Annotated in this window: 48 protein-coding genes and 1 pseudogene (2 of these 49 cut by a window edge); 33 read left to right on the forward strand and 16 right to left on the reverse strand. The window is 64.2% G+C overall.

The features are described from left to right. On the forward strand, positions 1–34 hold the final stretch of the coding sequence (locus KEC55_RS17065) for an agmatine deiminase family protein (RefSeq protein WP_282508957.1). 1,472 nt of this gene lie to the left of the window's left edge; the window shows 34 of its 1,506 coding nt (coding positions 1,473–1,506); its start codon lies beyond the left edge, outside the window; its stop codon occupies positions 32–34. 61 nt (positions 35–95) lie between these two features. On the opposite strand, the gene KEC55_RS17070 is transcribed toward KEC55_RS17065, so the two are convergent. Then, entirely contained in the window at positions 96–425 is a 330-nt protein-coding gene (locus tag KEC55_RS17070; protein WP_282508958.1) for a YdhR family protein, read from the reverse strand. 243 nt (positions 426–668) lie between these two features. Between KEC55_RS17070 and KEC55_RS17075 the strand changes: the two genes are divergently transcribed. From KEC55_RS17075 to KEC55_RS17095, 5 genes and pseudogenes are all read left to right on the forward strand, one after another. Beyond that, entirely contained in the window at positions 669–980 is a 312-nt protein-coding gene (locus tag KEC55_RS17075; RefSeq protein ID WP_282508959.1) for a winged helix-turn-helix transcriptional regulator, read from the forward strand. 83 nt (positions 981–1,063) lie between these two features. Further along, on the forward strand, positions 1,064–1,756 hold the full coding sequence (locus KEC55_RS17080; protein WP_282508960.1) for an HAD family hydrolase: 693 nt from the start codon (positions 1,064–1,066) through the stop codon (positions 1,754–1,756). Between the two features lie 34 nt (positions 1,757–1,790). After that, positions 1,791–3,143, forward strand: coding sequence for an MFS transporter (locus KEC55_RS17085; protein ID WP_282508961.1), 1,353 nt, complete (start codon positions 1,791–1,793; stop codon positions 3,141–3,143). A gap of 85 nt (positions 3,144–3,228) precedes the next feature. Continuing rightward, the gene (locus KEC55_RS17090; RefSeq protein ID WP_282508962.1) at positions 3,229–4,425 is read left to right on the forward strand and encodes an alpha/beta hydrolase; all 1,197 of its coding nucleotides are present in this window, start codon (positions 3,229–3,231) and stop codon (positions 4,423–4,425) included. A gap of 59 nt (positions 4,426–4,484) precedes the next feature. After that, a pseudogene (locus KEC55_RS17095) lies at positions 4,485–5,453 on the forward strand (D-2-hydroxyacid dehydrogenase family protein); the annotation flags it as partial. 274 nt (positions 5,454–5,727) lie between these two features. On the opposite strand, the gene KEC55_RS17100 reads toward KEC55_RS17095, so the two are convergent. From KEC55_RS17100 to KEC55_RS17115, 4 genes are all read right to left on the reverse strand, one after another. Beyond that, positions 5,728–6,867 carry a patatin-like phospholipase family protein gene (locus tag KEC55_RS17100; RefSeq protein WP_282508963.1) on the reverse strand — a complete coding sequence of 380 codons (1,140 nt, stop codon included), beginning with the start codon at positions 6,865–6,867 and terminating at the stop codon, positions 5,728–5,730. A gap of 161 nt (positions 6,868–7,028) precedes the next feature. Further along, entirely contained in the window at positions 7,029–7,490 is a 462-nt protein-coding gene (locus tag KEC55_RS17105; protein WP_282508964.1) for a cupin domain-containing protein, read from the reverse strand. A gap of 94 nt (positions 7,491–7,584) precedes the next feature. Then, complete coding sequence (locus KEC55_RS17110; RefSeq protein ID WP_282508965.1) at positions 7,585–7,926, reverse strand: cupredoxin domain-containing protein; 342 nt, start codon at positions 7,924–7,926, stop codon at positions 7,585–7,587. 19 nt (positions 7,927–7,945) lie between these two features. Further along, complete coding sequence (locus tag KEC55_RS17115) at positions 7,946–8,890, reverse strand: metallophosphoesterase family protein (protein ID WP_282508966.1); 945 nt, start codon at positions 8,888–8,890, stop codon at positions 7,946–7,948. A gap of 254 nt (positions 8,891–9,144) precedes the next feature. Between KEC55_RS17115 and KEC55_RS17120 the strand changes: the two genes are divergently transcribed. The 3 genes from KEC55_RS17120 (at position 9,145) to KEC55_RS17130 (ending at position 13,931) form a co-directional block, all read left to right on the forward strand. Next, positions 9,145–10,734 carry an inorganic phosphate transporter gene (locus KEC55_RS17120; protein WP_282508967.1) on the forward strand — a complete coding sequence of 530 codons (1,590 nt, stop codon included), beginning with the start codon at positions 9,145–9,147 and terminating at the stop codon, positions 10,732–10,734. A gap of 81 nt (positions 10,735–10,815) precedes the next feature. Beyond that, entirely contained in the window at positions 10,816–12,570 is a 1,755-nt protein-coding gene (locus KEC55_RS17125; protein ID WP_282508968.1) for an ABC transporter permease, read from the forward strand. Between the two features lie 11 nt (positions 12,571–12,581). Further along, the gene (locus tag KEC55_RS17130; RefSeq protein WP_282508969.1) at positions 12,582–13,931 is read left to right on the forward strand and encodes an ABC transporter ATP-binding protein; all 1,350 of its coding nucleotides are present in this window, start codon (positions 12,582–12,584) and stop codon (positions 13,929–13,931) included. Between the two features lie 50 nt (positions 13,932–13,981). On the opposite strand, the gene KEC55_RS17135 is transcribed toward KEC55_RS17130, so the two are convergent. Genes KEC55_RS17135 through KEC55_RS17160 form a run of 6 tightly spaced genes read right to left on the reverse strand, consistent with a single transcriptional unit; the run spans position 13,982 to position 20,148 of the window. Further along, positions 13,982–15,094 carry an ImpA family type VI secretion system protein gene (locus KEC55_RS17135; RefSeq protein WP_282508970.1) on the reverse strand — a complete coding sequence of 371 codons (1,113 nt, stop codon included), beginning with the start codon at positions 15,092–15,094 and terminating at the stop codon, positions 13,982–13,984. Further along, positions 15,091–16,164, reverse strand: coding sequence for a type VI secretion system baseplate subunit TssG (gene tssG / locus KEC55_RS17140; protein WP_282508971.1), 1,074 nt, complete (start codon positions 16,162–16,164; stop codon positions 15,091–15,093). Before tssG ends, KEC55_RS17135 begins: the two co-directional genes overlap by 4 nt. Further along, on the reverse strand, positions 16,164–18,053 hold the full coding sequence (gene tssF, locus KEC55_RS17145) for a type VI secretion system baseplate subunit TssF (protein WP_282508972.1): 1,890 nt from the start codon (positions 18,051–18,053) through the stop codon (positions 16,164–16,166). Before tssF ends, tssG begins: the two co-directional genes overlap by 1 nt. Positions 18,054–18,090: 37 nt before the next feature. Next, entirely contained in the window at positions 18,091–18,657 is a 567-nt protein-coding gene (gene tssE / locus KEC55_RS17150) for a type VI secretion system baseplate subunit TssE (protein ID WP_282508973.1), read from the reverse strand. Further along, positions 18,650–19,501, reverse strand: a complete 852-nt coding sequence (locus KEC55_RS17155; protein WP_282508974.1) for a type VI secretion system accessory protein TagJ — start codon at positions 19,499–19,501, stop codon at positions 18,650–18,652. Before KEC55_RS17155 ends, tssE begins: the two co-directional genes overlap by 8 nt. Then, entirely contained in the window at positions 19,498–20,148 is a 651-nt protein-coding gene (locus KEC55_RS17160) for a TagK domain-containing protein (protein ID WP_282508975.1), read from the reverse strand. The genes KEC55_RS17155 and KEC55_RS17160 overlap by 4 nt, the downstream gene beginning before the upstream one ends. A 537-nt stretch (positions 20,149–20,685) precedes the next feature. On the opposite strand from KEC55_RS17160, the gene tssH reads away from it, so the two are divergent. The 17 genes from tssH to icmH all read left to right on the forward strand — a co-directional run bounded on the left by tssH (position 20,686) and on the right by icmH (position 43,185). After that, positions 20,686–23,367, forward strand: a complete 2,682-nt coding sequence (gene tssH, locus KEC55_RS17165) for a type VI secretion system ATPase TssH (protein ID WP_282508976.1) — start codon at positions 20,686–20,688, stop codon at positions 23,365–23,367. 36 nt (positions 23,368–23,403) lie between these two features. Next, positions 23,404–23,943: a type VI secretion system contractile sheath small subunit gene (tssB, locus tag KEC55_RS17170; protein ID WP_282508977.1), complete on the forward strand. Its 540-nt coding sequence runs from the start codon at positions 23,404–23,406 to the stop codon at positions 23,941–23,943. A 27-nt stretch (positions 23,944–23,970) separates the two neighbouring features. Next, a complete protein-coding gene (gene tssC / locus KEC55_RS17175) occupies positions 23,971–25,464 on the forward strand; it encodes a type VI secretion system contractile sheath large subunit (RefSeq protein ID WP_282508978.1) in 1,494 nt (497 codons plus the stop codon). Positions 25,465–25,557: 93 nt separating this feature from the next. Then, on the forward strand, positions 25,558–26,043 hold the full coding sequence (locus KEC55_RS17180) for an Hcp family type VI secretion system effector (protein WP_226216021.1): 486 nt from the start codon (positions 25,558–25,560) through the stop codon (positions 26,041–26,043). 79 nt (positions 26,044–26,122) lie between these two features. Further along, a complete protein-coding gene (gene tssJ, locus KEC55_RS17185; RefSeq protein ID WP_282508979.1) occupies positions 26,123–26,629 on the forward strand; it encodes a type VI secretion system lipoprotein TssJ in 507 nt (168 codons plus the stop codon). A 31-nt stretch (positions 26,630–26,660) separates the two neighbouring features. Next, positions 26,661–28,007 (forward strand): type VI secretion system baseplate subunit TssK, encoded by a 1,347-nt coding sequence (gene tssK, locus KEC55_RS17190; protein ID WP_282508980.1) that lies wholly within the window; start codon positions 26,661–26,663, stop codon positions 28,005–28,007. 70 nt (positions 28,008–28,077) lie between these two features. After that, the gene (locus tag KEC55_RS17195) at positions 28,078–28,413 is read left to right on the forward strand and encodes a hypothetical protein (protein WP_282508981.1); all 336 of its coding nucleotides are present in this window, start codon (positions 28,078–28,080) and stop codon (positions 28,411–28,413) included. Between the two features lie 72 nt (positions 28,414–28,485). Beyond that, complete coding sequence (locus KEC55_RS17200; protein WP_282508982.1) at positions 28,486–31,017, forward strand: type VI secretion system Vgr family protein; 2,532 nt, start codon at positions 28,486–28,488, stop codon at positions 31,015–31,017. Between the two features lie 10 nt (positions 31,018–31,027). Next, entirely contained in the window at positions 31,028–31,912 is an 885-nt protein-coding gene (locus KEC55_RS17205) for a DUF4123 domain-containing protein (protein ID WP_282508983.1), read from the forward strand. After that, positions 31,909–32,283 (forward strand): DUF3304 domain-containing protein, encoded by a 375-nt coding sequence (locus tag KEC55_RS17210; RefSeq protein ID WP_348995733.1) that lies wholly within the window; start codon positions 31,909–31,911, stop codon positions 32,281–32,283. The genes KEC55_RS17205 and KEC55_RS17210 overlap by 4 nt, the downstream gene beginning before the upstream one ends. Before the next feature lie 320 nt (positions 32,284–32,603). Continuing rightward, complete coding sequence (locus KEC55_RS17215; RefSeq protein ID WP_282508984.1) at positions 32,604–33,122, forward strand: DUF3304 domain-containing protein; 519 nt, start codon at positions 32,604–32,606, stop codon at positions 33,120–33,122. A 179-nt stretch (positions 33,123–33,301) separates the two neighbouring features. Continuing rightward, complete coding sequence (locus KEC55_RS17220; protein WP_282508985.1) at positions 33,302–33,826, forward strand: DUF3304 domain-containing protein; 525 nt, start codon at positions 33,302–33,304, stop codon at positions 33,824–33,826. A gap of 12 nt (positions 33,827–33,838) precedes the next feature. Further along, complete coding sequence (locus KEC55_RS17225) at positions 33,839–36,211, forward strand: T6SS phospholipase effector Tle1-like catalytic domain-containing protein (RefSeq protein ID WP_282508986.1); 2,373 nt, start codon at positions 33,839–33,841, stop codon at positions 36,209–36,211. A 24-nt stretch (positions 36,212–36,235) separates the two neighbouring features. Then, positions 36,236–36,517: a PAAR domain-containing protein gene (locus KEC55_RS17230; protein ID WP_282508987.1), complete on the forward strand. Its 282-nt coding sequence runs from the start codon at positions 36,236–36,238 to the stop codon at positions 36,515–36,517. A gap of 2 nt (positions 36,518–36,519) precedes the next feature. Further along, positions 36,520–37,824 (forward strand): type VI secretion system protein TssL, long form, encoded by a 1,305-nt coding sequence (tssL, locus tag KEC55_RS17235; protein WP_282508988.1) that lies wholly within the window; start codon positions 36,520–36,522, stop codon positions 37,822–37,824. 25 nt (positions 37,825–37,849) lie between these two features. Beyond that, positions 37,850–41,947 (forward strand): type VI secretion system membrane subunit TssM, encoded by a 4,098-nt coding sequence (gene tssM / locus KEC55_RS17240; RefSeq protein ID WP_282508989.1) that lies wholly within the window; start codon positions 37,850–37,852, stop codon positions 41,945–41,947. Positions 41,948–41,967: 20 nt separating this feature from the next. After that, positions 41,968–43,185, forward strand: a complete 1,218-nt coding sequence (gene icmH / locus KEC55_RS17245) for a type IVB secretion system protein IcmH/DotU (protein WP_282508990.1) — start codon at positions 41,968–41,970, stop codon at positions 43,183–43,185. Positions 43,186–43,234: 49 nt separating this feature from the next. On the opposite strand, the gene KEC55_RS17250 is transcribed toward icmH, so the two are convergent. Beyond that, positions 43,235–44,113 (reverse strand): MurR/RpiR family transcriptional regulator, encoded by an 879-nt coding sequence (locus KEC55_RS17250; RefSeq protein ID WP_282508991.1) that lies wholly within the window; start codon positions 44,111–44,113, stop codon positions 43,235–43,237. Between the two features lie 364 nt (positions 44,114–44,477). Between KEC55_RS17250 and ggt the strand changes: the two genes are divergently transcribed. Further along, complete coding sequence (ggt, locus tag KEC55_RS17255; RefSeq protein WP_282508992.1) at positions 44,478–46,229, forward strand: gamma-glutamyltransferase; 1,752 nt, start codon at positions 44,478–44,480, stop codon at positions 46,227–46,229. Positions 46,230–46,414: 185 nt separating this feature from the next. After that, the gene (locus KEC55_RS17260) at positions 46,415–47,743 is read left to right on the forward strand and encodes a dicarboxylate/amino acid:cation symporter (RefSeq protein ID WP_282508993.1); all 1,329 of its coding nucleotides are present in this window, start codon (positions 46,415–46,417) and stop codon (positions 47,741–47,743) included. Between the two features lie 2 nt (positions 47,744–47,745). Here the strand turns inward: KEC55_RS17260 and KEC55_RS17265 are convergent, their stop codons facing one another. Both KEC55_RS17265 and KEC55_RS17270 read right to left on the reverse strand, forming a co-directional pair. Further along, positions 47,746–48,135, reverse strand: a complete 390-nt coding sequence (locus KEC55_RS17265) for a DUF3331 domain-containing protein (RefSeq protein WP_176050207.1) — start codon at positions 48,133–48,135, stop codon at positions 47,746–47,748. Between the two features lie 44 nt (positions 48,136–48,179). Beyond that, positions 48,180–49,472, reverse strand: coding sequence for an NAD(P)/FAD-dependent oxidoreductase (locus KEC55_RS17270; protein ID WP_282508994.1), 1,293 nt, complete (start codon positions 49,470–49,472; stop codon positions 48,180–48,182). A gap of 148 nt (positions 49,473–49,620) precedes the next feature. On the opposite strand from KEC55_RS17270, the gene KEC55_RS17275 reads away from it, so the two are divergent. Further along, positions 49,621–50,274: a TetR/AcrR family transcriptional regulator gene (locus tag KEC55_RS17275; protein WP_282508995.1), complete on the forward strand. Its 654-nt coding sequence runs from the start codon at positions 49,621–49,623 to the stop codon at positions 50,272–50,274. A 25-nt stretch (positions 50,275–50,299) separates the two neighbouring features. On the opposite strand, the gene KEC55_RS17280 is transcribed toward KEC55_RS17275, so the two are convergent. Further along, complete coding sequence (locus KEC55_RS17280; protein WP_282508996.1) at positions 50,300–51,211, reverse strand: LysR family transcriptional regulator; 912 nt, start codon at positions 51,209–51,211, stop codon at positions 50,300–50,302. Between the two features lie 108 nt (positions 51,212–51,319). Here KEC55_RS17280 and KEC55_RS17285 point away from each other — a divergent pair, with 108 nt between their 5' ends. Further along, positions 51,320–52,081 carry an SDR family NAD(P)-dependent oxidoreductase gene (locus tag KEC55_RS17285; protein WP_282508997.1) on the forward strand — a complete coding sequence of 254 codons (762 nt, stop codon included), beginning with the start codon at positions 51,320–51,322 and terminating at the stop codon, positions 52,079–52,081. A gap of 36 nt (positions 52,082–52,117) precedes the next feature. On the opposite strand, the gene soxR is transcribed toward KEC55_RS17285, so the two are convergent. Continuing rightward, entirely contained in the window at positions 52,118–52,597 is a 480-nt protein-coding gene (gene soxR / locus KEC55_RS17290; RefSeq protein WP_282508998.1) for a redox-sensitive transcriptional activator SoxR, read from the reverse strand. 80 nt (positions 52,598–52,677) lie between these two features. Between soxR and KEC55_RS17295 the strand changes: the two genes are divergently transcribed. The 3 genes in view from KEC55_RS17295 to KEC55_RS17305 are tightly spaced (at most 13 nt apart) and all read left to right on the forward strand, a layout consistent with a single transcriptional unit that may run on beyond the window. Then, on the forward strand, positions 52,678–53,874 hold the full coding sequence (locus KEC55_RS17295; RefSeq protein ID WP_282508999.1) for an efflux RND transporter periplasmic adaptor subunit: 1,197 nt from the start codon (positions 52,678–52,680) through the stop codon (positions 53,872–53,874). Between the two features lie 13 nt (positions 53,875–53,887). After that, on the forward strand, positions 53,888–57,061 hold the full coding sequence (locus tag KEC55_RS17300) for an efflux RND transporter permease subunit (RefSeq protein WP_282509000.1): 3,174 nt from the start codon (positions 53,888–53,890) through the stop codon (positions 57,059–57,061). Further along, positions 57,058–57,671, forward strand: partial view of an efflux transporter outer membrane subunit gene (locus tag KEC55_RS17305; protein ID WP_282509001.1) — the start only. 898 nt of this gene lie beyond the right edge of the window; only the first 614 of its 1,512 coding nucleotides appear in the window; its start codon is at positions 57,058–57,060; the stop codon falls past the right edge of the window. The genes KEC55_RS17300 and KEC55_RS17305 overlap by 4 nt, the downstream gene beginning before the upstream one ends.

Genomic DNA, 57,671 nt, shown 5'->3' on the forward strand with positions numbered 1-57,671 from the left:
CGTGCATTGCGCGACGCGCGAAGTTCCCGCGTAGACGGGCGCTCGGCACAAGCGCAAAGCCGCCCGTCACGGATCGTCCCGGGCGGCAAATCGCTTCAATCGGTCAGTGCGGTCCCCACGATCTCGTACCGCCCTTGCGTCGCATCGACGTGCGCGAGCGTATCGAGCACGCGTATCACGGGCGGGTGGCCGTACACCCGCTCGACCATCGTCTTGTATTCGTCGCCGTGCCAGCGTGCCGCGGCTTCTCGCGTGCGCCACACGTACACGCCGCCGCCTTCGTGCGTGGCCGCGTCGTAAAAGTACCACTTGTGCAGCAGATCCGGGTTCTGCGCCCACTTCGCCGCGGTGCTTTCATAGCGCCTCTTCAACGTGGCGACATCGACGTCGGGTTGCAGCTTGAAGAAGACGATTTCGGTAATCACGCTCAATCCTCCGTCGGAAAATTGCGGAAACGAAACATTCGCGCCCTCGCTCGATTCGGAAGCCGTGCCGCATACGCTTCAAGCGCCTTCGTGGTAGCGTAGGCACCATGCTTTAAAAAGTAAAGCAGAAGCGAGGCTCGATTCACGCCGTTGACTCTGCCCGTCGATTGCTTTAAAAAGTAAAGCATGACGACACCAAGAATCGGACAACGCGTTCGCGGATCGACGACAGGGCGGCCCATCATGGTCGTGCTGGATCTGCTCGGGCGCCGCACGGCGCTTCGCATCCTGTGGGAACTGCGCGGCTCGCCGCTCACGTTCCGTGCATTGCAGGAAGCCTGCGAAACGAATGCGCGCCTGCTCAACACGCGGCTGGCCGAGCTCAAGGCGTCGGGCCTCGTCGAGCACGGAGAGGGCGGTTATTGCATGACCGCCGAAGGCCGGCGGCTCGAAGCGGCGCTGCAGCCGTTGCTGGGGTGGGCAAGACAGTGGGCGAAGCGCGACCCGGACGGCTTGGACGCGGCCGATCGCGAGCAATCCGGTCAGGCGCGCTGATCGTCCGCGCCCGGGTGCGCCTTGCGACATCGTTCCGGGTCACGCGTCGAGCGTGATCCATTTTTTGTTTGCGGAGTCCTTTCATGTCTGTTCGCGCCGTCATCTTCGACTTCGATCTGACGCTGGCGGATTCGTCCGCGGCGATCATCGAATGCACGGAATACGCGTTGCATCAGCTTGGCGCGGCAGGCGCGACGCCGGCGCAGATCGGCGCCGTGATCGGGCTGACGCTGCCGCAGATGTTCCACTCGTTGACGGGCGAAACCGAACCGGCGCGGGCCGACGCGTTCGCACGGCACTTCGTGGCGCGTGCCGACGAGATCATGGTGCCCGGTACGCGCATCTATCCCGAGGTGCCGCTGCTGCTCGCGCAGTTGCGCGAGCAGGGGCTTGCGGTCGCGATCGTATCGTCCAAGTTTCGCTACCGGATCGAGGCGATTCTCGAACGCAACGGTTTGCAGACGCTGGTCGACGTGTTGATCGGCGGGGAAGACGTGCAGCGTCACAAGCCGGATCCCGAAGGGCTCGTGCAGGCACTCGCGCGGCTCGATCTGCCGGCCCGCGCGGCGATCTACGTAGGCGACCATGCGGTGGACGCGCAGGCTGCCGAGCGCGCCGGCGTGCCGTTCGTCGGCGCGGTGACCGGCATGACGTCGTTCGACGCGTGGGCGCGCGCGGGCAAGCAGGCGGTCTCCACGCATATCGGCGAACTGGCCGCGATCGTGCGGCGGATGCAGCGCGAGTCGGGCCAGGCGTCCGGCCCGCACGACGCCTGACGCCGGATTCGGGAGCCGCACGATGCCGCGCCACGTGAACCATCTCCGCTGGAAGATCGTCGCGTTGCTGGTCGCACCGTTGACCTTCGTGATGACGCTCGATCGCGCGGCGATGGCCGTGACCGCGCCGACGATCCAGGGCGAACTCGGCCTGTCGATCGTCGAGATGTCGATGATCCTGACGATCTACTTCTGGGCCTATGCGATCGGCCAGATTCCGGCCGGACGCGCGGCCGAACGCTTCGGGTCGCGCAGCGTGCTGTTCGGCACGAGCACGCTGTGGTCGCTGATGATGATCGTCACGCCGTTCGGCAGTTCGTTCGCCTGGCTGTTCGGTTGCCGGCTGGTGCTCGGCGGCGCGCAGTCGGCCGACTGGTCGAGCAGTGTCGTTGCGCTCAAGCGCTGGTTTCCGGCCGGCGAACGCGCGAAAGGCAACGCGGTGCTGCTCGCGGGGCTGTATCTGGGGCCGATCGTGTCGGCGCCGCTTACGGCCTGGACGATCGTCCATTTCGGCTGGCATGCCGTCTTCTACGGATTCGGTGCGCTCGGCCTGCTGCTCGGCGCAATCTGGTGGTTCTGCTACCGCGATGCGCCGGCGTCGCATCCGCTCATCACCCAGGCCGAAGCCGACTACATCGCGGCCGGCCAGCCGCCCGGCCATACGGCCGTGTCGGGTTCGCTCGTGCGTTGCCTGCGGTTGGGGCGCTTCTGGATCTTCGGCATCCAGTATTTCCTGCTCGTGCTGATCCAGAGCTTCTACACGACGTGGCTGCCGACCTACCTGATGCGCGCGCGCGGACTGTCGCTGAAGGCGATGGGGGTGTATGCGTCGCTGCCGTGGGTTGCCGTGTTCGTGGCGGTATTCGTCGCGGGCGCCGTCAGCGACCGGTTACTGGGGAAAACGGGCTCGATCTACTGGGCGCGCACGCCGGTCGCGATCGCGGGATTCGTCGTGAGCGCACTGGCACTGGTCGCCGCGTCGCGTGCGGAGGCGATGGCCGCGGTCATCGCGCTGCTGTGCCTGTCGTTTGCGGCCGTCGGGTTCGTGCAGGTCGTCGTGTGGTCGGCCGCGCAGGATCTCGGGCGGCCGTTCGCCGGCGTGATGTCGGGCTGGACCAACGTGTGGGGTGCGCTGTCGAACGTCGCGGGCCCGATGGCGCTCGCGCTCGTCGTCAAGGTCACCGGCAGCTGGAGCAGCGGGATGGTCGTGATCGGCGCCGCGGCGGCGTGCGGCGCGGTGCTGTGGCTGTTCGTGCATCCCGAGCGCCCGTTGCTTGCCGTGGCGGCGGGCGGCTTGCCGCCGGCGGCAGGGGGCCGGAACGCGCCACGCGGCGATGCGCGCAAAACCCGGGCCGACGCCGGGCGGGTTTCCGAACCGACCGACTGAGCCGTATTGCGCAACGGCCCGGCAGAGCGCGACGGATTCTGCGACCATCGCCGTTAAAGCGATATCCGCCACTCGATCCGCCGCCATGTCCGTCATTTCCGTTGCCTTTGCAAGCATCCGGCGCTTACGCGTGCTGCCGGTCGCACGCTTCCTGTCGCCCGCGATTCCGCTCGCGGCAGCCATCGGCGTCCTGGGTGGCGCGCACCGGGCCGAAGCCGCGACGCCCACCCAGCGCGAACGTCTCGAGGCGCCGGTGAAGGCCGTCGCCGACCAGCGCTTGACCCTCGACACGCCGCAGGGCAGCGCGATGTTGCCCGTGTACGCCGACCATCCAGTCGACAACGCGGCACCCGACGTCACGCGCGTGTTCATCGTGATTCACGGCACGCTTCGCAACGCCGACGCTTACTACGCGTCGGGGCGCAAGGTCGTCGAGAAGGCCGGCGCGGCTGGCGACGGCACGATGGTTGTCGCGCCGCAGTTCCTGACGCGCGCCGATACGCGGGCGTTCTCGTTGCCCGCATCGACGCTCGCGTGGACCCAGGAAGGATGGAAGGGCGGCGAGCCGGCCCGCCAGCCGGGCCCGATCAGCTCGTTTGCCGCGCTCGACGCGTTGCTCGCGCATTTCGCCGACCGCAGCCTGTATCCGTCTCTGTCGACCGTCGTCGTGATCGGCCATTCCGCCGGCGCGCAGCTGCTGCAGCGCTACGCGGTGGCCGGGCGCGAAGGCGACGCGCTCGCACGTGCCGGCATCGCCGTGCGCTACGTGGTCGCGAACCCGTCGAGCTACCTGTATTTCGACGACGAGCGGCCGAATGCCGACGCGATCGCGGGTGGCACCTGCCCGCGCGCGACGCAATGGAAATACGGGCTGAAGTCGGCGCCGCCTTACGTCGCGTCGCAGGACGTGCGCGAACTCGAAACGCGCTACGTCGCGCGCCATGTCGTGTACCTGCTCGGGCAGGCCGACACGAACCCGTACACGCATTTCATCGACCGTTCGTGCGCGGCGATGGCGCAAGGCCCGTACCGGCTCGCGCGCGGGCTCGCTTATTTCGATTACCTGAAGAAGCGGCACCCGGACGATCTCGCGCAGCAGGTCGTCGAAGTGCCGGGCGTCGGGCATGACGGTCTCGGCATGTTCACGTCCGCTTGCGGGCTGGCCGTGCTGTTCGGGCAGACCTTGCCGCAATCGTGTCCGGTGGTGGCCGGCACCGCGCCGGACGTGCCCGCGCCCGACGAAAACCGATCGATCAGAAAAATGCACGAATCGGCAAGATAAATTCATTTCCCTGTGCGCCGGTTGCGGTTCAGGATGACGGCGTTCCCAGGAGCGCCCCCATGAACATAACGATCCTCGACGATTATTTCGACACGCTGCGCACGCTGCCGAGCTTTGGCAAGCTGGACGGGCATGCAGTCACGATCTGGAACGACCACGTACAGGACGTCGACGCACTGGCCGAACGCCTGCGCGATACGGAGGTGCTGGTGCTGATTCGCGAGCGGACGCAGATTCGCGCGCCGCTCATCGCCCGGTTGCCGAAGCTGCGGCTGATCAGCCAGCGCAGCGTCTATCCGCATATCGACATCGAGGCGTGCACCGCGCACGGCGTGGTCGTGTCGTCGAACCAGCACGCAGGCACGCCGTCCCATGCGGCCGCCGAACTCACATGGGGCCTCGTGCTGGCCGCGATGCGCCAGATTCCGCAGCAGATGCGTGCGTTGCAGGCCGGCAACTGGCAGATCGGCGTCGGACGCACGTTGCGCGGGCGTACGCTGGGCATTTACGGCTATGGCCGGATCGGTGCGGAGGTCGCGCGATACGGCGCCGCGTTCGGGATGAACGTGCTGGTCTGGGCGAGCGAAGCGTCGCGGCAGCGCGCACGCGACGACGGCTGGCGTACGGCGCCGGACAAACGCACATTCTTCGAAACCTGCGACGTGCTTTCGCTGCACATGCGGCTCGTGCCGGCCACGCGTGGCATCGTGACGGCCGAGGATCTGGCGCGGATGAAGCCCGACGCGCTGCTGGTGAACACGAGCCGCGCGGGCCTCGTCGCACCGGGTGCGCTCGAAGCGGCATTGCAGGCCGGCCGGCCCGGGATGGCGGCGGTCGACGTGTACGAGACGGAGCCGCTGCGTGACCCGCAGCATCCGTTGCTGCGTATGCCCAATGTCGTGTGCACGCCGCATATCGGCTACGTGACCGAAGACGAATACGAAACGCAATTCTCCGATGTGTTCGACCAGATCGTGTCCTATGCGGCCGGGCAGCCGATCCACGTGGTCAACCCGGACGTGCTCGCGCGTGAAGCCGCGTCGATCGAGCCGCTGATCCTCGACCTGCTCGAATGGATCGGCCCCGGCGCGCGGCCGTACGACGAGGTGATCGACGCATGGCGCACATCGTGCCCGCGCCTGCCGGTGTGGGAAGAGGCGTGCGCGCGCGGCTACGTGGTACGCCACCATGCGCCGGGCGGCGTGGCGGAGGTCGAAGTGAGCGAAGCCGGCCGCGCCCATGTCCGGGCTGCGCGCGCCTGACCGTGTTGGGGGGCAGGCGCGCGGCGGCGCCACCCGCGCGTCATGCCGTTTTTCCGGCGACCGGCGCGGCGTCCGGATCGAACACCGTCAAGCCTTCCGTCGGGTCCGTCGGCAAGTCCCACGGACGCGCGGCGATCGCCCGTTTCGCCGCGTCATAGCCGGCCTGCCGGCGCGCCGCGATGCCGGCCGGCGTGAAATCGATGTCCTTCAACTGGTTGTCGCTGGCGAGGCGCGGCGCCGCGAGCTTGACCAGGTGCATCGTCGTCTCGCATCCCCACGCGGCGAGCCGGCGCACGGCCGGCGACGCGCGTTCGGCTTCCGGCACGTGCCGGACCAGTTCGCGGATCACGTGGCGCAGCCGGTGAATCTGTTGCTGGCGCGCGATGTGGCTGTCGGTGCGGCTCGCGTACTGGATGTCCTTCTGCCGTTCCGACACTTGCCAGATGCTCTCGGGTTCGGGGCCCGCCGGATTCCACATCTGCACCGAGAAGATGATCGAGCTGCGGCGCGGGTTGTCGTCGAGCACGACCTCGACCGGCGTATTCGAATACACACCGCCGTCCCAGTACGGCTCGCCGTCGATCCGTATCGCCGGAAACGCGGGCGGCAGCGCGCCCGAACTCATGATGTGCTCGATCCCGAGCCGCGTGTCGCGCGAATCGAAATAGCGCATCGTGCCCGTGCATGCGTTGACCGCGCTGACGGTCAGGCGCGGATGGCCCGCGTTCAGCAGGGCGGGATCGATCAGCGACGCGAGCGTGTCGCGTAGCGGCGCGATCCTGTAGTACGACGCGCGATCGACGCCGAGGCGCGCCATCGGCCCGAGCCACGACGCCGGGTTGGGCTGGAAGAATCCCGCGATGCCGCCGCCGATGATCATCAGCTCGGCCAGTGTCCGGTCCCAGCCGGGCAGCAGCGGCGAGACGTCGAAACGGGTCCGCTCGGTCACGCGATGCCAGAACGCCGACAGCTTGTCGTAGCGCCGTTCCGGTGGATTTCCGGCGATCAGCGCCGCGTTGATCGCGCCGATCGACGTGCCGACCACCCAGTCGGGCCGGATCCCGGCTTCGTCCATCGCCTGGAAGACGCCGAGCTGGAACGCGCCCAGTGCGCCGCCGCCCTGGAGCACGAGCACGACTTGCCCGGGGAGGTCCATTCGTGCCGGCTGGCTCGCGGTCATGGCTGCCTCGCTGCGTGTGACGGTGGGTCGGATCCGAACAGTTCGATTCAGTTTAGGCGATCGACGGCGCGGGGCCGCCCGCCATGCAATGGCGCGCGGTGTCGACTTTGGCCGATGCTTCCGACCCTTTGACGCGGCCGGCCGCCGGCGGGCGTCACGCGTCAGGCATCCGGGTAGGGCGTGCCGTCCTTGTGCAGGAACCGGCCGTCGCGGCTCGGGCTCATCATGTCGATGTCCGCGCAGGTGATCACGTCGTCCGGCGAACGCGAGCCCACCTCGAGATAGACGGCGAGCGCGTCCGACCGGTTGAGCAGGTGATGACCGTTGCCCGAGTTTTTCGGAAACGCCGCGCAGTCGCCTGCGCGCAGCACGGTCTCGCCGCCGTCCTCGATCATCACGAGTTCGCCTTCGAGCACATAGACGAATTCGTCCTCGTCGGAATGCCAGTGGCGCTGGGCCGACCAGCCGCCGGGCGGCACGCGCATCAGGTTGACGCCGAAATCACGCAGCCCGCCGGCGTCGCCGAGACGCTGGCGGACGCGCTGCGCGCACGGCGCGTCGAACGGCCGCGGATAGCCGCTACCGCGGCGCTCGGGCACGGTGCTGAGATCGATCCTGGGCATGGGCGGCTCCGTCTGCCACGCGGGCGAATGGGACGGTGGCCATTGTAGGCGGCCGCCGCCCTCCGTTCGTCCGCGTTTTGCGTAGCGGGCCGCGTCATTCGACGGTGATCGTCTCCTTCATGTACGGGTGAATCCCGCAGAACACCTTGTAGACGCCCGGTTTGTCGAAGCGGAACGAGTACGTGTCGCCCTGGTCGAGCGCCGACGAGTGAAAGATGCCGGCGTCGTTGACGACGGTGTGCGGTTCCCCGTCGAGGTTCTTCCACGTGATCGTCGTGCCGGCCTTGATCGTGGTCGACATCGGCGAAAACATGAAATTGCGGATCGTCACGAGCGTGCCGTCCGGACCCTGCGCGAACGCGGCGAGCGGCGTGCCGGCGGCCGCCGCGCACAGGATCAGCGTCGCGACGATTCGGGATGGCTTGAAGCGGATCATGTCGGTCTCCTTATATTGATCAGGCCAGCGTCGCGTCGTGCAGCGACGACGCGACCGGATGGCCGGCGAATTCGACGGTCGTCACGCCGAGCATCGACGGCAGCCGGTCATGCGGCACCGTGAGCGGCACGGGGCCCGGGCCATTGCCGGCCGTCGGCTGCGGGAACGCGGTGGAGCGCGCGGTGTGGAACGTCACGTTGCCTTCGACTTTCGACACGATCTGGTGGATGTGTCCGTTCAGCACGGTGACCGAGCCGAAGCGGCGCAGCAGAGCCATCGTCTGCGGCGCGTCGCCGGTGCCCCAGCCCCACGGTTCGTAGATGGTCCACATCGGCATGTGCGAGAACACCACGATCGGCGTGCTCGACGAGCGCCCCTTCAGGTCCTGCGCGAGCCACGCGAGCTGTTCGTCGCCGAAGCTGCCGAGCCCGTTCGGCTTGAAATGCATCACGTTGACGAGGCCGATGAAATGCACGCCCGCATGATCGAAGCTGTAATAGCCGCGGTTGTCCGACGCCTTGCCGAACCGGCCGAAATATTCGGCGCCCGAACCATCGGTGACGTCGTGTTCGCCGGGCACCGTGTGCAGCTCCGGCACGCGCAGCGCGGACAGCAGCTGCGATGCGTGGTCGAATTCCTCGGGCTTGGACAGGTGCGTGATGTCGCCCGTATGGATGGCCAGCGCGGGCATCGCGGGCATCCCGTTGACGAGATCGATCGTCTGCTTCAGCGTGGCCGATACGTCGGGATTCGCGTCCTTGTTGAAGCCGATGTGCGTGTCGCTGATCTGCACGAACAGCGGCTTGCCCGCATCGGCCGGGCGCGCGTCGCCGGTCTGCGCGAGCGCGAGATCGAACGGCGTCAGGATGCCGCCCGACAGCGTAAACAGCGTGCCGAGGCCGCCGAAGGCCATGCATTGCAGGGCTTTGCGGCGTGACGGGCGGGTAGGGGTCGATGAAGACATGTGAGCCTCGCAATCGTGTGACGAAACCGGACGGCCGGATCGTCCTGGAATAAGCCGGCGCCTTCGCATGCCATACCGGCGAAGCGGCGGATTTATTCCCGCGCGTTACAAGGTCGAACACCCGTGTGTGCTGCCTGCGGGGCGATGCGCGACTCCTGGAGGATGACCTGTCAATGTCTTGTAAGTGACACGTCACATTTGCGTCACGGCCGCCCGATAGCCTGCCACTCCGAATCACCTCTCCGGAGCCCTTCATGCCGAATCTCGCGGCAACGGAAACCAGCAGCGCGGCCAGCAACCGCACGCGCACCATCAGCCTCGCGCTGTTTTTTCTGATCATTGCCTGCGGCATCGTCTATGTCGGCGTTCATCTCAGTGCCGATCTCAGCCCCGTCAAGGAAAGCTCGGTCCTCCCGTTTCTGCTGCTGATCGTCGCGTTGCTGATCGCGCTCGGCTTCGAATTCGTGAACGGTTTTCACGACACCGCGAACGCGGTCGCGACCGTCATCTATACGCATTCGCTCGATCCGCACCTCGCGGTCGTCTGGTCGGGCCTGTGGAACCTGTGCGGCGTGCTCGTGTCGAGCGGCGCCGTCGCGTTCGGCATCCTGCAGTTGCTGCCGGTCGAGCTGATCCTGCAGGTCGGCAGCGGTTCGGGCTTCGCGATGGTGTTCGCGTTGCTGATCGCGGCCGTCACGTGGAACCTCGCGACCTGGTATTTCGGCCTGCCGTCGTCGAGCTCGCACACGCTCGTCGGCTCGATCATCGGCGTCGGCCTGATGAACCAGATCGTCAGCGGCCCGTCGGGCACGAGCGGCGTCGACTGGAACCAGGCGCTCGGCGTCGGCAAGGCGCTGCTGTTCTCGCCGCTGATCGGCTTCGTGCTGTCCGCGCTGGTGCTGTTGTTGCTGAAGGCGCTCGTGCGCGTGCCGGCGCTGTACCAGGAGCCGAAGGGCAACAAGCCTCCGCCGTTCTGGATTCGGCTGCTGCTGATCCTGACCTGCACGGGCGTGTCGTTCGCGCACGGCTCGAACGACGGTCAGAAGGGCATGGGCCTGATCATGCTGATCCTGATCGGCGTGATGCCGACTGCGTATGCACTGAACAAGGCCGTGACGCCGGACCAGACGAGCACCTTCGTCGCGGTTGCGCGCCATGCGTCGACGACGCTCGTCAAGTACGCGGACCCGGCCGTGCAGTCCGCCAATCCGCGTGCCGATGTCGAAGCGTACGTGCGCACGCACAAGCTGACGCCCGTGACGATTCCCGCGCTCGGCAAGCTCACCGACACGATCGCCGACCAGGTCGCACAGGCCGGCGGCATCTCGAGCGTGCCGCAGAACCTCGTCGACAACGTGCGCAACAACATGTACGTCGCGTCCGAGGCGATCCGCCTGATGGAGAAGGCGAAGGCGCCGGCGTTCTCGGTCGAGGACGCGAGCGCGCTCGAAGCGTTCAAGAAGCAGATGGACCGCGCGACGAAATTCATCCCGACCTGGGTGAAGGTCGCGGTCGCGATTGCACTCGGCCTCGGCACGATGGTCGGCTGGAAGCGGATCGTCGTGACGGTCGGCGAGAAGATCGGCAAGTCGCATCTCACGTACGGACAGGGCGCGTCGGCCGAAGCCGTTGCGATGCTGACGATCGGCATGGCCGACGCGTACGGGCTGCCGGTGTCGACGACGCACGTGCTCGCGTCCGGCGTGGCCGGCACGATGACGGCGAGCGGCGCGGGCCTGCGCTGGGATACCGTGCGCAACCTCGTGCTCGCGTGGGTGCTGACGCTGCCCGCATCGATCGCGCTGTCGGCTGCGTTGTACTGGGCGCTGCACGGGCTGTTCTGATTCGCGCCGGGGGGCGCGACGCCCGGCCGCGCGGGACGCGGCCGGACCCATCGACTTTCAATTCGACACAAGACGCTACCGATGGATCTCAGTTTCTTCGACCCGAACCGCACCGCCAACGCGTCCGCGTGGCGCGTGCTCCCCAATCGCTGGGACGCCGTCGCGTTTCCGCTGATCATCGGCATACTCGCGATGGCGATCGTCGGTTTTCACCAGACGATGGCGCCGATCGGCGTACTGCAGACGCAGAAGATCTCGCTCGATCCGTGGAACCTGCCTGAATACGCGCTGCGCACCACGCTGCGGATGCTCGCCGCGATGGTCGCGTCGCTCGTGTTCACGCTCGTCTACGGCACGCTCGCGGCCAAGAGCCGCCGCGCGGGCATGGTGCTGATCCCGATCCTCGACATCCTGCAGTCGGTGCCGGTGCTCGGCTATATCTCGTTCACCGTCACGTTCTTCCTCGCGCTGTTTCCGGGCCGCGTGCTCGGCGCCGAGCTCGCGGCGATCTTCGCGATCTTCACGAGCCAGGCGTGGAACATGACGTTCAGCTTTTATCAGTCGCTGCGCACGGTGCCGCGCGACCTGAGCGAAGTGTCACGCGGCTTCCACCTGACGCAGTGGCAGCGCTTCTGGAAGCTCGAAGTGCCGTTCTCGATGCCGGGCCTGATCTGGAACATGATGATGTCGATGTCGGGCGGCTGGTTCTTCGTCGTCGCGTCGGAGGCGATCACCGTCGGCAACCAGACGATCACGCTGCCGGGCATCGGCGCGTATCTCGCGCAGGCGATCTCGGACAAGAACCTCGGCGCGGTCGGCTGGGTGATCGTCGCGATGTCGGTCGTGATCCTGGCCTATGACCAGTTCCTGTTCCGTCCGCTCGTCGCCTGGGCCGACAAGTTCCGGATGGAGAACACCGCGTCGGGCGATGCGCCGCAATCGTGGCTGCTCGACATGATGCGCCGCACGCACCTGATCCATCAGCTGCTCGTGCCGGCCGGCTGGCTTCTGTCGCAGGCTGCGCGGATTCCGCTGCGCCTGCCGTCGATGAAGGGCACGCGCTCGCGCGGCGCGACGTCGCGCCGTTCGTCGCGCATCGGCGACATCGTGTGGGGCGCGTTCGTGATCCTGCTGACGGCGTACGTCGCGTGGCGCGTCGTCAGCTTCGTTGCGACCGGCGTGACGATGGGCGAGGTCGGGCACGTGCTCGTGCTCGGGCTCATCACGCTGCTGCGCGTGCTGGTGCTGATCGCGATCGCGTCGGTGATCTGGGTGCCGCTCGGCGTGCTGATCGGGTTGCGCCCGAAGCTGGCCGAGAAGATCCAGCCGCTCGCGCAGTTCCTCGCGGCGTTCCCGGCGAACCTGCTGTTCCCGGTGTTCGTGATCGTGATCGTGCGTTTCCACCTGAACGCGGACATCTGGCTGTCGCCGCTGATCGTGCTCGGCACGCAGTGGTACATCCTGTTCAACGTGATCGCCGGCGCGATGTCCTATCCGAACGACTACAAGGAAGCGACGAAGAATTTCCGCATCCGCGGCTGGCAGTGGTGGCGGCAGGCGATCCTGCCGGGCATCTTCCCGTACTACGTGACCGGCGCCATTACCGCGTCGGGCGGCGCGTGGAACGCGAGCATCGTGTCGGAGTTCGTGCAGTGGGGCGACACGAAGGTCGTCGCGCACGGCCTTGGCGCGTACATCGCGCAGACCACCGCCGCCGGCGATTTTCCGAAGATCATCCTGGGCATCGCCGTGATGTCCCTGTTCGTTACCCTGTTCAACCGTCTGCTGTGGCGTCCGATGTACGCCTACGCGGAATCCCGGCTCCGTCTCGATTGAGAGTAAGCGCGATGCAACAAAATTCGACCGTTATCAACGCACCCGCCAAGACGTCCCAGCCGCTGCAGCCGCCGCGTCTCGGCGAAGAAATCCTGCGCGTCGAGCACGTGAACCGCGGCTTCAACAAGTCGCAGGGCGAACTGCTCGTGCTCGACGATGCGAACCTGTCGCTACGCGAAGGCGAGATCGTCGGCCTGCTCGGCCGTTCCGGCTCGGGCAAGTCGACGCTGCTGCGGATCATCGCCGGCCTGATCGAGCCGACCGGCGGCGAAGTGACCTACCTCGGCAAGCCGCTGAGCGGCCCGGCCGAAGGCGTCGCGATGGTGTTCCAGACCTTCGCGCTGTTCCCGTGGCTGACCGTGTTGCAGAACGTGGAAGCCGGCCTCGAAGCGCTGGGCGTCGGCGCACGCGAGCGGCGCGAACGTGCGCTTGCCGCGATCGACCTGATCGGTCTCGACGGCTTCGAGAACGCGTATCCGCGCGAACTGTCGGGCGGGATGCGCCAGCGCGTCGGCTTTGCGCGCGCGCTCGTCGTCGACCCGACGATCCTGCTGATGGACGAGCCGTTCTCGGCGCTCGACGTGCTGACGGCCGAGACGCTGCGTACCGACCTGCTCGACCTGTGGACGCAAGGCCGCATGCCGATCAAGTCGGTGCTGATCGTCACGCACAACATCGAGGAAGCCGTGTTCATGTGCGACCGGATCCTCGTGTTGTCGTCGAATCCGGGCCGCGTGATCGCCGAGATCAAGGTGCCGTTCAAGCATCCGCGCAACCGGCTCGACACCGATTTCCGCAAGCTCGTCGACGACATCTACGCGAAGATGACCGCGCGCCAGACCAACGAGGCGACGAAGAAGGGGCTCGAACTCGGCAGCTGGATGCCGCGCGTATCGACCAACCTGATGGCCGGCCTGATCGAGACGCTTGCGATGGCGCCGTACCACGGCCGCGCGGACATGCCGGAAATCGCGCGCACGCTGCATCTGGAAGTGGACGAACTGTTCCCGATCGCCGAAGTGCTGCAGTACCTCGGTTTCGCGGACGTGCGCGAAGGCGACGTGTTCCTGACGCCGCCCGCGCGCGTGTTCGCGGAGTTCGGCACGCAGGAGCGCAAGCTGATGTTCGCCGATCATTTGCTGAAGCATGTGCCGCTGGCGGCGCGGATCCGGAAGGTGCTCAACGAGCGTCCGGGCCATCGTGCGCCGCGCGTGCGCTTCGAGCAGGAGCTGGAGGATTTCCTGTCGGACGAAGCGGCCGAGGAAACGCTCGACGCGGTGATCGACTGGGGCCGCTACGGCGAAGTCTTTTCGTACAACGACAAGACGGAAGTGTTCAGTCTCGAGGATGTCGAGAGCTGATCGCCGAGTGCGCATCGCATCTCGTCACGCAGGGTCGTGACGAGATGCCCTCACGAGCCGTCTGCTTCTTCCCACTGAGCGAGCAGCTCCGCAGGGATGGCCTTGACGACATCGACATAGCGTTTCCCGACGAATTGTTCGGCGCGTTTGAGCAGCACTGGAATGGGGCTGCTTGGTTCGTTCGTCTCGAACCAGCGGCGTGCCGCGCAAATCAACGTCAACGCTGCCTGTCGGTCGGTCGGCGCAATGGGCGCGGGCGTGGCAGCGAGTGTGGAGAAAACGGCGCGCTCGCTGTTGCCCCGAACCGACAAGGTCGCCGCCTCGGCGGGCACCGGTTGCGCGTTTGCACTGTTATCCAGGTGTTCTGCCACAGGCACGGTGTCCGACCGGGTTTCGACCTGCGGTTCGCTTGCTTGAAAGAGCCGGAGCAGGCGGATCAACGGGGAAAAATCCGGTAGATACGTGTCGAGGTGCGTCGCGCACCAGGTATCGATGGCAGAGAGGCTCGTGATCGCGTCGTGGAAGGCCCTTATCGTCGACGGCTGCTGTTCGCGCAGGTTCTGCAACTGCAGCGCGACCGAGTCGGGCGCGAGCGCATCGACCGGACGCGGATGCGCGAATGCACGCTCGACGTCGCGTACCTGCAGCCGGGTGGCGGTCGATCGGGTCAGGACGATTTCCCGCACATCGGCCAGCAACCCTTCCGGATCCGACAGCGCTTGCAATGCGTTCATACGCATCTCCAGCGCGGCATGGCGATCGTTGTCGGCATCGGCCTGTGGATGGAGCTGCTCTGGAAATGCCTGCAACCAGGCCGCCAGTAGCCGCGTTCCATCCGCAAGACCTGCCACGCCGCCCAGGCGCGTGCGGCAGCGCGTATGCAGCACGGCGACGCGCATGTCCTTCGTCCGCGTCATCAGCCGCCGGCTGTCTCGCTCGATCTCGCTCCAGTTGAGCGGATCGGGCGAACCGACGAAGTCGCCGTATTGCACATCCTGCCTGGGCGCGGCGCCGGCAAACAGCACCACGAAATCATGGTCGTATTCGAGATCCGGGCCGCACGGCGCCCTATCGCTCAATGGCGCGAGCCAGTCCTCATGCGGCGTATCCGCGACGGCCGCCCGGCCGGGCTTGCTTTGCGTGGTAGACAATTTCCTGCTCATGGTCGATGTTCGGAGGCCATATCGCGGCGATTGAAATGGCGTGCATGGCGTTCGGGATCGAAGCGCATGCCGGTGATCGGCTTGTCGGGCGTGGGGCGGCCCAGCCAGCCGGACCAGCCCATCCGCTGCCGGCCACCCATCACGGCCGCCGGCGCGCTCTCGGGCTTGATGCGAAGCTCGAGTTCCCATTCGAGCTCGTGACCGACGAATGCCCGCACCCACTCGACGAGGCGCGGCAGGTCTTCGCCTTGCGGTGTGAAGCGCAGGTACGCGTCGAGATCGACGGGGCCGATCACGATGCGGAACCGGTGCTGGCAGTCGGGAGCGACGCGCCCGAGCACCGCGCCGCGACCCATCGTCGCGGCGGCGCCCGGGTAGCCCATGCGCCCGCAGTCGACCGGATCGATTTCGATCCAGTGAAAGACGTTTTCCTCGACGGCGACCGGGACGCCGAAATAATGTTCGAGCGTGGCGCGCAGCCCGTCCGGATTGCGCGATTCTCGAACGAGATGGGCCGAGGCGGCCAGACGCGCATGCGACGGAAGGGAGCGTCGGCCGATCTCGCCGATGTCCTGCCCGACAAGGCTGGCGACATAGAACGAGAACTGCTCGTCGTGTTTCCGGTCGAGGCCTGCCGCCGCCTGTGCGGACGCCCATGCCCGATAGAACAGGGTGAAGAACCGGTGATGGAAGATGTCGAAGAAGTCGACCGTGGTCGTGTCGCGGCGGCTGCTTTCCCGATCCTTCGCGATTTCGGTCACGTGGACGGGGAGTGGACCGTTGGGTCCCAGCATGCCGAGGCCGAACAGCCGCACCTTGAGTCGCCCGGCCGTCTCGTGTGCGCTGGCGATTTCCCGCGGCGCGAAGGCCAGGCTCGGCTGCTGGCCCAGCCTGAACGGTTCGGCCTGCGGGCGGCGGGCGGTGCCGACCGGATCGATCGCGGGGTTCGCGCCGATCCGCCGCAGCAACGACAGGAACCCGAAATGCCAGGGTTCGGCCTGCAGGGAGTCGAGCAACTCGGGCGACAGCGCGTTGTCGCGCAGCAGCGCGGGGAGCGTGGCGCGCTTCATCACAGGGCTCCGCGCGTGCCGGTGCGTGCCGGCCAGCGCGCGATCCGGCCGCGTTGCATCGAGTGCAGCTCCGTCTGCGTGAAGCTGTTGATCGACACGTGCCGCGCGAGCCAATGTTCGAGGATCGTGCCGAAAAGATAGGGGCTCACGCCCGAGAAGCCAGTCTCGTCGACCGTCAACACGCATTCGATGCCGCGGCCGAAGGTCATCGGGCCGGTTCCCGGCAGCTTGCGCGTCACGGCACGCGTTTTCGCTCCCACAAGGCTTTCGACCTGCCGGCCTTGTCCGGCGTCGCCATCCACGAGATACAGGCGCAACAGGTCGCGCAGGCCTTGTCCGCCCTCCCGGTGATCGAGCGCTTCGAGCGGCAGATAGTTGAAGTTCAGCTGGCGGATCAGGCGCCACGCCATTTCCCGCTCGGCATAAGGCGGCAACGGTGCGCTCGGCGGGCGGATCAGGCCGATGCTGTCGACCGGCGCGGATTGCGCGGTCTCAAGGTCGTGCACGCCGTCGCGCGGCACGAGCGTGGCGAGATCGCGGTTCGTCAACAGCGCCTCGATCGACAGGAAGCGGATGTTTTCGCCATACGGCGCCGCGGCCTGGTCGACGAGCGAGAGAAACACCTCCGTCCCCACGTACGGCGTGCGCGTCCCGTAGAGGCGCGCCGAATCGGATAGCAGGCGCCGCTCGCGCCGCATCGAAAAATAGCGGCCGTGGTTGCCTTCGTCGTTGTTCAGCGTCTGATAGAGTGGCCGGAACTCGAGTTCGGAGGACGTTGCGGCGACCTGCCCGTAGACGGCGCTGACCGAGAACACCTCGTAGTCGAGCGGTGTGAGTCGAGCCGGTACCAGATGGAATTCGGTGTCGCGCTGCGAGATCTCGACCCGGTCGGTATGCTTGCGGAACAGATTGATGACGGGCGTGCAGAAGAGCGCGAAGCGCGACGCATCGACAAGATTGGCGAGCGGCCCGGGCGCCCGGTCGAGCAGGACGACGATCTCGACTTCTCGACCGTCGACGCGTGAGAACCCTTCGGCAAGGCCGTTCAACGCAAAGAACCAGAACCGTGCGGGGCAGGCAAAGTACTCGTGCAGCAGGTTGTGCCCGTGGAACTTGGCCCAGTTGAGCGGCAACAGGCTTTGATCGGTGGCCAGACCCTCGTGCTCGACCGCATTGTCGGTGACGGCCGCGGGCGGGCGGCCCGGTGTGCCGAACTCGCCGGGCGCACCGATCACGGAGGCGATACCGCCCGCATGCAGCAATTCGAACAGATGCGACGCGACCTGTTCGTCGCCGGCCAGATAGACCGGAAGCCGGTCGAGTCCTTTCAGGTCGGCGATCCGCATGTTGCCGGTGGTCGCGAGCCGGAGCCGCAGGGCCCCGCGCACTTGCGTATCGGGCAGGCTGTAACGTTCCAGCGCCGGGATGTCTGGCGGAATGCCGGTCAGCCGCGCTTCGGTGATCGTGAGCGGCCACAGCGTGACGTCCTGTCCGCTCGTGAACTGGCAGGCCGTGCGCTCGCCATCGGGAACCCGCGCGGTGAACGCGGTCCCGCGCGCAAGGCGATAACCGTTGGCGAGACTACCTTCCGACTGCCCGGGATACAGGCGAGCGATCGAGATCGACGGGGTCGGCGCGACGTAATTCGGATAGATGACCTCGAGCAGCCGCTCGGTGAAACGCGGAAATTCCGCATCGAGCTTGATCTGCATGCGCGCCGCCATGAAGCTGAACGATTCGATCAGGCGTTCGACATAAGGGTCGGCCACTTCGCCGGCCTGCATGCCGAGCCGACGCGCGATCTTCGGATGCGCATGCGCGAACTCGGCGGCGAGCTCGCGCATGTAGATGAGTTCCTGGTTGTAGTAATCGAGCAGTCGCGGGTCCATCGGGAAGGCCTCGTTAGGGTCGTGGTGTGCGCCGTGCTCAGCTGGCGCGCATGCCCGTGATCCGGATTTCGCTCGTTTCGAGATCCAGCGAGCTTTGCACCATGAACTCGAGTGGGTACGGATCCATGTGAATCAGGCCGCGCACTTCGAAGGCGAGCACGTTGTGATGTTCGCCCGCGGAATCGGCATCGGCGTTGGTGCGGGGCGATACCACCAGCGAATCCGGAATCAGACGCGGCTCGAAATCGACGATGGCACGGCTGATCATGTGTTCGACGTCGTTCCACTGGCGCGAGGCGATAAAGGTGCCTGCGAGCGGCGGCACGCCGAAATTCACGGTCGACGCTGCGGCTTGCGGATGGCGGGCGCGATCGATCCGGTCTTCGATGCTCGTCGTGTTGAGCAGATAGGCGAGATCGCGTTGCACGATGTCGCGCATCTGCTTGCGCGTGACCGTGTACTCCTCCGGGGCTTCGGTCTGTCGATGCGGTGCATCGTCGCGCAGGCGGTCGAGCAGCGTCGGCAGCAGATTCGAGTTGGCTCGCCGCGGCGTACGTGTGATCGGTGCATCGGCGCCCGGCTGGCGTTTCCGGCGTTCAGTCATGGGCTTGATCCGCGTCGATCGCAGCCGGCGTGACGCGCGAGCCGAACTCGACGTGCGCCAGTTCGAACAGGCTGAAGTCGCCCAGGTTCGTTGCCCAGGTTTTCCGCCCGAGCGCGACAGCACCGGTGCGGCCGATGTCGCGCCAGACGGTCTCGCGTCCAAGGCGCACAGCGTCGCTGCCGGTTTCCGAACCTGGATAGCGGGCCGGCATGAAGCCATGGATGAGACTGCCGTCGACGAGCGTGAGTGTGCAGGGTGCCCAGACCAGATCGATCGGTTGAGCTGGCTGCGACACGCGCCATGCCGCCAGGTCGGCGAACGGCACCCAGCGATAGTGCCCAGCCGTGATGAATTCGCAGACCGCGCTGAAACGGACATCGCTGTCCACGATCCAGGAGGCATGGCCCGGCGGCGCGACGAGCGGAACGTCCGGCGCAGCCTGGAACGCTGCATCGCGGATGGTGTCGGCCTGTTCGTCCTGCTGGTCGGCAGCGTGGCGGATCGCGTCCACCAGTGCATCGATCCAGGGCGGCGATGCAAGGACGGCCCCCGGGCGTTCCTGACCCTCGACCACCTTTGCCCGCCACCGTTCGGCACGGATCAGGTCGCGATACATCTGCGCGGTTCGGGCCTGACCTGGTTCGAGCCTCGCCCAAACCTGCAGTTGCTGGATCGCGCGTGACCACTCGCCGACGATGCACAGCAGCTGGAACAGCGCCCAGCGATGGGGCGCGGTCGTCGGCTGCGAGCGAATGCGCGCTTCGATACGCGTGATCCGGTCGACGAGCGGGAGGTTGTCTGCGCGATGCGTGGCGGGCGTATCGATGGCGGTGAGCCGGATCATGGCTGGTCCTTGCGCAAGGGCGCGGCCAGCGGACTGTCCACGGACAGCGCATGGTGCTCGCGCCGGGTAAGCGGCGGAGGTAGTGCAGGGGCGCGGCGCGCGGACTCGGCATGAAATTCGGGCGGCGCAAACAGGTGCAGGATTTCCGGAACGGAGTCGCCATCGGTGACCGCTTCCGCGTGTCCGTCCAGATGACCGAAGACATCCTCGATCGTGCGATTGCCGGACAGGAACGTCTCGATCGAATCCGAACGTCCCGGGCTTTCGCAAGCAGGCGAGTCGTGCGGGTGATCCGGCGTGACTGGGGGCGCGAGCGCGTCGTCCACCGATGGGGCCCACGCCGAAGCGATCGATGCGCCGGGGTCGATGAGGGCGCGCCAGTACTGCGCATGGAGCGCATCGATCAGCGCATCGGTGTGGCAGGCATCGATGTCGGTCGTGTTCACCGCGTCATGCGGATAGGCCGCAGCACCTTCCCGGGTGCCGATGCCGAGCAGGCCGAGCATGTCGTCGTCGGCGCGTGCGGGACCGAAGGCGTCGTCCAGCGGCAACGTGTCGGTAACGGGCCTCGGACGTGTTTTCTCCCGCGCGGACGCGACGAGCGGGGCGTTCGACTGACGATGCCAGGGCAGGCGAAGGGAGCGCATGGGCAGATCCGGTGACGAAGTATCTGAAAATAGAACGCGAGTATCGATGAATATTTCATCTCAAAAAAGTACTTGAATCACAAAATGTCTGGAAATGAGATGAAAATCGATTGTTAAAAATTGAAACGGTCAAGTGGAAATATGATTCCAATCAAAAGGCTGATGTTTTTTGTTTGCGTTGTGAGCGTGGGTTGAAGGTAACTATCTCGAAATAACAATGGTTTTTGGGTGGTGTATTTGGTTTGGGTAGGTGTTGTCCGTACATGGCGGGTCGGTAGTCGTCTGCATCGATTTGATGTCGCGGAATATAGGACTGGTCCGAATTTTATTCAATGTAGTCGATGTAATTAATGCATTGACGTAATTATTGTTTCATGTTGATAATTTGGCTCCTGATTTGATTAGGCCGTTTTTCGAATCGGAGAGAGAAGTGTGTTTCGAGCGTTCGAGATCCCGCCTGGCACGACGACCATCAAGGAGTCCTCATTGCTGTGGCGGATTCGTTCGCGGCACGCTAACGAACAAAACAAGACCATCATGAACATTTCACGCCAGACCTTGTTCGGCAAGCTCGGGGTCGAGCTTTATCGGGGAATCGAGTCGGCAACGAGTTTCTGCAAGCTGCGCGGGAATCCGTTCGTCGAACTCGTCCACTGGCTGCACCAACTGCTCCAGCAGCCGGACGGCGACCTGCAGCGAATCGTGCGCCATGCGGATATCGATCGCGATACGCTCGAGCGCGATCTTGCGCGGGCGCTGTCCGCGTTGCCGGCCAGTGCGAGTTCGATCAGCGATTTTTCCTGGCATATCGAGGCGGCCATCGAGCGCGGCTGGGTGCTGGCGACCCTCGGTCATGGCGATCGTCGCGTGCGCGGCGCATGGCTGGTCGCGGCGCTCGTGTCGACCCCCGAACTGCGGCGCGTAATTCTCGCGATTTCACCGGAATTCGGCAGGATTCCCGTGGAGGATCTTGGCGATGTGCTTCCCGCCTGGATCGACGGGTCGCCGGAGGTAGCCGACGGGCCGTACGATCGCAGCGAACTCGCGCCGGCTCTGCCGGGCGAGACTTCGGGGGCCGTGTCGGGTGCGTCGAAGGGCCATTCGCTCGAGCAGTATTGCCTGGATCTCACCGCGCGGGCCCGTGCCGGCGAAATCGATCCCGTCGTCGGCCGCGAACTCGAAATCCGCACCATGATCGACGTGCTGCTGCGTCGGCGACAGAATAATCCGCTGGTCACCGGCGAGGCCGGCGTCGGCAAGACGGCCGTGGTGGAGGGGCTTGCGCGTGCGATCGCGTCGGGTAACGTGCCGCCGAAACTCGCAGACGTACGGTTGCTGAGCCTGGACATTGGCGCGCTTCTCGCCGGGGCGAGCATGAAAGGGGAGTTCGAGGCGCGCCTGAAGGGCGTGCTCGAGGCCGCGGCACGATCGGCGGCGCCCGTCATCCTGTTCGTCGACGAAATCCATACGCTGATCGGCGCAGGCGGGCAGGCCGGCACCGGCGATGCCGCCAACCTCCTGAAGCCGGCACTCGCGCGCGGCACGATCCGCACGATCGGCGCGACGACCTGGGCCGAATACAGGCGGCACATCGAGAAGGACCCGGCGCTGACCCGGCGCTTTCAGGTGTTGCAGGTCGCGGAGCCGTCCGAGGCGGCCGCGACCGACATGGTTCGCGGGCTCGTGCCGACGTTCTCGTCGCATCACGGCGTCGTCGTGCGGGACGAAGCGATCCGCGCCGCAGTGACGCTGTCGCATCGCTATCTCCCGTCCCGTCAGTTGCCCGACAAGGCGATCAGCCTGCTCGACACCGCGTGCGCGCGCGTGGCGCTGTCGCAGCACGCGACGCCGCGCTTTCTGGACGACGTGCGGCAGCGCCTGGCCGCCGCAAACGCCGAAGAGACACTGCTGGTGCAGGAGGCCCGTATCGGTCTCGATGCGGACAAGGCATTGAATCGCGTGCGCATGCGTATCGACGTACTGGCGACGGAAGAGGCGGCGATCGCGGCTCGCTGGCGCGAGCAGGTGCAGGCCGCGCAGGCGTTGCTCGCCGGGCGCGAAGCCGCGATCGAGGGCGCAGAGGGGGCGCCGGTATCGGTCGACCGGCTGCGCGAGCTCGAACGGGAGCTGGCCGCGCTGCAGGGCGATGTGCCGCTCGTCTTTCCCGAAGTCGATGAATCCGTCGTCGCCGAGATCGTTTCGGACTGGACCGGCATCCCGGTCGGTCGCATGGTCACCGACGAGATTGCCGCCGTGCGCCGCCTTCCGGCAACGCTGGGTGCACGCGTGATCGGGCAACGCGATGCGCTGCACCTGATTGGCGAGCGCGTGCAGACCGCACGGTCGGGCCTCACCGATCCGAAGAAGCCGCTGGGCGTGTTCCTGCTTGCCGGCGCGTCCGGCGTAGGCAAAACCGAGACCGCGCTGGCGCTTGCAGAGGCACTGTACGGGGGCGAACAGAACCTGATCACGATCAACATGAGCGAGTATCAGGAGTCGCACACGGTGTCGAGCCTGAAAGGCGCGCCGCCCGGCTATGTCGGCTATGGCGAGGGCGGCGTGCTGACCGAAGCGGTGCGCCGTCGCCCCTACGCGGTCGTGTTGCTCGACGAGATCGAGAAGGCGCATCGCGACGTGCACGAAATGTTCTTCCAGGTGTTCGACAAGGGCTACATGGAAGACGGCGACGGCCGCCATATCGATTTCCGCAATACCACCATCCTGCTGACGAGCAACGTCGGCGCCGACCTGTGCGCGAGCCTGTGCGCGGATCCGGCGCTGTCGCCGGGTCTCGACGGCCTGCGGGCCGCGCTTGCCCCGGAATTGCTGAAGGTGTTTCCGGCGGCGTTCATGGGGCGTGTGACGGTCGTGCCGTACCGGCCGCTTTCCGACGACGCGCTCGCCAGCATCGTTCGCCTGCATCTGGATCGCGTCGCGAAACGCATGGCGGACAGCCACGACATTGCGCTTGCCTACGACGACACGGCCGTGAACTACATCGTCGGCCGGTGCCTGGTGCAGGAGACCGGTGCGCGCGTGCTCATCGGCTTCATCGAACAACACGTGCTGCCGCGCCTTTCCGCGTGCTGGCTCGATGCGTTCGCCGCGCGGGCGCCGCTCGCGCGCATCGCGATTGGCGTGACCGATTCCTCCGCACCGCCGGCCCAGGCGCTGAAGTTCGAGGCGACTCCTTTCCATCTTGTCGAGCCGCGCCGTTGAGCTCGACATCCGTCAACCACTGTCAGGAGACTGTTCATGTCCGCTAGCAGTTCGCAGAAGTTCATCGCGCGCAATCGTGCGCCGCGCGTGCAGATCGAATACGACGTCGAAGTGTACGGCTCGGAGAAGAAAATCGAGCTTCCGTTCGTGATGGGAGTACTCGCCGACCTGTCCGGCAAGCATCCGGTCGAACCGCTGCCGGCGGTGTCGGATCGCCAGTTCCTGGAAATCGATATCGACAACTTCGACGAGCGCATGAAGGCGATCCGGCCGCGCGTCGCGTTCGCCGTGCCGAATACGCTGACGGGCGAAGGTCAGATGATGGTCGACATGACCTTTGAAAGTATGGAGGACTTTTCGCCGGCCGCGATCGCCGACAAGGTGGAACCGCTGCGCCGCTTGCTCCAGGCCCGTACGCAACTGGCGAACCTGCAGACGTACATGGACGGCAAGTCGGGCGCGGAGGCGCTCGTCACCCAGTTGCTGCAGGATCCGGCGCTGCTGAAGTCGCTGGCCGCGGCACCGCGGTCCGAGCGGCACGAAGAAGGCGCGGCCGATCCGGGCGACGTGAGCTGACCGACAAACCGATCGAGGATGACCATCATGGCAAAACAGCAAGCACAGGCCGTCGAGGCGCTGGCAACCACCCAGTCCGATTTCACGCAGCTGCTCGAGCGGGAATTCCGTCCGAAGACGGACCAGGCCCGCGCGGCGGTGGAACATGCGGTGCAGACGCTCGCGGAGCAGGCGCTTGTGCAATCGATCACGATCAGCGACGACGCGTACAAGAGCATCGCGGCCATCATCGCGCAGATCGACCACAAGCTTTCCGAGCAGATCAACCTGATCCTGCATCACGACGACTACCAGGCGCTCGAATCCGCGTGGCGTGGCCTGAACCACCTCGTGTCGAACACCGAGACGGACGAGCACCTGAAGATCCGCGTGATGGACGTCTCGAAGACCGAACTGCGGCGCACGATGCGTCGCTACAAGGGGCTCGCGTGGGACCAGAGCCCGCTCTTCAAGCAGATATACGAGCAGGAGTACGGCCAGCTCGGCGGCGAGCCGTACGGGTGCATCGTGGCCGACTACTACTTCGACCACACGCCGCCGGACGTCGACCTGCTCGGTTCGATCGCGAAGGTAGCGGCTGCTGCGCACACGCCGTTCGTGACCGGTGCGGCGCCCTCGGTGCTGCAGATGGAGTCTTGGCAGGAACTGGCCAACCCGCGCGATCTGACGAAGATCTTTACGCAGAACCTCGAATACACCGCGTGGAATTCGCTGCGCAATACCGAGGACGCGCGCTACGTCGGCCTTGCGATGCCGCGCTTCCTGGCACGACTGCCGTACGGTGCGAAGACCAATCCGGTCGACGAATTCGATTTCGAGGAAGACACGAACGGCTCGAATCACGGCCGCTACGGCTGGGCCAACGCGGCATACGCGATGGGCGTCAACATCAACCGCTCGTTCAAGCAATACGGCTGGTGCTCGCTGATCCGTGGCGTCGAATCCGGCGGGACGGTCGAGAACCTGCCGTGCCACACGTTCCCGACGGACGACGGCGGGATCGACATGAAGTGTCCGACCGAAATCGCGATTTCGGACCGTCGCGAAGCCGAGTTGTCGAAAAACGGCTTCATCCCGCTCGTGCATCGCAAGAACACCGATCACGCGACCTTCATCGGCGCCCAGTCGCTGCAGAAGCCCGCCGAATATCACGACGCCGACGCAACTGCCAACGCGAACCTGTCGGCGCGGCTGCCGTACCTGTTCGCCTGCTCGCGCTTCGCGCACTACCTGAAGTGCATCGTGCGCGACAAGATCGGCGTGTTCAAGGAGCGCGAGGACATGCAGCGCTGGCTGAACGAATGGATCATGCACTACGTCGACGCCGACCCGGCGAACTCGTCGCAGGACACGAAGGCGCGCCGACCGCTTGCGGCGGCGGAGGTGCTCGTCGAGGACGTGGAAGGTAATCCCGGCTACTACCAGGCGAAGTTCTTCCTGCGCCCGCACTTCCAGCTCGAGGGGCTGACCGTTTCGCTGCGGCTCGTGACGAAGCTGCCGTCGATCAAGGAAGCCGCTTAACCGTCCGGTGGGTTCCGCAGGGCCGAACATCTGATTGCTTCGGCTGGCGATGATCGGACCGTTTCCAATCGTTTAATAAAAGGAGTACTACGCATGGCACAGGACATTTTTTTGAAGATCGACGGTATCAACGGCGAATCGCTCGACGACAAGCACAAGGACGAGATCGAGATCCTGAACTGGGACTGGGAAATCCTGCAGGAATCGTCGATGCATTCGGGGAGCGGCGGCGGCGCGGGGAAGGCAACCGTCAGGGATCTCACGTTCGAACACAACATCGACCGTGCGAGCCCGAACCTGATGAAGTACGCGCTGACGGGCAAGCACATCGACCAGGCCGTGCTGGTGATGCGCAAGGCCGGCGGCAACCCGCTCGAGTATCTGAAGCTCACGATGAGCGACGTGATCGTCACGCGTGTGAAGCCGTCGGGCAGCAAGGCCGGCGAGGAGAAGAGCCGCGAGACGGTGTCGCTGTCGTTCTCGAAGGTCAAGCAGGAGTATGTCGTACAGAACGCGCAGGGCGGTAGCGGCGGCGCCGTCACGGCGAGCTTCGACATCAAGGGCAACAAGGAAGCGTAAGCGCGGTGCGCCGCGCGCGGTAGGACATTCGTGTTCTCCGCGCGCGGCGCTTTTCGCGCTTCATCGAGGTGAATTCTGCATGCGTTCGATTCTGACTGCCGCTTTGCTTGCTGGTGTCGTGCTGCTTTCGGCCTGTGCGAGCGGCGAACCGAAGCCGACGGAGCCGATTCGGCTCGAACTGGTCGTCAACGCGGCATCCGACGTCAATCCGGACGATCGCGGGCGGGCGGCGCCGATCGTGGTGCGCCTCTACGAGCTGAAGAACGACAACGCATTCGAGGCGGCGGATTTCTTCACGTTGGAGAAACAGGAGAAGACGGTGCTGGCCGACGACGTCGTCAAGCGCGACGAGTTCCAGTTGCGACCCGGTGAGCATCGGAAGATCGTCCGGCGCCCTGATCCGGAAACGACCGCCATCGGCGTGATCGCGGCCTATCGCGACCTGTCGAACGCGGTGTGGCGGTCGGTCTACACGATGCCTGCCGCGCCCGACAAGGCGTGGTACCGATTCTTCACGCCGAAGCTGAAACTGACCGTCGATCTCGAGGCCAAGGCCGTCAGGATCGACGAAGCGAAGAAGCAATGAAACACGTCGCGCAACGAAACGGACGATACGTATGAGCTGGTACGCCAAGGTCGCCTGGCAGGAAGGGTTGTTTTTCAGACCGCAACTGTTCCAGCAACAGGAACGCTATTTCGAGAAGTACGCGCACATGCGGGCGGCGCCGCTGTCACCGTTTTTCTTCGGCTTCGTGCATTACGGGCTCGATCTGGAGTCGCTCGCGCTCGGGAAAGTGATCGTCAAGTCGGCCGCCGGCGTGTTCGCCGACGGCACGCCGTTCGATGCGCCGGGCAATACGCCGCTGCCGCCGCCGTTGACGATCCGTCCGGAACACCTAGATCAGGTGATCTATCTGGCCGTGCCGGTGCGCTTGCCGAACTGCGAGGAAACGACGTTCGAGAACACGGCAGATTCGATGGCGCGCTACCAGGTGTTCGATACGGAGCTGCGCGACTCGAATTCGGTCGGGCTGGCGCCCGAGTCCGTCCAGCTGTCGAACCTGCGGCTGCGCCTGGTGCCCGAGAAGGAGCTGGGCAGTGCATGGATCGGCCTTGCGCTGACCAGTGTGAAGACCATCCGCGCGGATGGCAGCATCGAACTGGACGACACGCTCGTGCCGCCCGTATCCGGCTATGGCGCGAGCGATCTGCTGACGAGCTGGGTCACGAAGATCCACGATCTCGCTCACTTGCGCGCGAATGCGCTGTCGCAGCGGCTGGCCGGTACCGACGAAACCACCGCGAGTGCGGCGACGGTCACGGATTACCTGCTGTTGCAGATACTGAACCGGTACGAGCCGTTGCTGCAGCACATGCTGCGCGTGCCGACCACGTCGCCTGCCGATGTGTACACGCTGCTGATCGCGATGGCGGGGGAACTGTCGACCCATCTGCGCACGGACACGCGCCGTCCGCTCGACACGCATCCACCTTATCGGCATACGACGCCGCATCTTTGCCTGAAGCCGGTGGTCGACGACACGCATCGGCTGCTCAACGCCGTGCTGGTGCGAAGCGCGCAAAGTATCGCGTTCGAGGATCAGGGGCATGGCATGCGCAATGCGGTGGTCGATCCGGTGGACATGCAGGGTTTTGCTTCGCTCGTGCTGGCCGTGCATGCGGCGATGCCGCCCGATGTGCTGCGGCAGCAGTTTCTCGCGCAGGCGAAGGCGGGGCCGTCGGAGAAACTGCCGAGCCTGGTGCGCAGTCATTTGCCGGGTATCGCCATGCAGGTCCTGCCGGTTCCGCCGCGGCAGATTCCGTTCAACGCGGGATATATCTATTACGAGCTGACACAGGTCGGGGTGCTGTGGGAGGAGGTGGTGCGGCATGGTGGTGTTGCATTACACGTGGCGGGGGATTTTCCGTCGTTGAAGCTTGAGCTTTGGGGGGTACGTGTGTAGGAGCGATGGTCAAGAAGGCGCTGGATAGCGAAGTGATTCAATTTCAGGATTTGATTGGCTTGAATTTGATATGAAAAATCTAACTGAACGTGCACCCGAACCATTTCGTAAAAACCCTGTGTTTCGTGGTTTTGGTCTTGCCTGGCTGATTTTGATCGCGGGGTATTGGGCGGTTACATCTATCGATCCGATGCGTAACTTGTTTTGGCGCGGATATTTTTCTCTGGTGCCGCCGGTTGTCGCAGCCTTGGTTGCCGTTGCATTTATTGTGCGCGGAGATAAAGATTTTGCTGGCGGAATATTTGCCGGCCTTGTCTCTATGCTGTGCGTGATTGTTGTGTTGGTGATTTTTTTAATCGCTGGATATTTGGGTAACTCCACTCCCTTTGTTAACGGCTGGAAATAGGACGGGGTAGGCGTTATAGGTTGAACGTATTGTGGATGATCAGTGACTCGATCGATTCAAAGGGGCATCGGAATGGCTTTGTTTGACGCACCACGGACGCTGTCGGTTTCCGGCGCGGCCTTGCCGATGTACGGTGGTCAGTCGGTCCTGACGCCGGTGAAGCTCGCCGGCGGCGAGACGATTGGCGAGTTGTTCGAGTACGTCCTGGAGCTGAAGACGCCGGACGCACTCGGTTTTTCGCAGAGCATCGCGGCGAACGTCGATCTCGACGCGTTGATCGGCACGGAAGTGACCGTATCGATCCAGCTCGAGGGCCGGGGGCATTTCATTCCAGGTCTCGCCGGTGCCGCCGGTACGGCAAATATCGGTGCTGGCACGCGCGAAATCACCGGCATTGTCAGTCAGGCGACCATCGTACGTGAAGACGGTCGCTCGATCGTCTATGCGCTTACGCTGCGACCGTGGCTCTGGCATGCGACCAAGAATTGCGACTGTCGCATTTTCCAAGATATGTCCGTGGTCGAGATCACGGATGCCGTGCTGTCGGTTTATCCGTTTCCGATCGAAAAGCGACTGACGATTCCTCGACCGAACAAGGTCTGGCCGAAGCGGGACATTCAGCGCCAGCACCTCGAAAGCGATTGGACATTCCTGCAGCGTTTGTGGGAAGAGTGGGGCATCTACTACTTCTTCGAGCATGACGAAGGCAAGCATCGACTCGTGCTTTGCGATTCGATGGGGGCGCTCAAACCGCTCGGCGATGCCTATGCCGAGCTTCGCTACGAACCGCCGACCAGTCGACGGATCGACGAGGAACACATTCACGATTTCTCGGTGTCGCATGCGCTGACCACGGGCGCGGTGACGGCTGTCGACTACGACTATACGTTGCCGCGGGCGAATTTGACCGTAACGCGCGAGGACCCTCGCGATACGGGCCTCGCCCATCAGGAGCGCTATTCGTGGGGGGATTACGCACAGCCGCAAGCGGGTGCGGCCGGACTCTCCGGCGCTCACAACGAGCCGGGCACGGAAGCGGAATATCTGACGCTGGTGCAGATGCAGGCCTGGCGGTGCCAGGGATTGAGAGCCCACGGCAAGGGCAACTTGCGTGGCATGGTCACCGGGCAGACGTTCGTGCTGTCACACTATCCGCAGGGCGCGGCGAATCGCGAATATGCCGTGATTGCGTGCCGGCTTGCGATCGAAGAGATCGGCGAAGCGTCAGGGTCCGGCCAGCGGTATCGCTGCGAAGCGGATTTCACGGTGCAACCGACGAATGAACCGTTTCGGCTGGTGCGCACTGTTGCGAAGCCGCGCATGGCCGGTGTCGAGTATGCCGTTGTGACTTGCCCTGAGAATCAGGAGATCTGGACCGACGCATACGGTCGGGTGAAGCTTCAGTTTCTATGGGATCGGCTGGGCCGGAACGACGAGCGTTCCAGCTGCTGGGTACGCGTGGCCGGTGCGTGGCACGGCGATCAGTTCGGCGGCATCTTTCTGCCGCGCCGGGGGCATGAGGTCGAGGTCGCTTTCGTCAACGGCGATCCGGATTTGCCGATCGTCGTGGGCAGTGCGGTGAATGCATTCAACATGCCGCCGTTCGCGCTGCCGGAGAACCAGACACTCGCCGGTTATCGCAGCAAGGAGGTCGGTGCCCGGCGGGCGAATACGCTGGCTTTCGACGATTCGAACGGAAAGATCCAGGCGCATCTTTCGAGCGATGAAGGTTGTTCGCAGTTGAATCTGGGGTACATCACGCGTATTGCGGGGAATGCCGGGCGGCAGGATGAGCGTGGTCGGGGGGCGGAGTTGCGGACGGACGGCCATGGCGTGTTTCGTGCGGGGCAGGGCATGCTGCTTACGACGGAAGCACGTCCCAATGCGCAGGCGCATTTGACCGACATGAGTGAAACAACTGCCCGGTTGGAAGAAGCCGCGCGTTGGCAGTCGACGATTGCTCAACTGGCGCAACAGGCCACGGCGCAGGACGCGAACGCCCATCAGGAAGAAGTCGCCGCGACGCTGGCCAGACAGAACGCCGCCATACGCGGACCGCAAAGCCGCGCCAACGAGGGTTTTTCCGAGCTGGGTGCGCCGCACGTCGTCATTGCTGGCGCCGCCGGTATTCAGACTACGACCCCCGCGACAACGCATATCGCGAGCGGTCGGCACGTCGCGCTGACGAGCGGAGCGCACATCGCGGCATCGGCGAGCGGTAGCGTCCTCGTCAGTGCTCAGGATACGGTACGCCAGTTTGCAGCCCGCGGAGGCATGAAATCCGTCGCGGCGGATGGCGATATCGATATTCATGCACTGCAGAAGGCGATCAATCTGCTGGCCCTCCTCGAGGTCAACGTCACCAGCGACACGATCCATATCAAGGCGAAAAAGAAGCTGGTTCTGAACGGTGGCGGAAGCTATATCGAGCTTGAGCAGGGCAGCATCAAAAGTGGCACCAGCGGCATCTGGTTGGCACATGCAGCCACCCATTATTTCCCGAAACCCGACGAAGTTCCCGTCGAGCTTTACGTTCCCAAAGTGTGCATCGAGTGTCTGCTGAAAGCCGCGAAGAGCGGCGCATCGGTTGTGCCGAGGCTTTGAGGTTGGCTTCATGAAAACGGTAGACGACAACGGAAAACTCTATGGTCTGGTCGATGGCGCGCAGTATCCGGAGGCACTTGCTACATGGGTGCTCGAGTTCTCGCCGGAGGTGCGATCGTTATTTGAAGGGCTGCCTGAGGAGGAGGCCGGAAACGCGGCTCCGATTCTTTTCGAGATCGACGACGCGCATAGCGAATGGGTTCGTCATATCGATCAGATGGATCGGTATCGACCATGCTTCACAGTGATGCGCAGTGCACTCGGTATCGATGAACTCAAGATTCATATTCAACGCTTTCTTTTTGCGGACATCGGTGAAGGTGTGCAGGTTCTGCTTCGTTGGTTTGATCCACGTTCGCTTCCGTCGATAGTGGACGTCGTCGTCAAAGCGGTGTTCGTTGAACTCACACGCCCGATAACGACATGGATGTATCGCGGTGGAAACTCGGAGTGGCAGTACATCGCTATCGAAGAACGTTCGCACGTCGAGGATGCGGGGCAGTTCTCGTGGTCACTCGGTCAGCGGCAGCTCGATACGTTGGAAAAGCATGACGAGCCGCATGCGCTCATGAGCGAGTTGAGCGACCTTGGCCTGATCGACGTGAATCAGCCATATGCCATCAGGTACCGGGATTTTCTTCGCCCATATGGTCGCGCGATTCAATGGGGGTTGGCACTGCGGGCAGATCTTCACGCGTTCTGTATGGCCTCATATCAGTATGGCGAAGCGTTCGACCGACAGGGCGAGATTCGATCGGCCATCCGGTCGGCTGTGGCCGGCGAGGCATCGTTGCTACAAGAGTTTGAGTTGGTTCCGGCGTATGTCTGGCGGGATTTGATGCGTGATTTCGAGAAGCATGTGAATTCGCTCGACGAACAGGAAGCCGAAAAATGATCGTACTTGTTTCGAAGCGCTTTGCCGGTCTTTTTGTTGTTGGCTTCCTGTCGACGATCCTCGGGTGCTCGGATGCAAATGAGAGTAGCCCGTCAGACGTGAGTGGCTATAACTACACCGACTACTACATCGCGGGATTCCGCGTTGGGAATGAAGGCCAGGAACTCTCAGCGAGCGGGCCGAATATCTTTCCTAAAAAGGACGGTCAAGCGCGCTCGGGTGGAGGGAAGTTCATATGCTGCATCAACATTCCTCTTCACTGGCGTTCGGATATGAAATTGGTGGTCGAGTGGAAAGTTGACAAGATTCAAGATGGAAAGACGCCAGGTAAATGGTACACGGCAACAACAAATGTACCGCCGTATGGGTGAAAGACTTACGGCTTTGTGGTGCATTTCCTGCCCGACGATCGAATCCGTGTGGAGATCGATGGCAAACCGGAAATGGCTGAAAAGCCCGCCAATAACGATCGATACATTGTGCAAGGCGTACTGGACCCGGAATTGAATAAGTAATCCGGAGGACATAATGAGCGTCATTCGATGGTCCGAGCCATTCGGCGAGCGAGGCGTTTGGGCGAGGGCGAGGTTGATCGTGTAATAGGCAAGAGTGCATTGGCAGGGGGCTACAGCTGCCTGCGGACGTTGCGCGTCATCTTGATCGTGACTACACAAAATGAGATTTTATTGAGATGAATATCACCGTTATGAGGGATTTCCTTTTCTTGCTTATCGGTTCGCTGTTGCTAACGATGATTGGTTGCTCGGATTCTAATGACATCAATCCGTCGAGCGTAAGCGGCTATAACTATACAGATTATTATATTCATCAATTTAGGATTTCAAGCGAAAATCAATTCTTGTCTGCGGGCGGTTCAAATATGTTGCCGAAGGAGGCTGGAAAACAGCGCTCGGAAAGTGGTGGATCGTGCTGTATTGGCATCCCATCTCACTGGCGTCCGGGCATGAAGCTTGTGATCAAGTGGAAGGTCGACAAGATTCAAGATGGAAAGACACCGAGTGAATGGTATACGGCGACCACCGATGTACCGCCATATGGGGCGCGGACCTATGGTTTCGTTGTGCATTTCCTGCCCGGCGATCGAATCCGCGTGGAGATCGAGGATAAGCCGGAAATGGCGAAGACACCCGCCGATAACGATCCCTATATCGTGCAGGGCGTATTGGACCCGGAATTGAACAAGAAGTGAGGAGAAGGTGCGATGAGCGTCATTCGATGGCCTGAGCCATTCAACGAACGGGGTCGTTTGGGCGAGGGCGAAACTGCTCGCGCAACGGGCAAAAGTACCTTGGCAGGAGAGTTCTGCCGCTGCCCGCAGACGTTACACATCATCTTGATCCTGACTACACAAAATGAGATTTTCGTGAGATGAAAATCAGTGTTCCGAGGCATTTGCTTGCTTTACTTGTCGGTTCGCTGTTGCTAACGATGATTGGTTGCTCGGATTCAAGTGACATCAATCCATCCAGTGTCAGTGGCTATAACTATACCGATTATTACATTCATCAATTTAGAATTTCAAACGAAAATCAAGATCTGTCGGCAGGCGGTTCAAACATGTTGCCAAAGCAGGCAGGAAAGCAGCGCTCGGAAAGTGGTGGATCGTGCTGCATCGGTATTCCCGCCCACTGGCGCCCAGGCATGAAGCTCGTGATCAAGTGGCGGCGGGACACGAAACCCTATGACGAAGACCGCAGCGGTGATCAATGGCTTACTGCGACCACCGACGTGCCGCCGTATGGTCGACGGACTTACGGTTTTGTGGCGCATTTCCTGCCCGGCGATCGAATCCGTGTGGAGATCGAGGACAAACCGGAAATGGCGGAGAAACCCGCCGATAACGATCCGTACATCGTGCAGGGCGTGCTGGATGCGGATTTGAACAAGAAGTGAGGAGAGGGTGTGATGAGCGTCATTCGATGGCCTGAACCATTCAACGAGCGAGGGCGTTTGGGAGAGGGCGAAGCTGCTTGCGCAATGGGCAAGAGTGTGTTGGCAGGGGAGTCACCAGGCTGCCCCCAAGTGCTCTGCGTCAATCTGTTTTTCGACGGCACGAATAACAACCGGGAATGGGACACCAAGAATGCGGAAAGGCCGACACATAGTAATGTCGCGAGATTGTCGTTTGCTTGTCCTCAGAACAAGGAGGAGGGCATTTTCTCCGAGTACGTTCCGGGCGTCGGTACTCCATTTTTTGAAATTGGCGAAATGGCTTTCTCGTCGGAAGGCAAGGCATTCGCCCTTGGTTTCGGTATGCGCGTCGCTTGGGGATACACCCGCTTGCTGAACGCGCTGCATATCGCGATGACGGGAAGTCGGTTGCTGGACGATCCTGAGGCCCGTGCTCTGTGTTCGTCGATCGACAATGACGTCATCGCCTCGAACGGCACGCTGACTCAAATTGTTGGAAAGGTGTCTAAGGCTCTCCCTATAGCGGGTTCTATCGCAACCGCATCGCAGGTGTACTACGGATACAAGTCGCGGGCGAAGCTGGAGCGTCTTCACGGGGAACTGTCCGCGCTTCAGAAGAAGCATGGCGGACCGGGTGGTCAACTGAATCGTTCGATCAAGAAAGTATGGGTGAACGTATTCGGATTCTCGCGCGGTGCGGCGGGCTCGCGCGTATTCGTTAACCGTCTCATCAACACTTGGGCACCGGGTGGCATGATAGCTGGCTCGATTCCGTACGAGGTCAATTTCCTGGGGATTTTCGATACGGTTGCATCGGTTGGTTTGCCGGATACCGCCACCGCGGCGATCGAAATGGCGGATCTAGACGGGCACTGGGCATGGACCGCAAAAGGTGCCCTTAACATTCCCGCTTCAGTGAAGAAGTGCGTGCATTTCTTCTCGATTCACGAGCAGCGCATGAGTTTCCCGCTCGATTCCATTCGGGAGAAGCATGCCTATCCGATCAGCGAGCCGCGCAGGATTGAGGTTGCCTACCCGGGCGTGCATTCGGATGTGGGCGGTGGTTATGCGTTCAATGAAGAAGGCAAATCTCGAGACGGCGACGGCAGCAGGCTTAGTCAGATCACTTTGCACAATATGTATATCGAAGCACTAAAGGCCGGGGTGCCGCTGCTGCTTCAATCTGATATTCGCAAGCGGGAGGACTTGGTGAGAGACTTCTCGTTGACGTCATCCGTTGCTCGCGCCTTCAACGACTGGCTCTCAACCGTCAATCAAAAACCCCTCGACAGCGTCGAAACCGCACTTCGTATCGGCATGGGTCAGTCGCTAGCATGGCGTACCTTGCGCGCGGACTATGGAAATCCGCGGGCCTACATTACGTCGCAAGCCTTTTTCCGTCATGCGCCTGAAGACGAAGTCACGCCCCACGGACTCGAAACGCGAATCGCGAGCAAGGCAGCGTCGAATTCCCAACTTGACAAACTGAAGCGGGAGAAGATCCAGCTCGAGAAGCAAAAGGCTGGCCTCGATGCCGCCGCGCTCAGCATGCCTGCGATTCCTGCACTGGTGAGTCCGTTCAAGAAAAAGGCAGCTGAACTCGGTGAACAGATCAAGAAGAAAGACGCTGAGATTATGGCGACTGCGGCTGGGAAACCTCCGCGACCTGGCGAGGGTGCGATGGACGTGACGACCAACGACAAGACAGACCTTCTGGAAGCCGCGGAAGAGTTCCGGCTCTTGCTGGCGTACCTGTATCCCGATCAACGATGGCGATGGCAGGTGTATTGGGCACGCCCACCGGCTGAAACCGTGAATCTGAAGATGGGGCCGATCGGAAAGGCGATTTCACTGGAGCAGAACGTCAATGCTTATTTCCTGACGGTTGAACGGAAGGACGTTCCAACTCACCGTAGGCAGGGGTCAACGACTGTCTGGATGGGGGAACGCGACCGCGTGCTGCAACTGCTCGGCGCCGTTGCCTCGTATCAGCCAATCCTGGATTTTGTTCTCACCCCGCCGCAGGAAATGCTGCCGTTCCTACTCGAACACACGTCTGACGCCGCGGTGCGAAAGCTGCCTCGCGCCGCGATTCGTTTGCTGGACGATTACGTTCACGACAGCCGCGCATGGTTCCGCGTGCCCTATTTTCATGAATATGCACCCGGCGGTTACGGGTGGGCCCGGACGTTCTTCGTCGGCAACGACAGGCGCGTTCGGTCGCTCGGCCTGAAGGACGGCGCCGCACACATTGCCATCGAGCGTGAAAGGGTAGCGGCGGCGGATCTCGGCAACTACCTTGCCGAGCAGTCGAGGACGTTGCCGCCGCCAGTCAAAGTTGACTTCAGCACCTTTCCGCGCTATTGAGCGCGCCAGCCTACGAATAGCACCATGTCAATCAGCATCGCAGTCGTCGGAGACGCAACCGACCATGGCGGCCGGATCATTACCGGCTCGGATACGCACAAGATCGGCGGCACGAAGATCGCCCGCCTGCATGATCTGGTCGATTGCCCGGAAACCTATCCGGACGGTCGTCCGCACGGCGTCAACAAGATCATCGAAGCGCATCCAACGCTTAGCGTCGGTGGACGCCTAGTGGCGCTGCACGGCCACCGTACCGAGTGCGGTTGCCGGCTGATTGCCACGTCAACGGCAAAGGTAGGACGCTAACCATGTCGACTCCAAGGAAAGCCAGTGCGCCGATCGATTCCGTGCACACGTCCACGGACGATCCGGAGGCGTTGGCGAATGCGCTGAACCGGGAAGACGATACGCCGGCCAACGAGGATATTGCACCTCCCGAGGTTTTCGAGCAGCGCCTAGCACAAGTGAAGGCTGCGCCAAATCCATTGCTCGAAGCATCCCGCGTCCTGCTGCGTGCACAGGCCGATATGCCGCAGAAATTTGCGTCGAAGAACGCAATCACGTCGTTACGCGCGCTTCTCGAGCAGGAGGTTCGGGTATTCGAGAGGCTATGCGAGCAGACCAATATCCGTCGCGACCACATGATTGGCGCCCGATATTGCCTATGCACGGCGCTGGACGAAACGGTAACGCAAACCGCATGGGGCAAGGCCGGTTCGTCGGGGATCGCATGGATCAAAGAGGGGCTGGCAATTTCCTTCCACGGGGACCTCGATGGCGGCGACAAGGTTTACCTGCTGATCGGCCGCTTGCTCGAAGACCCTCACGAGCATCGAGACCTGCTCGAAGTGATTTACCGGACGCTCAGTCTCGGCTTCGAAGGACGCTACCGAGGTGGGGCCGACGGCAAGCGCAAGCACGACGCGATTCGCCAGCGGCTCTACAACGTCGTCACGTCACAACGCGAACCCGTGCCGCTGGCGCTGTCTCCCCACTGGCAATCCAGTGCAAAAGGCAAGCGTCTGTCGGTCTACGATTTCCCAGTGTGGATCACCGCGACCGTCCTGTCGGTGGTCCTGCTTGGACTGTTCGGATGGTTCAAGTACGAACTGTTCAGCCGCAGCGCGGACGTCCAGAAGCAGATTGCCGACATCGCTCGCATGACTCCGCCGCCCGCACCGGCGCCGCAACTGCACCTCAAGCAACTGCTCAAGGACGAAATCGCGACCGGCACCGTCAGCGTCGACGAAGACGCTCGCCTCAGCGCCGTCACGTTCCGCGGCGACGCGATGTTCCGGCCCGGTGGTGCGTCGGTTCAGGCATCGATGAATCCGCTGATTTCGAAGATCGCGGCCGAGATCGCCAAGGTGCCGGGCAAGGTCACGGTTCTCGGTTACACGGACAACGTGCCGATTCGCAGCCGTCATTTCGCGTCGAATCAGGCGCTGTCGGAAGAGCGGGCCACCCAGGTCATGCAGATGCTGCAAGCCGCCGGAGTACAGGCGAACCGCCTCGAAGCCGTCGGCAAGGGCGATGCCGATCCGGTCGGCGACAACCGCACCGCGCAGGGGCGCGCCCAGAACCGCCGCGTCGAGATCGACGTCGCACGATGAGCCAGATCCGTTTCCGGAATAACACATGAAGAAGTTCCAGTTCCTGTCGTTTCTGGCCTCGCGCCAGTTCCTCGCGTTCCTCGCACTGGTTGTCGTCGCACTGGTGATCTGGTTCGTCGGTCCGTTTTTCGCATTCGGCGGGCTCAAGCCGCTCGCCGGGGCCGGCATGCGCGTGCTGCTGATCGCGTTGTTGCTCGCCGGTGTGCTGCTCCGGCTCGTGGGATGGTCGATCAGCATCGTATTTGCCGCATTGCTTTGCTTGCTGATTTGGTACGCGGGGCCGCTGCTTTCTCTGGGGCACATGGCTCCATTCGAAGCGGCGTCGACCCGGCTCACCGCGATCGCACTGGTGGCGGCCGTTTTCGTCCTCGTCGGAATGTTCCGGCTTTGGCAGAAAATGCGCGAAGACGATGCGTTCATGAAAAAGATGCTGCGTCTGGATCGCAGGAAGGAGAATCCGCTTGCAGCTTCCCGTCTTCGGAAAGTCGAAGGGAGCGTGACGAGCGCGCTCGCGCGCCTGAAATCGATGCGCACCGGCGCACGCGGCCTCGGCAAGCTGTTCCAGGGCAAGCGCTATTTGTACGAGTTGCCCTGGTACCTCACACTCGGTTCGCAAGGTTCCGGCAAGACCAGCATATTGATGAACGGCGGGCTGGCGTTTCCCGTTGCCGAGCAGATGCAGCGGGCTGCCGGGAAACCAGCCGACGATGCTGGCGCAGTGGACTGGTGGCTGACGAACGACGCGGTGCTGATCGACACGTCCGGTTACTACACGCGTCATCGCACGTCGATGATCGGGGACGCCGATGCCGCCGTCGCTGTACCAAACAAGCCGGCAGCCGATGCATCCGGTCAGGATGCCGCTAACCTCCCGGCAAGCACGGAGCGTTCTGCCGATGATATGCGGCAGGGCACCCCCGGGCAATCGGAAGCGGTCGCCGCCTCGAAATCGAGCGTCGATGTTGCGCCGAATCCTTCCGATGTACGCGACCGTCCACAGGAGGTCGATCGCGCGGAATGGCTCGGGTTTCTCGGCATCTTGCGTCGGAACCGGCCTCGCGCGCCGATCAACGGCGCATTGCTGACGGTCGATCTCGCGACGCTGGCAAGTGCGGATCAACAGGCGCGTGTCGCCGAGGCTGCTGCATTGCGCGCACGGCTGGCCGAGCTGAGAGAGGCGCTGGGCATCCGCTTCCCGGTTTACGTGATGGTCACGAAAGTGGATCGCCTGGCGGGTTTTGCCGAGTATTTCGGGGCGCTCACGTCCGAGGGGCGAGCGCAGGCATGGGGCTTCACGCTTCCGTACGGCAAGGAAACGGTTGCGAAGGAAGGACTGCGGGCGCGTTGTCACCACGAGCTCACTCAGTTGGCTGAACGGTTGACAGGTTCGATCGATACGCATCTGCAGGATGAGTACGATCTGGACAAGCGGCGTAAGCTTGCCGCCATGCCCGACGCGTTTTCCGCGCTGCTCGGGCCGCTGCTCGACCTGATCGACCAGGTATTCCTTGATTCTCGCTACGACGACACCCAACTCCATTCGACGTTGCGCGGCGTGTACTTCACGAGCGCCCGGCAGCGGGGCAGCGAGATCGTGGCGGAACGTCATACGGTGGTTCAACGTCTTCTGTCGACTCAGGATCACGCCCCTGTTGCACCGGCGCGCGCCGAGGGTAACCAGGGGTTCTTCCTGCACGATCTCCTGACCCGTGTCGTGTTCCCGGAAGCGCATCTCGTGAGCCCCAACCTGCGTTGGGAATATCGCTATCGGCTCTTGCGCCTGATCGGCCACACATTGGCGCTGCTGTTGTTCGTGTGGCTGGCGATTGGTTTGCGCGTGAGCTTCGGCAACAACAGTGACTATCTCGACACGATTGGCCGCAAGGTGCAGGCGCTTACCGCCCGCGTCACGGCGTTGTACAAGACGCCCAAATTGCAAGCCGTGCCCGACACGCTGACAGAGGCGCGCTATCTGCCCACTTTTCCGGGGCTCGACTTGTCCGACCCGGACAGCGCGTGGCGCTACGGTCTGTACACGCCGGCGGACGTTGCCACCGAAAGTCGACACACCTACGATGCGCTCGAAGACAACCTGCTGCTGCCGCAGATCGTGCATCGTCTGGAAGACATCATGTCCGGCGCAATGGCCAACAAGGATCCAAAGGCCGCCTACGATGCGCTTCGCGTGTACCTGATGCTGTACGACAAGGCGAAGTTCAATGCCGGCGACGTCAAGGCATGGGTGCTCGATGACTGGGCGAAGACCGACAGCGCCGCTGCATTCGGCGGCAGGGCGTCGATGATCGATCACGTGCAACAGCTCTTCTCCGGCGAGCGTGTCGTGCAGTCTCCGCTGATTCGCAACGACGCTCTGGTACAGCAGACGCGTGCCTTTCTTGACGGCAGCAGTGCCACCGACCGCCTTTACCAGCGCGCGAAGGCGGCAATGCTCAAGGAAGCACCCGATGAGTTTACGTTGCTGCGCACGGTTGGCCCGCAGGCCGGCACGGTGTTCACGCGTGCGAGCGACGCACCGTTGTCGCGTGGCGTGTCGGGTCTCTTCACGTTCGACGGCTATCGGAATCTGTTCGACAAGCGGCTGCCTGAGTTCGTGCAGATCGCGCGCGACGACGACGCATGGGTGATGGGGCGTTCGTACTTGGGCGAGGCTCAAAAAAAAACGGTTGAGATTGTAAGTAATGCTGCCGGCTCCGACGATGCGTTGACCGACGCCGTTCGCCGCGAATACCTGATGGAGTACGCGCAGCAGTGGGACGCGTTTCTCAACGACATTCGGACCGTGAGCGGCACGAGTCTCGCGTTCAATCTGAAGGTGCTGCGCAGCTTTGCCGCGCCCGATTCGCCGCTCGCGCGTCTTGCCCGCGCCGCAGTGCGCGAGACGACGCTCACGCAGCAATCGGTTGCGTCGAACGGCTCGCTGCTGCAAAAGGCCACCGATCAACTGAACCAGAAAACCGACAAGGCGCTTGGCATTCGCGCATCGGAGCGTGTAGAGCGGGAACTCGTCGACAACCGTTTCGCGGCGTTGCGCGAGGTCGTAACGGGAAACGTGGATGCACAGCTCGAGGCGCAATCGGCTGGCGTCCAGGCGGACAAGACTGGGCTGGACGGCGTCGCCAACCTGCTGAACGACTATTACACGTCGCTTACCGTCGCCGATAACGCGCTGTCGAACAACAGCATGCCGCCGGCGAGCGACACGGCGGCGAAACTCAAGATGGCTGCGGACACGATGCCCGCGCCGTTCCGAGCTATATTGCTCAAGCTCGCCGCCGATGGGTCGCGCGAGGTCAACCAGGGGATCGGTCAGTTGTTGTCACGCCAGATGCAGGCGGTGGTTGGCGACACTTGTCGACTGACGATCGAAGGAAACTACCCGTTTTCTCCCGACAGCAAGCGTGACATCGGTATTGACGACTTCACGCGTGTGTTCGCGCAGGGCGGTGTGATCGACGATTTCTTCGTGAAGACGCTGGCGCCGTTTGTCGATACGTCCGCAAAACCATGGCGTTATCGAACGCTGCCGGGCGCAACGGAGCCGGTGCAGGGGCCGAACCTCGAACCATTCGAGCATGCGAAGGCGATTCGCGACATTTTCTTCAATGATCCAGGCCACAAGCAGATGACGTGGAAGGCCGACATCCGAATTCCGGAACTCGCGCCGACGATCATGAGCCTCTCGCTCGACATCGATGGGCAAGCGACGCTTTACCAGCATGGTCCGGTCGTTCCCTTCGCGGTTGTATGGCCAGGGCCGCGCGGCGGTGTCCATGCCGAGATCACGGCCAACCCGCGCATCCGGCCCGATACGTCGACGATTTCGACCGATGGCCCCTGGGCGTTGATGAGGTTGCTTCAGAAAGGCCAGGTGGTCGGAACGGCCACGCCGGGTCGCACACGCGTCGCGTTCAGTTTTGACGGTCGTGAAACGGTGCTCGACATCGCGAGTGTTGGCAGTGTCGCGAATCCGCTGACAAGCGACGTGTTAAAGACGTTCCGGTGCCCAACCTCGATGGCGATGTTCAATTTGCCGGATAGCGGCCCCCCGCCGGGATTGCCTCAGGGCGTGTTGCCGATAAACGCCGGAAGCGTTTCCCGTTGAATCGAGGAGGGGCGATCAAGATGAGTCTCTTCACAGCCGAACCGCAAAGCCATGGCGGGGTATTGGCGTCGCCATCTGTCGCTACAAGGCTCAGGATGGTGGAGCAGTCGATCAACCCGCTGCTCGAAGCCGCGCGCGTCCTGCTGGGCGCGTTGGCCAATCAGCCCGAAATACTCGATGCCGATTCGGTTGTCAGACGGCGACGGTGGCTGGAGCAGGAAATCCGGCTATTTACGCGGATTTGCGGTGAACTCAACCTCCGACCGGAGCATGTCCGGAGCGCAAGCTATTGCTTGTGCTCGGCGCTCGACGAGTCTGCGATGCAGACGTGTTGGGGAAAAGGAGACGGAACCGGTGTCGAATGGCAAGCCAACGGACTGGCTATCTCGATGGGTCACGATCGTCAGGGGGGCGACCGCGTTTTCCAACTGATCGACGAGGCGTTGCGCAGTCCGCGCGAGAACCTCGATCTGATCGAGTTGTGTCAAAACATACTCGATCTTGGCTTTCGCGGGCGTTACCGATTCGAGCGTGACGGTCAGAAGCGCTTGAAGGTCGTGCGTGAGCACGTGCACGACGTGGTTGTGACGGGGGGAGTGGGCATGAGCCACGTAAGCGAGCCGGTCAGACAAATGCGACGGACGGTCGATCCGTGGGTGCGTCCCTTGGCGACGCGCCGGTCGTCGCGCATTGGGGCTGTTGTCGGTACAGCCATTGCGTTGCTGTCGGGCGCCGCGGGATATGCCGTGGTGGACCATTGGGCCGGTTCGCGAGAGGTGCAACGCGTGTCGTCGTTTGACGTGCTGGCTCGCAATCTGGAACAGCGGCTCCGCGACGACGTTGCAGCAGGGAATGTCGAACTGATCCGAGATCCTGCGCGCAATACCTTGACGCTTCGCTTTGGCGGCATGTTTGTGCCGGGTGGTGTGGAGGTGGCGCCTTGGGGGGCTTTCGTCGTGGCCTCGGCCGGACGGGAAATCGCGGCGATGACCGAAGGCGCGGTCATCCGGGTGACCGGATTCGCGGATAGCACACCGGCCAATTCCACACGTCAGGTTTCCAACCTGGCGCTTTCCGAAATGCGTGCCCGACATGTTGCCCGGATTCTTGTCGCGGCTGGCGTACCGGTGCCGAGTATCAGCGTGGAAGGACGCGGGGATGCCGAGTCGCTGGCGGACAACAGTACCGAGTCGGGAAGGGCCAGGAATCGTCGCGTCGAAATGACGGTTTCTGAATAACGCGGAAAACGTCGCACTGGTGGTTTCCCTTGATCCCACTAAACACCCCTCACTCCGGCAAATCCCGCTGATTCGTATCCTGCTCGATCCCTCCGGTATTGAGCTGCTCGATCTTCTCCATCCGTTGCCTTGCCAGCTCCGGCAGCCGGTTCGTCACGCCGATCACCAGCGCTTCTGAGAGCGCCAGTGCCGGCACGTTGGTCTGCAGCATCGCGAACGGGCGCCCCTGGATCCGCAGCACGATTTCCGCGAATGCGCCGATCGGCGAGCGCCATTCGTCGGTGATCAGCAGGATCCGCGTACCGAGCCGGTGCGCAGCCTGCGCGAAGCGGATGCTGTCCTTCTGGTAGCGGCGAAAATCGAAGATCACGAGCACGTCGTCGCGCCCCATGTCGGCCAGCGCGACCGACGCGAGATTCACGTTCGGTTCGACCGCCTGCACATGCGGCCGCGCATAGGCAAGCGTGAACGAAAACAGCGACGCGAGCGGCGCCGTATAGCGTCCGCCGCCGCAGAAGATGCGCACGTCCGGATCGGCGAGCAGCGCCACCGCGGCGTCGAATGCCGCCGCATCGAGTCCTTCGATCATGGTCGCGAGCGATTCGGACAGCCGCTGGAAAATCGCCGAATGACTGTCGCGCATGCCCGTTTCCGAATGGAACGCGTCCATCCGCGCGAGCGGTGAATTCATCGCGGTGTCGATCTCGTCGTGCAGCGCCTGCTGGAACGACGAGTAGTTCGGAAAGCCGATCCGGACGACGAAGCGGAACACGGTCGGGTCGCTGACTTCCGCCTGTTTCGCAAATTGCGCGATGGGGCCCAGCCCGAGACTGGGATAGCGATCCAGCAACGCCTGCGCAACCTTCTGTTCCGACGGCGTGAAGCTATCCATCTGGGATAACAGCAACGCCCTGATGCTCGTCCCCATCGGGCACTCCAGCTCTCTTATCTGTATGACAAACGGCAGACCTCGGCCTGCCGGCGACTCCACGCATGTTAGCCGATTGACGTACGGCGGGCCGTGCAAGTCCCGGTATTAGAGGGACGCATCGCTCTGACACTTGCTTTGTCGATCTATGTAATAAAACAAACATATGCCAATCAACATCTCGGTAGGCATCCGCTTTAAGTTCAGTGATAACCCTAGGTTTTGGTGCAAAAAAGCGAGTGCTATGATCGCGGCCTTGCTGGAATGTATTGTTTATTACATGTCTGGATGGGCAGCGTCGGCACGCGATCGCAGGCCCGCACATCCCGGCACGGCCCGGTTTACTTGTCTGGAGGATTCCGTCATGAGGCGGCTCGCAGTACTCACCCTGTTGTCGGCCATGAGCGTGAGCGCGTTCGCTGCGTCCGCCCCCGCGGTCGAAGCGAAGAACGGCATGGTCGTGTCGTCGCAGCACTTTGCGTCGCAAATCGGCGTCGACATCCTCAAGGAAGGCGGCAACGCGGTCGATGCGGCGGTGGCGGTCGGTTATGCGCAGGCCGTGACCAACTCGTGCTGCGGCAACATCGGCGGCGGCGGTTTCATGACCGTCCACCTGGCCGACGGCCGCGACCGCTTCATCAATTTCCGCGAGACCGCGCCGGCCGCGGCGTCCGCGAACATGTATCTCGATGCGGCAGGGAACGTCATTCCGGACGAAAGCCTGTACGGCTATCGCGCGGTCGGCGTGCCGGGCACGGTGGCCGGCCTCGATCTCGCGCAGCGCAAGTACGGGAAGCTGACGCGCAAGCAGGTGATGGCGCCGGCGATCCAGCTGGCGCGCGACGGCTTCGTGCTGACGCGCGGCGACACGGACATCCTCGACACGACGGTCGAGCGCTTCAAGAAGGACCCGGAAGCCGCCCGCATCTTCCTGCGGCCGGATGGCACGCCGCTGCAGCCGGGCGACCGCCTGGTGCAGAAGGACCTGGCCCGTACGCTCGAGCGCATCGCGGAGCAGGGGCCCGACGCGTTCTATCACGGCGAGATCCCGAAGATCGTCGAAGCGGCGGCCAAGCGCGGCGGCGGCGTGATCACGGCCGCCGATTTCGCGTCCTACCGCGCGCAGGACATTGCGCCGCTGACGTGCACGTATCGCGGCTACGAGTTCGTGTCGGCCCCGCCGCCGAGCTCGGGCGGCGTGACGATGTGCGAGACGCTGAACATCCTCGAAGGGTATGACCTGCGCAAGCTCGGCTACCAGTCGGCGTCGGTGGTGCACTACATGACCGAGGCGATGCGGCACGCATACGAAGACCGCAACACGCTGCTGGGCGATCCGAACTTCATCGACAATCCGGTCGCGAAGCTGACCAGCAAGCAATATGCAGCGGAGATCCGCAAGCACATCAGCGGTGAAATGGCGACTGCATCGGTCGACGTGCAGCCGGGTGTCGGCGTGCACGAGAAACCGGAAACGACGCACTATTCGATCATCGACCGCGACGGCAATGCGGTGTCGACGACCTATACGGTCAACGGCCGCTTCGGTGCCGTGGTGATCGCGCCGGGCACGGGGTTCTTCCTGAACGACGAGATGGACGACTTCACCGTGAAGGTCGGTGCGCAGAACCTGTTCGGTCTCGTGCAGGGCACGCGCAACTCGATCGCGCCGGGCAAGCGTCCGCTGTCGTCGATGGCGCCGACCATCGTGAAGAAGGACGGCAAGGTGTTCATGGTGGTCGGTTCGCCGGGCGGGTCGCGCATCATCACGATCACGCTGCAGACCGTGTTGAACGTGATCGACTACGGGATGACGCCGCAGGATGCGGTCGACGCGCCGCGCGTCCATCATCAGTGGCTGCCCGACGAGGTCTACTACGAGACCCGCGGCCTGTCGCCCGACACGCTCTCGATCCTGCGCAACATGGGCTACAAGATGGTCGAGCAGACGCCCTGGGGCGCGGCCGAGCTGATCATGGTCGGCCTGCCGGGCACTGAAGCGGCGAGCCGCCAGAGTTCCGGCAACGATTCGTCGGTGTCCGGTAACGTGCGCGTCGGCTACATCTACGGCGTCAACGACCCGCGCCGTCCGGCCGGCTCGGCGATCGGCTACTGACCTGATCGTTTCATGCTGAACCGCTGCCGCCGGTGTTCGCGTTCCCGCGAATGCCGCAGCGGCGGCAGCACGTCCGTTCACGGACATCCGCGAGCCTGACCGGCTCGCCCCGCGCGCTCCCTGGCACGGCACGGGGCGCGCGCCTTTTCATCCGTCAACTCCTTCACCGTGCGGCGAATCCCGTCATGAACAAACGAATGTCCGCGGCAGGCTGGATCCTGCTCGCGATGGCGGCCGGCATCCTCGTCGGCTACCTGATCTACACGCAGTTTCCGGACAAGCAGTCGGCCGCGGAAATTGCCGGCTACATCTCGCTCGTGTCCGACGTGTTCCTGCGGCTGATCAAGATGGTGATCGGCCCGCTGGTGTTCTCGACGCTCGTCGTCGGCATTGCGCACATGGGCGATGCGTCGTCGGTCGGGCGCGTGTTCGTGAAGGCGCTCGGCTGGTTCGTCACCGCGTCGCTGATCTCGCTGCTGCTCGGGCTGCTGATGGCGAACCTGCTGCGGCCGGGCGAGAATCTCGGCTTGCCGCTGCCGGACATCGGCGCGTCCGCGCATCTCGCGACGTCCAAGTTCACGCTGAAGGACTTCGTCGGCCACATGGTGCCGAAGTCGTTCGCCGAGGCGATGGCGAACAACGAAATCCTGCAGATCGTCGTGTTCTCGATGTTCTTCGGCGTCGCGCTGTCGGCGCTCGGCGAGCGCGGCAAGATCCTCGTCGCCGCGATCGACCAGCTCGCGCACGTGATGCTGAAGATCACCGGCTACGTGATGAAGCTCGCGCCGCTGGCGGTGATGGCCGCGATGGCGTCGACCGTCGCGATCAACGGGCTGTCGATCCTGCTGAAGTTCGCGGTATTCATGGGCGACTTCTACGTGAGCCTCGTGCTGCTGTGGACCACGCTCGTCGCCGCCGGGCTGCTGTTCCTCGGCCGCCGCGTGTTCAGGTTGCTCGTGCTGATCAAGGAAGCGTTCATGCTGTCGTTCGCGACCGCGAGCTCGGAAGCCGCGTACCCGAAGATCCTCGACGCGCTCGACCGTTTCGGTGTGCGCCGCAAGATCTCGAGCTTCGTGATGCCGATGGGTTATTCGTTCAACCTCGACGGCTCGATGATGTACTGCACGTTCGCGTCGCTGTTCATCGCGCAGGCCTACAACATCCACCTGTCGCTGGGCACGCAGGTCACGATGCTGCTGATCCTGATGCTGACGTCGAAGGGGATGGCCGGCGTCCCGCGCGCATCACTCGTCGTGATCGCGGCGACGCTGCATCAGTTCAACATCCCGGAAGCCGGGCTGCTGCTGATTCTCGGTGTCGACACGTTCCTCGACATGGGCCGCTCCGCCACGAACGCGGTGGGCAACTCGATCGCCAGCGCGGTGGTCGCGAAATGGGAAGGCGAGCTGATGTCGGAATCCGAAGCGCTGGCGCATGCCGCGCATCTCGATGCCGAACTGGAACGGCAGAACCGCGATCCGGCCTATGTCGCCGGTCAGACCACGTCGACCTGACGTCAGGCCGCCAGGGCCTCGTCGATGCACGCCGCGAGCACCATCGCGGCGGCGTTGCCCGGCGTCGAACCGAGCAATTGCGGCGCATAGACGCTGTCGCCGGCCGCGATCGGCCGCCCCGACAGCGCACAGACGCCGCGCTTGCGCGCGGTGAACAGTCGCCACTTCTGGTAGCCGTAATGCCCGGTGCACGCATCGCACCACGAAATCATCACGGTGTCGGCCGTGGGCCGTTCGAGCACGTTGATGGTCGGCTTGCTCGACGCGTCCCACGACGGCAAGCGGTCGCGCGTGACGGTGCGCCGCCGCGGGACGCCCCATGAAACGGACGGCATGTCGAAGCTGCCGATCGCGGCAACGGTCATGAGCCAGGGCGCTGCAGGGTTGTTCATGTCTGCTTTCCTCGAAACGTTACGCGGTGCCGCAACGCGCGGCATCACGACAGGCGGATGCGCGGCTGCACCCAGCCGTTGATCCGTTCGGCGATCCACAGCAAGGTCGCCTTGGAGAAACCGTGCAGCGCCTGCTGGTGCCGCCGGTAGAGCATCAGGTGGCTGAACTGCGCGAAACGCCCCTGGATGAAGCCGCCGCGAAAGAACCCGAATTGCCCGAGCGTGCCGAACGCGTCGTAGTCGCTGATCGACACGAGCGCGCCGAAATCGTGGAACGCGAACGGCGGAATCGGCGTGCCGTCGAGCCACGCGGGCAGGTGCTTCGCGAGATGTTCGGCCTGCTGCGTCGCCACCTGCGCGGTGGGCGGCAGCGGCCGTTCCTGGCCGTCGGGCAGCAGGCTCGCGCAATCGCCGATCGCGAACACGTGCTCGTCGCCCGTTGCCTGCAGCGTGGGGCCGACGACGACCTGGTTCGCGCGGTTCGTGTCGAGCCCGCCGAGCGCCTGCATGAAATCGGGCGCCTTCACGCCAGCGGCCCAGACCATCAGGTCCGCTTCGGCAAACGAACCGTCGCCGTAGTGGAAACCGTTGGCGTCGGCCGACGTGACGCGCGTCGACGTCAGCACGTGAAAGCCGATCTGTTCGAGGCGCCGCTGCGCCGACGCGGAAATCCTCGGCGGAAACGCGTTCAGGATGCGCGGGCCGCTTTCGAGCAGCGTGAGCTGCAGCCGCTCGCGCACCGTTTCGTCGCCATAGGCCTGTGCGACTTCCAGCAGGCGGCTCAGCTCCGCCGCAAGCTCCACGCCCGTCGCGCCCGCGCCGACGATCGCGACGCGGAACGGCTCGTCGCGCGCGATGCTGCGGAACACGCGCATCCGCAACGCTTCGTTGAAGGTCTCGGCCTGTTGCTGGCTGTCGATGAAGTAGCAGTGCTCGCGCACGCCCGGCACGCCGAAATCGTTGGCCTGGCTGCCGAGCGCGAGGATCAGCACGTCGTATTCGAGCTCACGCGCCTCGATCACCACCTCGCCGTCCTGCGAGCGGATCTCGCCGAGCTGCACGCGGCGGCGTGCACGATCGAGCCCCTTCAGTTCGCCAGGCTGGTACGTGTAGCCGTGGTCGCGGGCATGAGCGAGGAAGATCACCTGCTGCTGCTGGACGTCGCGCGTTCCGGCCGCGATCGTGTGCAGCATCGGCTTCCAGATGTGGGTCGGACTGCGGTCGACGATGGTGACCTGCGCCCGCCCGGACCGGCCGAGACGCTCGCCCAGCCGGGTCGCGAGCTGCAATCCGGCGATCCCGCCGCCGACGATGACGATGCGTGTAGGGGTTGTCATGGATAAATCATCACGTGATGAATAAGGTATGATCGTAGCGCTTCCCGGCTCCGCGTGTCAACGGAGCAGGGCGAGCGATCCAACTCCGGGGACATGAATCCGGGGCCCGAACACGGGCATTCGAACCATTCAAGGGGAGCAGGAAAACGTGGCTGAAGTCACTGAGCGCGTGCCGTCGAAGCGGCGTACGCGCGGGCGGCCGCTGGCGGATGCGTCCGTCGGTCCGGACGTGATATTGCGGGCCGCGCGCCGCACCTTCGCGAAGCGTGGCTACGACGCGACGAGCGTGCGCGAGGTCGCGCGCGAGTTGGGCATCGACGCGGCGCTGATCGCCCATCATTTCGGCACGAAGGAAACGTTGTGGCTGGCTGTCGTCGAGCAGATCGTCGAGCTGGCCGAGCCGCTGTTCGATGCGCTGCGTACGTTGCGCATGTCGTCGCTGCCGCATCGCGACCGGGTGCGGCGCGCATTGGAGCTATGCGTCGATCACGAGTTCGCGGAGCCGGACATCGGCATGTTCTTCTCGACCGCTGCGACCGAGGAGGGCGGGCGGCTCGATCGGCTGCAGGAGCGGATCGTGCGTCCGTATCACGATGCGATGTTTCCGCTGCTGACGGAGGCGGTCGACGCGGGAGCGATCCGCCCGGTCGATCCTGACGTGCTGTTCTTCATGATCGCGAGCGCGATCGGCACGACCGTGTCGTACAGCCACATGATGCTGGAGTACACGTCGCTGCCGACCCGGCCGGAGGCGTTCCGGCAGGCCGTGCTCGCAGTCGTGTACAACATGATCGGCGACTGAGCGCCGCCGCGCGCAACGCGCGCGGTCACATCGCGGCAACCAGCCCCAGTTCGCCGACCGCGTTTCGCGCGGTTTCGCGCAGCGCATCGACGAGCGGCGACGGCGTGCGGTAAGCGATCGCCAGCTCGTACGCAAGCGGGCTGCCCGCATCTTTCAGTTCGCAGAACGTAATGCCGTGCGGCTGCATCGGCACGAACAGGCGCGGCATCAGCGCGACGCCGATGCCGCCCGCGACGAGCCCGGCCGTCGTCTGCATCTGGCGCGGCTGCTGGACCACGCGCGGCGCGAACCCGGCCCGCGCGCACGCGGTCACGATCAGCGCGTGCATGCCGGGCCCATGGTGCGCCGCAAACATGACCCACGGTTCGTCCGCCAGCTCGGCGAGCGCGATGCGCTTGCGGTGCGCGAGCCGATGACCGTCGGGCAGCGCGGCGACCATCCGGTCGCGCAGCAGCGGTTCGACGCGCACGTCGCCGGCATCGGCCACCGGCAGCACGACCAGGCCGACGTCCGTACGGTCCTGGCGCAGCGCGAGCACCTGTTCGGCGGTCGTTCCTTCTTCGAGCTGGAAATCGACGTCCGGATACCGTTCCTGGAATGCGCGCAGGATCAGCGGCAGCAGCGCGTTGACCGTGCTGTCGACGAACCGGAGCCGCAGCGTGCCGCCGAGGCCGGCGCCTGCGCGGCGGGCCATGGCTACCGCGCGCTCGGCCTGTTCGAGCGCACGCCGCGCTTCGAGCAGGAACGCTTCGCCGGCCGGCGTGAGTCGCGAGCCGCGGTTGTCGCGTTCGAGCAGCGCCACGCCCAGATCGTCCTCCAGCTTGCGGATCGCCGCGCTGAGTGGCGGCTGCGCCATGTGCAGCCGCTCGGCCGCGCGCCGGAAGCTCAGCGTCTCGGCCACCGCGATGAATTGCCTGAACTGGCGTAGATCGATCATGCGATACCTTCCATGTATCAGTTGATCATCGAATTCGTATTTTACCTATCACCTGGCGCTGCCCAGAATGGCCTTGTCATCAACCGTCGACAGTCAGGAGGGCAGGTCATGGCGGGCAATGAACAGCAGCGAACGGCAATCGTCACGGGCGGGTCGAGCGGGATCGGCTTCGCGATCGCAAGCCGGCTGGTGGAGGACGGGTATCGCGTTGCGATCGTCGGGCGCGACGTTGCGCGGCTGGAGGCGGCTGTTACGCGTCTCGGCGGCGCGGCGATCGGGCAGGCCGGCGATTTGAGCGTGCGGCGCGAGGCGGAAGCGGCGGTCGCCGCGATCATCGCGCGGTGGCCGCGCATCGACGTGCTGGTCAACAACGCGGGGCTGACCGGCCGCGTCGGTGCGGATACCGGGGCGGACGAGGCCGAGGACGTGTGGGGCACCCTGCTCGACGCGAACCTGAAAAGCCTGTTCCTGACGACGATGGCCGTGTTGCCGCACCTGGCCGGCCGTGCCGCGCGGATCGTCAACATCGGCTCGATCGCGGCGCGCGCCGGCAGCCTGCTGCCGGGCGGGCTGGCGTATGCGGCCGCGAAGGCTGGCGTCGAAGGGTTCACCGTTGCGTTGGCGCGCGAACTCGGGCCGCGCGGTGCGACGGTCAATACGGTCGCGCCAGGTTATATCGCCGACACACGCTTCTTCGGCGACGGCGGCGTTGCGCCGGCCATCGCCGCGACGATCCGCGAGCAGACGCCGGCCGGCCGCGCCGGGCATCCGGATGACATCGCGGACGCGGTTGCGTGGCTCGCCGGGCCGCGCGCGTCGTTCGTCACGGGCGCGACGATCGCGGTGAACGGCGGCTGGCGCGTCGGGTGACGCACACCGCGCCGGCGGCGGGCATGCGTGCGTCCGTCATTCGACATCCATCGGCGGCTTGTCGCCGAGCCAGCGCCGCGCGCCGGGCCCGTTGCGGCCCGCGCGATCTTCCGGGTTGGTCAGCTTGCAGCGCTTGAGCGACAGGCAGCCGCAGCCGATGCATTCGTCGAGGTTGATGTAGAGCCGCTGCAACTCCTCGATCCGGCTCGCGACGCGCTGTTTCCAGCCGCGCGACAGCCGCTGCCAGTCCTTGTTGCTCGGCGCGGTGTCCTCGGGGAGGCTGACGAGCTGTTCTGCGATTTCGTCGAGCGAATAGCCGATCTTCTGCGCGAACACGATGAACGCGATCAGCCGCAGCACCGCGCGCGAGTAGTGACGATGGCTTGAGCCGTTCCGATGCGACTTGATGAGCCCGCGCGTCTCGTAGAACCGCAGCGTCGATGCCGGCACGCCGCTGCGCGCGGCCACTTCGCGGATCGACATCAGCGGCCATTTCGGTTCTTCCGGGGTACCCATGACGTTCTCCGGGGAAAGCTTGACTTAAAGTTAACTTCAACTTTTATGCTACGCGGCAGTTTAACCCGTCGCGAGGCATCATGCTCTCCTTATCCCTACGCAGGACGTCGCCTTTGGGCGCCGCCTGTGCATTGTTGCTGGCGTTGTCGGGCTGTCACGACGGCAAAGACGCATCGTCGGCCCAGCCTCTTCCCGAAGTCGGCGTCGCCACGGTCGCGCCGCGCACGGTCCGCCTCGCGGACGAGTTCAACGGACGCGTCGAAGCCGTCGACGCGGTCGAATTGCGGCCGCGCGTGAGTGGCTATCTGCAGCGCCTGGCCTACAAGGAGGGCGACCTCGTCGCGCAGGGTGCGCTGCTGTTCGAGATCGACCCGCGTCCGTACCGGATCGCGCTCGACCGCGCCAACGCGCAGCAGCAGCGGGCCCGAGCGGCCGCGAGCCTCGCCCAGGTGCAACTCAAGCGCGTGCAGACGCTGATCGATGCGCATGCGACGTCGCAGGAAGAACTCGACAATGCGCGCGCCACGGCCGAGCAGGCGCGCGCGGACCTGCAGGCGGCCGACGCGGCCGTCGCCGATGCGAAGCTCAATCTCGGCTTCACCGAGGTGCGCGCGCCGATCGCCGGGCGCGTCGGCCGCGCGGTCGCGACCGTCGGCAACCTCGCGCGTGCGGACGACACGCTGCTGACGACTGTCGTGTCGCAGGACCCCGTCTACGTGTACTTCGATTGCGACGAGCAGAGCTACCTGCGCTACAACGCGCGCCGTGCCGATCCGAAGCATCGCGCGATCGGCGCCGATCCCGTGCGCGTGGGCCTCGCGAACGAGACGGGCTTCCCGCACGCGGGCACCGTCGATTTCCTCGACAACCGGCTCGACCCGCAAACCGGCACGATCCGCGCGCGTGTGCGGCTGCCGAATGCGGACCATACGTTCACGCCGGGGCTCTATGCGCGCGTGCGGCTCGTCAGCGGCCGCGACCAGGATGCGCTGCTCGTCGACGACAAGGCCGTGCTGACCGACCAGGACCGCAAGTACGTGTACGTGATCGGCCCGGGCGACAAGGCGCTGCGCCGCGACGTGACGGTCGGCCGCGAGCTGGAAGGCGAGCGGATCGTCGAGAAGGGGCTGCAGGCGGGCGACCGCGTGGTCGTCGACGGCGTGCAGCGGATCTACTATCCGGGCGCGCAGGTGAAGCCGAAAGCGCTGCCCGCGCGTGCCGATGCCGGTAACGCCACGCAGGCCGTGGCCGACGCCGGCACGCCGGCCGCGCAGTGACGGGAGCGATACGATGGATTTCTCCCGATTCTTCATCGACCGGCCGATCTTCGCGGTCGTGCTGTCGATCGTCATTTTCGCGATCGGCCTGATCTCGATTCCGATGCTGCCGGCCGGCGAATACCCGGAAGTCGTGCCGCCGAGCGTCGTCGTGCGTGCGACGTACCCGGGCGCGAACCCGAAGGAAATCGCCGAATCGGTCGCCGAACCGCTGGAAGAGGCGATCAACGGCGTCGAAGGCATCATGTACATGAAGTCGGTTGCGGGGTCGGACGGCAGCCTGCAGGTCGTCGTCACGTTCCTGCAGGGGGTCGACCCCGACACGGCCGCCGTGCGCGTGCAGAACCGCGTGAGCCAGGCGCTGTCGCGCCTGCCCGACGAGGTGCGTCAGTACGGCGTGACCACGCAGAAGCAGTCGCCGACGCCGCTGATGTACGTGAGCCTCTATTCGCCGGACAACAGCCGCGATTCCCTGTACCTGCGCAACTACCTGACGCTGCACGTGAAGGACGAGCTGTCGCGGCTCACCGGCATCGGCGACGTCGGCGTGTACGGCTCCGGCGACTACGCGATGCGGCTGTGGCTCGATCCCAACCGGCTCGCGTCGCGCGGGCTGACCGCAAGCGACGTGATCGCGGCCGTGCGCGAGCAGAACGTGCAGGTGTCGGCCGGCCAGCTCGGCGCCGAACCGTCGCCGAAGAAAAACGACTTCCTCGTGTCGATCAACGTGCGCGGCCGCCTGCGCACGGTGCAGGAATTCAGCGACATCGTGCTGCGCAACGGCGACGACGGCCAGGTCGTGAAGCTGTCCGACGTCGCGCGCATCGAGCTCGGCGCGGGCGACTACACGCTGCGCTCGTATTTCAACGACAAGCATTCGGCCGTGGTCGGCATCTTCCTGTCGCCGGGTGCGAACGCGCTCGACGTCGCGAAGGCCGTGTATGCGAAGCTCGACGAGCTGTCGAAGCGGTTCCCGCCCGGCGTCGCGTACCGCCCGGTGTGGGACCCGACGGTGTTCGTGCGCGAGTCGATCCGCGCGGTGCAGCACACGCTGATCGAGGCCGTCGTGCTGGTCGTGCTCGTCGTGATCCTGTTCCTGCAGACGTGGCGCGCATCGATCATTCCGCTCGTCGCGGTGCCGGTGTCGGTGGTCGGCACGTTCGCGTTTCTCCATCTGCTCGGCTATTCGATCAACACGCTGACGCTGTTCGGGCTCGTGCTCGCGATCGGGATCGTCGTCGACGATGCGATCGTCGTCGTCGAGAACGTCGAGCGCAACATCGCACAGGGACTGAGCCCGCGCGATGCCGCGCACCAGGCGATGCGCGAGGTGTCGGGGCCGATCGTCGCGATCGCGCTCGTGCTGTGCGCGGTGTTCGTGCCGATGGCGTTCATGTCGGGCGTCACGGGCCAGTTCTACCGGCAGTTCGCGGTGACGATCGCGATCTCGACGGTGATCTCCGCGATCAACTCGCTGACGCTCTCGCCCGCGCTCGCGGCGAAGCTGCTGCGCCCGCACGGCGCGCCGAAGGATGCGCTCACGCGTGCGCTCGATCGCGCATTCGGCTGGCTGTTCCATCCGTTCAACCGCTTCTTCGAGCGCAGTTCGGATCGCTATCACGGCGTCGTCGGTCGCACGCTGAAGCGTCGCGGCGTGGTGTTCGCCGTCTATGCGGTGCTGCTCGCGGCGACCGCGCTGCTGTTCAATGCGGTGCCGGGCGGCTTCATCCCCGTGCAGGACAAGCTGTACCTGTTCGCGGGTGCGAAGCTGCCGGAAGGCGCGTCGCTTGCGCGCACCAGCGCGGTGACCGAGCAGATGACGAAGATCGCGCTCGGCACCGACGGCGTCGAGATGGTGCCGGCGTTCGCGGGGCTGAATGCGCTGCAGGGCGTGAACACGCCGAACATCACGAACTCGTACGTGATCCTGAAGCCGTTCGACCAGCGTCATCGCAGCGCCGCGCAGATCAATGCGGACCTGAACGCACGCTTTGCGGCGATCAACGGCGGCATTACCTACGCGCTGATGCCGCCGCCGATCCAGGGCCTCGGCAACGGTTCGGGCTACTCGCTGTACCTGGAGGATCGCGGTGCGCTCGGCTACGGCGAATTGCAGAAGGCGCTGACGACGTTCCAGGCCGCGGTCGCGAAGACGCCGGGGATGAGCTATCCCGTCAGCTCGTACCAGGCCAACATCCCGCAGCTCGAGGTGAAGGTCGACCGGCTGAAGGCGAAGGCGCAGGGTGTCGCGTTGACCGACCTGTTCAACACGCTGCAGGTGTATCTCGGCTCGATGTACGTGAACGACTTCAACATCTTCGGCCGTGTGTATCGCGTGATGGCGCAAGCGGATGCCGGCCACCGGCAGACGGCCGCCGATATCGCGAACCTGCGCACGCGCAACGCGAAGGGCGAGATGGTGCCGATCGGTTCGATGGTGACGGTGGAGCCTGCGTACGGACCCGACCCGGTCGTTCGCTACAACGGCTATCCTGCCGCCGACCTGATCGGCGATGCCGATCCGAAGGTGATGTCGTCGTCGCAGGCGATCGCGAAGCTCCAGCAGATCGCGAAGGAGGTGCTGCCGCCCGGCATCACGCTCGAATGGACCGACCTCAGCTACCAGCAGGTCACGCAGAGCAACGCGGCGATCGTCGTGTTCCCGCTGGCGGTGATGCTCGTGTTCCTCGTGCTCGCATCGCTGTACGAGAGCTGGACGCTGCCGCTCGCGGTGATCCTGATCGTGCCCGTGTGCATGTGCGCGGCGCTGTTCGGCGTATGGCTGTCCGGCGGCGACAACAACGTGTTCGTGCAGGTCGGTCTCGTCGTGCTGATGGGGCTTGCGTGCAAGAACGCGATCCTGATCGTCGAATTCGCACGCGAACTCGAAATCCAGGGCAAGGGCGTGATCGAAGCGGCGCTCGAAGCGTGCAAGCTGCGGCTGCGCCCGATCGTGATGACGTCGGTCGCGTTCATCGCGGGCTCGGTGCCGCTCCTGATCGGCAGCGGCGCCGGTAGCGAAGTGCGTGCCGCCACCGGCGTGACCGTATTCGCGGGGATGCTCGGCGTCACCCTGTTCGGGCTGTTCCTGACACCCGTGTTCTATGTGGCGATCCGCAAGCTCGCGGGCGGCACGCCGGCCGTCTGGAGCGAACAGCACGGCACCCTCGAAGGAGAAAACCGATGAGCGCCGCTTTCCGTCTTTCCGCGCTCGCGATGTCGGTGACGCTTGCCGCGTGCGCGGTCGGCCCCGATTTCAAGCGGCCCGATACGGCCACGGCCGAGCGGTTCGCGCGCGACGCGCATCCGGCCGCGCAGCGTGACGCGTCGCCGGCCGATACGTTGCCCGACGCGTCGGCGGCTGCCGATGCCACGTTCTGGCGTGGCTTCGGCGATCCGGCGTTGACGCAGTTGATCGACGCGGCGCTCGCGGCGAACCAGGACCTGCAGGTGGCCGTGTCGCGCTACGACGCGTCGAATGCATTGCTGTCACAGGCGACCTTCGACCGCTTTCCGACCATCACCGCGAGCGGCCAGATCGGCCATCAGTTGATGAGCAAGGACCAGGCGTTCGGCGCGCCGCGCAGCCAGCGCGACACGCCGACGTCCAGCGTCGGGATCAATGCCGCATGGGAACTCGACCTGTTCGGCCGCGTTCGTCGTTCGATCGAATCCCAGCGCGCGGAAACGGCGGCGAGCGCGGCCGACGTGCGCGCGGTGCGCGTCGCGATCGCCGGCGAGGTGGCGAGCACGTATGTCGATCTGCGCGGCTCGCAGGAGCGGTTGCGGATCGCGCG

The sequence above is a fragment of the Burkholderia cepacia genome (assembly GCF_029962485.1).
GTDB lineage: Bacteria > Pseudomonadota > Gammaproteobacteria > Burkholderiales > Burkholderiaceae > Burkholderia.

Coding starts and splice junctions, on each gene's coding strand:
- tssK (WP_282508980.1), top strand. CDS start 26,661: ATGAGCTGGTACGCCAAGGTCGCCTGGCAGGAAGGGTTGTTTTTCAGA.
- tssF (WP_282508972.1), bottom strand. CDS start 18,053: ATGGACCCGCGACTGCTCGATTACTACAACCAGGAACTCATCTACATG.
- KEC55_RS17225 (WP_282508986.1), top strand. CDS start 33,839: ATGAGCGTCATTCGATGGCCTGAACCATTCAACGAGCGAGGGCGTTTG.
- KEC55_RS17205 (WP_282508983.1), top strand. CDS start 31,028: ATGAAAACGGTAGACGACAACGGAAAACTCTATGGTCTGGTCGATGGC.
- KEC55_RS17265 (WP_176050207.1), bottom strand. CDS start 48,135: ATGAACAACCCTGCAGCGCCCTGGCTCATGACCGTTGCCGCGATCGGC.
- KEC55_RS17260 (WP_282508993.1), top strand. CDS start 46,415: ATGAACAAACGAATGTCCGCGGCAGGCTGGATCCTGCTCGCGATGGCG.
- KEC55_RS17180 (WP_226216021.1), top strand. CDS start 25,558: ATGGCACAGGACATTTTTTTGAAGATCGACGGTATCAACGGCGAATCG.
- KEC55_RS17250 (WP_282508991.1), bottom strand. CDS start 44,113: ATGGGGACGAGCATCAGGGCGTTGCTGTTATCCCAGATGGATAGCTTC.
- tssL (WP_282508988.1), top strand. CDS start 36,520: ATGTCGACTCCAAGGAAAGCCAGTGCGCCGATCGATTCCGTGCACACG.
- KEC55_RS17105 (WP_282508964.1), bottom strand. CDS start 7,490: ATGCCCAGGATCGATCTCAGCACCGTGCCCGAGCGCCGCGGTAGCGGC.
- KEC55_RS17160 (WP_282508975.1), bottom strand. CDS start 20,148: ATGCGCTCCCTTCGCCTGCCCTGGCATCGTCAGTCGAACGCCCCGCTC.
- KEC55_RS17200 (WP_282508982.1), top strand. CDS start 28,486: ATGGCTTTGTTTGACGCACCACGGACGCTGTCGGTTTCCGGCGCGGCC.
- soxR (WP_282508998.1), bottom strand. CDS start 52,597: ATGGGTACCCCGGAAGAACCGAAATGGCCGCTGATGTCGATCCGCGAA.
- tssC (WP_282508978.1), top strand. CDS start 23,971: ATGGCAAAACAGCAAGCACAGGCCGTCGAGGCGCTGGCAACCACCCAG.
- KEC55_RS17130 (WP_282508969.1), top strand. CDS start 12,582: ATGCAACAAAATTCGACCGTTATCAACGCACCCGCCAAGACGTCCCAG.
- tssB (WP_282508977.1), top strand. CDS start 23,404: ATGTCCGCTAGCAGTTCGCAGAAGTTCATCGCGCGCAATCGTGCGCCG.
- ggt (WP_282508992.1), top strand. CDS start 44,478: ATGAGGCGGCTCGCAGTACTCACCCTGTTGTCGGCCATGAGCGTGAGC.
- KEC55_RS17115 (WP_282508966.1), bottom strand. CDS start 8,890: ATGTCTTCATCGACCCCTACCCGCCCGTCACGCCGCAAAGCCCTGCAA.
- KEC55_RS17270 (WP_282508994.1), bottom strand. CDS start 49,472: ATGACAACCCCTACACGCATCGTCATCGTCGGCGGCGGGATCGCCGGA.
- KEC55_RS17220 (WP_282508985.1), top strand. CDS start 33,302: ATGAAAATCAGTGTTCCGAGGCATTTGCTTGCTTTACTTGTCGGTTCG.
- KEC55_RS17295 (WP_282508999.1), top strand. CDS start 52,678: ATGCTCTCCTTATCCCTACGCAGGACGTCGCCTTTGGGCGCCGCCTGT.
- KEC55_RS17155 (WP_282508974.1), bottom strand. CDS start 19,501: ATGATCCGGCTCACCGCCATCGATACGCCCGCCACGCATCGCGCAGAC.
- KEC55_RS17285 (WP_282508997.1), top strand. CDS start 51,320: ATGGCGGGCAATGAACAGCAGCGAACGGCAATCGTCACGGGCGGGTCG.
- tssM (WP_282508989.1), top strand. CDS start 37,850: ATGAAGAAGTTCCAGTTCCTGTCGTTTCTGGCCTCGCGCCAGTTCCTC.
- KEC55_RS17110 (WP_282508965.1), bottom strand. CDS start 7,926: ATGATCCGCTTCAAGCCATCCCGAATCGTCGCGACGCTGATCCTGTGC.
- tssG (WP_282508971.1), bottom strand. CDS start 16,164: ATGAAGCGCGCCACGCTCCCCGCGCTGCTGCGCGACAACGCGCTGTCG.
- KEC55_RS17080 (WP_282508960.1), top strand. CDS start 1,064: ATGTCTGTTCGCGCCGTCATCTTCGACTTCGATCTGACGCTGGCGGAT.
- icmH (WP_282508990.1), top strand. CDS start 41,968: ATGAGTCTCTTCACAGCCGAACCGCAAAGCCATGGCGGGGTATTGGCG.
- KEC55_RS17125 (WP_282508968.1), top strand. CDS start 10,816: ATGGATCTCAGTTTCTTCGACCCGAACCGCACCGCCAACGCGTCCGCG.
- KEC55_RS17280 (WP_282508996.1), bottom strand. CDS start 51,211: ATGATCGATCTACGCCAGTTCAGGCAATTCATCGCGGTGGCCGAGACG.
- KEC55_RS17135 (WP_282508970.1), bottom strand. CDS start 15,094: ATGAGCAGGAAATTGTCTACCACGCAAAGCAAGCCCGGCCGGGCGGCC.
- KEC55_RS17195 (WP_282508981.1), top strand. CDS start 28,078: ATGAAAAATCTAACTGAACGTGCACCCGAACCATTTCGTAAAAACCCT.
- KEC55_RS17100 (WP_282508963.1), bottom strand. CDS start 6,867: ATGACCGCGAGCCAGCCGGCACGAATGGACCTCCCCGGGCAAGTCGTG.
- KEC55_RS17120 (WP_282508967.1), top strand. CDS start 9,145: ATGCCGAATCTCGCGGCAACGGAAACCAGCAGCGCGGCCAGCAACCGC.
- KEC55_RS17090 (WP_282508962.1), top strand. CDS start 3,229: ATGTCCGTCATTTCCGTTGCCTTTGCAAGCATCCGGCGCTTACGCGTG.
- KEC55_RS17210 (WP_348995733.1), top strand. CDS start 31,909: ATGATCGTACTTGTTTCGAAGCGCTTTGCCGGTCTTTTTGTTGTTGGC.
- KEC55_RS17300 (WP_282509000.1), top strand. CDS start 53,888: ATGGATTTCTCCCGATTCTTCATCGACCGGCCGATCTTCGCGGTCGTG.
- tssJ (WP_282508979.1), top strand. CDS start 26,123: ATGCGTTCGATTCTGACTGCCGCTTTGCTTGCTGGTGTCGTGCTGCTT.
- KEC55_RS17075 (WP_282508959.1), top strand. CDS start 669: ATGGTCGTGCTGGATCTGCTCGGGCGCCGCACGGCGCTTCGCATCCTG.
- tssH (WP_282508976.1), top strand. CDS start 20,686: ATGAACATTTCACGCCAGACCTTGTTCGGCAAGCTCGGGGTCGAGCTT.
- KEC55_RS17230 (WP_282508987.1), top strand. CDS start 36,236: ATGTCAATCAGCATCGCAGTCGTCGGAGACGCAACCGACCATGGCGGC.
- KEC55_RS17215 (WP_282508984.1), top strand. CDS start 32,604: ATGAATATCACCGTTATGAGGGATTTCCTTTTCTTGCTTATCGGTTCG.
- tssE (WP_282508973.1), bottom strand. CDS start 18,657: ATGACTGAACGCCGGAAACGCCAGCCGGGCGCCGATGCACCGATCACA.